The organism is Bacillus cereus group sp. MYBK14-1 (genome assembly GCF_051916885.1).
Classification (GTDB): Bacteria; Bacillota; Bacilli; order Bacillales; family Bacillaceae_G; genus Bacillus_A; species Bacillus_A cereus.
Genome location: NZ_JBQAHM010000001.1, coordinates 574983 through 632653 on the forward strand (window position 1 = coordinate 574983; position 57671 = coordinate 632653).

Genomic DNA, 57671 nt, shown 5'->3' on the forward strand with positions numbered 1-57671 from the left:
CAATATAAGTAGTAAATCCAGTTAAAATAAGAATAAGAATAATTGACGAACCACCTATTTTAATTCCTATACTGGATCCTAAAAAGAAACCGGTCCCTATTGTACAGCCAATCCCAATAAGTGAGAGTTGCCACCATTTTAAATCTTTTTTTTCTTTCGTTTCGTTCTCAACATCATGACAGGTCATATCACTATTCTCCTTTATTCATTTTGAGAATGCCCCTCATGATCACTTAAGTACTTCTCAGCAAGCTTTTCAACAACATCAACGACATCATGAGCCTTTATTTTATGGTTTGCTACTCTTTCACTTCCTACAGAAATCTCAACTGTAAATAACGCTTCATATTTCATTTTTTCTGCCCCTTTCGCATCAAATATAACCTCTTATCTTTCATTTCACAGAAATTAATTATGTATTTAAAACCTCGAGATTATAAAAATTAAACAAATAAAGTTAAAAAAATTGTAACGCTACTAAGCTTATTTATTAAAAAAATGTATGAGGAAGGAGAGACGGCATGCCTCTCCTCTATATCCATTTCATATATAAAATTAGCGAGTAACGCCACCGCCAAGTTGTTGCTCAGCTAATGATACAAGACGTTTCGTAATTTCACCACCAACAGATCCGTTTGCACGAGCTGTTGCATCTGCACCAAGTTGTACGCCAAATTCTTGAGCAATTTCATATTTCATTTGATCAAGAGCTTGTTCAGCGCCACGTACTAATAATTGATTGCTGTTTCCACTGTTATTGTTTGACATGTTCATTCACCTCCTTCTTTCTTTAATATGTTAAATTACATGCTAAAATATATAGCTAATTAATTGGTAATTACGACCGTGAATTCAAAGGTATAGTTGATTCTCTTTAAACTAAAAATAATCGTGTATAGGAGAACGAAATATACCTTACGTGCCATGGGATATCATAAATAGGCCTCCAGTACAACATAAAACGGGTTAAGCTATTTAACAGCATAACCCGTTTTTAATGAAATATTGTATTCCATATACTTTTACACAATGGAGGAAAATGATGAAACATTTTGTTGCTTTATTAATTAAATACACAGCGATAACTGCAGTATTACTTATCGTACTTAGTATCTTTAAAGGCATTTCAATTCCTAGAGTATTACTTATTTCTCTTTTCCTTACAGGAGCTGCCTATTTAATCGGTGATCTCTTCATTTTACCTAAATACGGAAATATGATTGCTACAATGGCAGATTTAGGCTTAAGCTTCTTTGGAATTTGGTTACTAACATCCTTGTTTACTGATTTAGATGTTACTCGTAATATTGGACTTTCTTCATTTATAGCCGCTTTAATTATTGGTGGAACAGAAATTTTCTTCCACATTTATATGAAGAGGCTAGTACTGCGTAACGACAATGAATTAAGAAATCACAATCATATTCATCATGATAAATATGCTATAGAAATGTCAGATGAATATATAGATTCTTCCACCATAAATAAATCCAAGCTTAAGGATACATCTAAAAAATAAAAAAGTGGCCAACGCCACTTTTTTATTTTTGTTTATTACGCTTGGTCAGAATTTCTTACATGTAATGGAGGTGGAACTACCCATCCCTTTTTCTTACTTAAACGTAGCAGAGTTACACCTGCCTGCGCTTTTTTCATATGAAATTGTCCGAATAGCATACCTACATCTTCTCGAAGGCATTTTCCCATTACTTGACTACATGTCACAAGTCCAGCTGCTAACCCTGTAGAAACCGCTGCTGCAATTTCTGCATCATTAATACGTGCTCCAGGAGGAATGTCTTCAATAGATGCAACTGGTCGTTCTGGCGGAGCAGGTGGTAAAGCTATTCCATTAACCTTTAAAAGAGTTTTTAACTCTTCTATTTCCGAATTCATATCATTTTCAATTAAGCTTTCTAAAAACTTCTTTAAATCTTCGTCACCTGTGTGATTCATAAATACTTGATGGCTTGCGATTGCACCTTGTGCAGCAAGAAGATAACTCCAAATATCAAATACTTCTCCGTAATGTAACGGTTCATTTTGAGGATTTCCACTTAATATACCCATTTTTAAATTCCTCCCTTTCGAAAATATCATAATAAATATTGATTTTAATATTGAAATCAAATTTTTAAGTATGCTTTTTCCTGCAAAAGCTTTTCTACTATGCATGGAAAACACCTTTCCAACACTGCGTGTTTATTGTTTAGGAAAGTAGTTTACAAATTAAATACCCAAAGATTATGAAAGAAGATTATCAATAATCTTTGAGTGAGAATCTGTTTAATATAAGGTTTTTTATTTTTATGAATACACAAAAGAAATTGATTTACATATTTGCTATATTTTAAGCTAATTTACTTAGCGGTTAGCTCTACCACCAAGTTGTTGTTCTGCCATTGCTACTAAACGTTTTGTAATTTCACCACCAACAGATCCGTTTGAACGAGCTGTTGTATCTGCACCAAGTTGTACACCAAACTCTTGTGCAATTTCATATTTCATTTGATCAAGAGCTTGTTCAGCGCCTCGAACTAATACTTCATTACGACTTCCACTATTATTTTTTCCCATATTGTTTCACCTCCGATGTTTTTAATATGCTACAAATTATGAAATAATAATTATCCTTTTTATGGAAATTAGATTATGAATAAAAATTGATTTTTTTCTTAAAGTAGGGCAAAACATATAAGAAAGAATAACTGATATAACATACTTTCATAACAACACTATGTATACTTTCTAATTCCCTTCAGTAAATAAAAGAAAGATTTCTATTTCACCAAGAGATTAAATAAAATTATGTTTTGAGACATAATTCAAAAGGAGATATGAGATGAAAGCTGTAACCTATCAAGGACCAAACCAAGTACAGGTTAAACAAGTGGATGATGCAAAATTAGAGAAAAAAGATGATATTATTGTAAAAATTACTTCAACCGCTATTTGCGGTTCTGATTTACATCTATATCAAGGCAACATGCCCTTACCTCAAGGATACATTATCGGCCATGAACCAATGGGAATCGTTGAAGAAGTCGGGCCAGATGTCACTAAAGTGAAAAAAGGCGATCGTGTTGTCATCCCCTTCAACGTTTCTTGTGGACATTGTTTCTATTGCCAACATGAAATGGAAAGTCAATGTGATAACTCAAACCCTCATTACGATTCTGGTGGATACTTTGGTTATACAGAGAAATTTGGTAATCATCCAGGAGGACAAGCAGAATATTTAAAAGTTCCATTTGGTAATTTTACTCCATTTGTTATACCGGAATCATGCGAACTTGAAGATGAATCCCTACTATTTCTATCAGATGTTTTACCAACAGCCTATTGGAGTGTAATAAACGCAGGCGTTAAGCCAGGTGATACTGTTATCGTCCTTGGTTGTGGACCTGTTGGATTAATGACACAAAAATTCGCTTGGATGCAAGGTGCTAAACGTGTAATTGCAGTGGATTACTTAGATTATCGGATGAATTATGCAAAAAAGATTAACAATGTTGAGGTATTTGAGTTTACAAAATTCCCCGATATGGGAGAACATTTAAAGGAAATTACACGTGGCGGTGCTGATGTAGTTATTGATTGTGTGGGGATGGATGGAAAAAAATCGCCTCTAGAATTTCTGGAACAAAAATTAAAATTACAAGGTGGAACTCTCGGTCCTATTCAAATCGCTACGAAAGCCGTAAGAAAATATGGAACGGTTCAAATGACCGGCGTTTATGGTGGCAATTATAACGCCTTTCCACTCGGTGCATTTTGGGTTAGAAATATTAATCTTAAAATGGGACAAGCACCTGTCATTCATTTTATGCCGGAACTATTTGAAAAAATAACAAATAAAGAATTTGATCCAAAAGAGATTATTACACACAAAATTCCCCTTGAAGAAGCGAGTTATGGTTATCAAATTTTTAATAACCGGGAAGATGATTGTATAAAAGTCATTTTGAAGCCTTGAAAATACATCCTTTTTAAATGATTATTTTTAACTATTCTTAAAGCTAAAGATAAGATTAAAATCCATGCCCTTATCTTTTTCACCCAAAATTAGTAGTTATTTTTGATTACATCCTACCTTCTTTTATGCCCTCTTTATTATACAAAAAATGCAAGTTGTAGCTTTTGTATAAGGCTTGATTCAATTAATTTAATAAACCTTGATAAAAGAACAAATTGAAATAGCGTGTTTTGAAAATTTTTTTTGATTAAAACACGCTTTTCTATATTTAATTGAATCATCCTTTTATAAAAAAGTTTGATAATTTTTGTGATCCTTGCTCAATTAAAACGCCCTTTAGCTGAAGGAAAAATCAGTTTATAACTGATTTTTCTTCTCTAATTCTAATTGATTAACAATGTAAGATACTAATGTATTTAATGGATTAATAATAGTCTTAGATGTTTTATACTCAACTTGCTGAGATGCATCAACCATAGATAATTGAGCAACGGAGATAATTTTCTTTTCATCTTTAATAATTTGATTTAAGGACTTTGTAATTTCTTGGTTGTATTCTTCTTTTAGCCCTTGCATTATCAATTCAAAAGTACTATCTATAACAATAACTTCTAAATCTAAAGATTTTTGATAGTTATTAGCATGATGTTTAAGACGTTTTACTGTACCTTCAACAGTTGCAGGATTTGTAAAAAGAATTGTCTGAGGTTGCTGTATATTGCTGATGTAATCAAAGAAAGGTTCATCAACTTTAATAATTGGCACTGATGTTGAGAGTTGGTCTTCCTGTAAAATAGCAATATAGTTTGTGCAAGTAATAAGGATAGCATCAACATTACATTGGGCAATCCATTCTATTTGCTCTTTAACTTTCAGTTGAGCATCTGATTCTAGGAAATTTTCATTTGATGTAACTCGATACATTAATGCCGGGTCAACAAAATGTATTAATTCAATGTTAAATGAAGAAAGTGCATTTTCTATATATTCTATATTCGAATAATGGGCGTGTAAGCAGCCTAATCTTTTTCTCAATTCCATCCCACCTATATTATATTTCTGCTTATTCTATCAGTACGCGAATTAAAATGTCTATTAAAATTGAGAATGAGATCTTTCCTCTTATTTCACAAAATGGCCTTTTAATGAAACAACTTTCTTGTCACTTAACATAAAGGAGTAAATCATGGTAACTTTTTTATAAACATCTCGTCCTTCTTCAAAACAATGCTTCTTTTTTTAATAACACCGTGACTTTATTTAAAAGCAATACAAGTTCAAATCTTCCCACACTCATCTCAAATTTAAAATGGTTGTTTCACACCTTCACATTTTTGAGGAAAAACCTACAATCAGAGAAAAGAGAAATATAAGTAATAAACATCCTATTATTGGAAACTATATCAATGTTAACTATCTTAAAAAGAGGTGTACTTCATGTTTTATTATAAAGAAGAACTGATTAATATTATCAAGCCGGACAAGCCAGATCCAGCTGCCGCAAAAGTTTTACAAGAAATATTAGGTGGGCATTATGGCGAAATGCGTACAATGATGCAATACTTCTTCCAAAGCTCAAATTTTAGAGGGAAAGAGAAGCAATATCGTGATTTACTTCGAGGTGTTTTTTTAGAAGAAATAAGCCATGTAGAACTTGTACAACATACAATTAATCAACTATTAACTGGATCTGGTGAACCTACACCAGGAAATGCAGGTGTTGACACAGCACCACTTGATGAAGCGGTTAAACATGCCAATCCTCATCACTTTATTGTAGGTGCTCAAAGTTCATTGCCCGTTGATGCAGCTGGCAACCCATGGAATGGATCTTGGGTATATAGCCATGGGAATTTAATTAGCGATTTATTAGATAACGTAGTACTTGAATCTACAGGTGTACTTCAAAAAACTAGAATTTATGAAATGAGTTCCAATCAAACTTTTAGAGAAACACTTGCATTTTTAATTGTACGTGATAATGCACATCAAAATGCTTTCGCAAAGGCTTTAGAGACATTGGGTGTTGAATGGGGGAAACTCTTCCCTGTGCCGAACTATGATATTAATAAATACCCAGAGTGCAGAAAGTATGTAGACATGGGATTCCATAACGCACAATTTAATTTTAGCTTAGATCCAACAAGAATGGGAGAAATATTCCAAGGTGAATCACCAAGTAGAAACAAAGGAACATTAGCAGTAACGGACCCGCCAAAAGGTTTTCCTGTACCAGAACTTCCTGAAATGCCAAATGAGCATAGTCCCGGATTAAAAGATATGGATCTTTAAGATCATTATGGCCAACTATTGATTCATGGTTGGTCATAGTTATTTATAAAGATTCATGTAAACTTGTTGTTAACATGATAGGATGTTTTAATAAATCCTCTTTATTTAAAAGTGATGTTGATTATATTGCTGCTCCTCTTAATTTTGTTTCTATGAACTATTAAACGCCACTGTTACTTACTTATAATCTCCCTACCTCTATTCACGTATAAAATCCCTATATTGTAAACAAAGAGGAGGGACTTGTCCCCCCTCTTCTTTTAATTTTTCTTTAAAAGAGTTGCTCCTGCAATCCCTGGGTGTGTCATTTCGAATGGATCTAGAATTAATTCTAAGTCTTCTTGTGACAGTACACCATTTTTCACACAAAGTTCTCGAACGGATTGCCCTGTCGCGATTGCTTCTTTCGCAACGCGAGCTGCAGCTTCATAACCGATATGAGGGTTCACGGCTGTAATAATTCCTACACTCTTCTCAACATACTCTTTTAAGCGATCTTCATTCGCTTCAATTCCTTTTAAGCAATTATCTGTAAAGGCACGGAAACCGTTATTCATAATGCTAATTGATTGAAGTAAGTTGAAAACAAGTACTGGTTCCATAACGTTTAATTCTAATTGTCCTGCTTCTGAAGCAAGGCAAATTGTATGGTCGTTACCAATGACTTGGAACGCAATTTGATTAATTACTTCTGGCATAACAGGATTTACTTTCCCTGGCATAATAGATGAACCTGGTTGACGAGCTGGTAGCATAATTTCCGCTAAACCAACGCGTGGACCTGATGCCATTAAGCGAAGGTCATTCGCAATTTTAGACATATTCATCATACATACTTTCAGTGCTGCTGATACTTCTGTGTATGCATCCGTATTTTGCGTTGCATCTACTAAGTCTTCTGCACCAACAAGTGGCAGTCCACTAATTGCAGCTAAATGTTTTACAACCGCTTCAATATATTCTGGATCTGCATTTAAGCCTGTACCAACTGCAGTTGCTCCCATGTTCACTTCATATAAGTGTTGACGTGATTGCTGAATTCGTTTCATATCACGTTCAAGCACACGAGAGTATGCTTTAAATTCTTGCCCAAGACGAATTGGCACAGCGTCTTGTAAATGTGTACGACCCATTTTAATTACATGATCGAACTGTTCTGCTTTTAATTCAAATACATCGTGCATATAGCCCATCGTTTGTAATAAACCTTCTAATGCGTTTAATGTAGCGATATGAATCGCCGTTGGGAATGCATCGTTTGTGGATTGCGCCATGTTTACATGACTATTTGGACTAATATAGTGATAGTCTCCCTTTTCCATTCCTAATAATTCAAGAGCACGATTGGCAATGACTTCATTTGCATTCATGTTCATTGAAGTACCTGCTCCGCCCTGAATTGGATCTACGATGAAATGATCATGCCATTTTCCATCAAGAATTTCTTGAGCAGCCTCTGCGATCGCACCACCCTTGTTCAATTCCAATCTTCCTACATCTGTATTAGCAAGCGCTGCTGCTTTTTTTACAATTGCGAACGCTCTAATTAAGCCTTCATGGATTTTGTATCCTGTAATCGGGAAATTTTCAACAGCGCGTAAAGTCTGAATTCCGTAATATGCCTCAATAGGTAATTCCTTTCCTCCCAAAAAATCATTCTCCACTCGCACGTTCTTGTTTGTCATTGCCATTTTAATTTCTCCCCCATATTAAATGTAAAACCTAAATAAATCATATGAAGTCATTACCAATCCTTATCAGATTTTATTGTTAAATCGTAGGCTAAAGGCTCTTCAATAATTTTTTTAATCTCTTCTAATTTATTAGTTTTCCCAAGCGCCCACATCAATTTTGCTATGATGGCTTCCGTATTCATATCTCCAGACAATATTACTTGATGTTGCGCCACTTTCCGTCCTACTTCATAGAGAAGTATGTCTTCTCCTTCTTCCAGGCATTGAGTAGTAATCACTACAGCAATCCCCATTTCAGTCAACTCTTGAATTTTCGAAAGCAAGTTCCTTCCTTCAAAAGGTAATCCACCGTTTCCAAAACTTTCAATAATAATCCCTTTATACAAATCTTTTAAACAATCAAACACCTCAGGCTTTGTACCTGGATACAATTTCATAAGAAAAACATCCGTACATAAATTAGTATTTATTGAAAGTTCACTATGTGAGGAAGTTGGCTTCCAATGATATTTCACTTCATCTTCATTTACCTCAGCAACATATGGATAATTCACACTTTCAAATGCATCATAACTTTTTGTTCGCATTTTAACTGCTCTCGTCCCAATAATCACCCTACTATCAAAAACAATAAACACACCGCCAACATCCTCACAGGCAAACCTAAGAGCATCAGCTACATTTTTCTTTGCGTCTGTCTTTTTAAAACTAATAGGTACTTGTGAACCTGTTAAAACAACTGGTTTTCTTAAACCTTGCAGCATATAAGATAACGCAGAAGATGTATAAGCTAACGTATCCGTTCCATGTGTAATCACAAACCCGTCATAGTCATCATAGTGATTAAAAACAGCATTAGCTATTTCTTTCCAGTGCTCAGGTTGCATATTGGTACTATCAATATTCATTAAGATTTTGCAATCTATTTCTAAGTTTCGAGAAGACTTCGAAAAATAATTCAATAATTCCTCAGCGGACAATCCTGGAACAAGCCCCTCATTCCCCTCCACAGATGCAATTGTCCCACCAGTTGCAAGTAATAAAATTTTCTTCATACACAACCCCTCCATAAAATAAACAACGATATATCGTTCGCGTAATGCGTATTTATATTTATCATTATAGAACTTAATTTGAATTAATCAAGATTTTGTATTCAATACGCGTACTTTTTTTCTATTCTTGATTCTTTTTCTATGTTATAATTAATTTAATAAAATTAGATGGGGTATGAGACGAATGCTGGAACGTTTATCTAAATTAAGAAAAAATCAAAAATGGTCCTTACAAGAGACAGCAGATCGACTTGGGATTGCGAAAAGCACCTATGCCGGGTATGAAAATGGTTATAGATTACCTTCATTACAATCTTTATCAAAAATAGCCGATTTATTTGATACATCTGTAGATTATATATTAGGCCGAATTGAACATTCTCATCAAAACAAAGATGTAATTGATATTACAAGACTCCTAAACGATCCAGATCCAACACTTTTAATAGATGGAGAAGCACTGTCAACAGAAGAGATAATAGATTTTATTGCTTTTGTGAGAAGTAAACGAGAACTAAGTTCCAAGAGAATAGAAAACATTGAACCAACATGTAAAAGTTGATTCAATAAAAAACGAAGACACTGTACTCTTTAAACTTAGAAATACTTAGACAATTAATTTGCAAACGGTTTATATAATAAATTCTTAGCAGCTGGCCTCATTCGGGGACTTATACTTGGAAACAATCCCATTGGTTATATGATTCAATTATTTTTCATCATTTGTATAGTGGTAGCAGCTATTTTCCGAGGTTTCACATCCAATAAATCAATTATCATGAAACAAGGATTTCTCGCTATTTTAGCGTTGCTTGCCCTTTTATCTGTCATATAGAACTAAAACTTTTCAATAAAGGAACTCACTTTTGAAGAATACGCCATTCTTTCTGTAGATTTATAAGAAAGAATGGCGTTTTTGTATGTCTATTTCTGTATCGAAAGAATTTGAAAGTATAACAGAATTTAAACAAGAATTAGCAAAGTATATAAAATACTATAATCATGAAAGAATCAAGGAAAAATAAAAGGAAATGAATCCAGTATTGTACTAGGCTCATTCCCTAGAGGCTACTTAATAAACCGACCTTTCTAACTTTTGGGGGCACAGTCTAGTTGAAGTGCTACAAGCAACGAATTTACTACTTTAAAGTTAAGTGTTTAACCTTGAAGTACTGAAATTCTTTTTTTCCAGACAAAGCATACATTATATCTTGATGCTTTATTGTCCTCTTATAATTATGTGGTATCGGGAATTTGTTTCGTTGTTCTTTTATTATAATTATGATTACTATAAGTGATAAAGCTACAGGTATAAAAACGATTAACAAAGCATCTTAATGTTTATGAAATTCTTTGTTAATCGTTTCTCTTCTCCCTAATCTCCTGCGAGACTATATTTTTTTATTAAAATTTTCCATATCTTATTTGATTTATTCTGTAACACCAGATTGGGTTACTTTTACATCAGCTGTTACACGAAAACGTAAATGTTTATAGGATTCTTCCCATTCTTGACTGTTCCATTTTCTTACGTGAGTTCTACCAAGCTTTCTAAGTCCTATAGGATCTGTGTCTTTTTTAATAAATCTCTTTATCAATGTAGTTGCTTTTTTTTCTATTTCTTTTTCCATAATTTTTTCTAATTTTTTTATTTCTTTAGGATTATCTAGATTTTTTGTTTTTGTAAATTCTTGAATTTCAGCTTTAACTTGAATATGAGCATTTACGAATGGAGGCTTACTATTCCCCTCCATCTTATATTTTGTTCTAGCTTTTATATTCTCTATCGTGGCGTAAGTATTTGAGGAACCAGGTAGTTTGAATTGGTATGTACCTTGTTTAAAATTATCTGTCAACAATTTAAATACAAATAAATCTTTAGGGTTTACTTTATCAACCATTTTACATCTTTTAAAAAGTGCTATTCCATCTAACTCCAACACATTACCTTTTTTAGATATTATCGGTAAATAGGAATCTCTCGCATCATCATTAAGTTGGTTTAAAAACATAAAAAAATTTGTTTTTGGCTGCGTTCCATTATCCATATTTTGCTCCAGTAAAGAGGATAGATAGGAAGCAATTTCTTTTTCTTCAGAATAATTCCCCTTTAATAGTGATTCCCCTTTTACATTTGTAATTGCTAAATAAATTGCATTTCCTACACTAGGATTTCGGTTCAAAGTCTCTAAAATTTCCTGCATTCCCTTATCAATTATTTTTTCATTAAATATAATAACACGCAATTGCCCCAACTCTAGAGGTCCAGAAGATTTTTCGGATGCTCTTGCAAGAACTTCTCTACCAGTCTGGCCTGATGCTGAATAGATTTTCGTTTCACCTTCCCCGCCTCCTTTATAAGCTGAAATCGCAAAGGTTCCTTTTAGCTTACCTTTTGCTTCGGTATCATATGCCGCAACTTGAACTAAGTCAATGTCATCCACAATTTTCGTTTTAGCACAACCTATTAAGAAGACACTTACTATAATGAAAAGTAACCATCGCTTCATGTTTATCTCCTTAACTTTATTTTGGCGGTTTGAATTAGCCATAGTACAGGTAAGTATACATATATATACATAAAGCCAATTTGACCTGTCCAAGTATTTAATAAGTTAATTTTATTACGGTTATTCAAGAAAAATGATAAAACGAAGATGAATACGATGATAACTGGCAAAACATATTTTTGCTTTATTCCCAGCGCCTCTTTTATACCACGACTTACTCCCCACAATGTAAAGGAAACGTTAGGTAATATAAAAAAAGCCCAAACAGAAACAATAATGTATTCAAACCGCTCTATAAAGGGAAATTGTATAATTTTAATCATGCTTAAATATGCCCATATCGCGCTCGCTAGTTGTTTTTCACTAAAAAACGCGAGAGTTAAAATCATAAGGTATGTGTAGACAATAGTCGTTACTAAATTTGCATAGTGCGCATATTTTTGAGACGTTCTTGCCTTTTTAATAAATGGGTAGTACAGCAATAACATTTCAAATCCAAAAAAACTAAACATATTTCCTTTCATTCCTTTCATAATTTCTAGGAATGAATGCTGTGCAATTGGAAATAAATTTTGAAAATCTGCATACTGCAAAGGATAAAAAAATGTGAAGATTAGAATGCTTGGGATAACGATTCCAAAGAAGCCGATTCCGGCAACTACCCGAAATCCTCCAGTAACAATGTAATAACATAGACCCAAAAAAGCCCCTGCTATAATCCAAGATGAAATGGAAGGAAACATCCAAACATGTACTACTTCGATATAAGTATGTAGTGTTGTTGCACCTAACAATACAATATAAGATAAAAAAATGAAGTTGAACATTCCACCAATCCATTTCCCAAACACGTTTTGATTGATTGCAATGATATCTCCATTACCCTGATTTAAAATCTGATATATGATCCAAATCATAAGATTAACAGATATTCCAAAAAGCAGCGTGCTAATCCACGCATCATTTCCAACTAATTTTGCACTAATCCTTTCAAAACCAAGCATACCAACCCCCATCTGTATAGTAATAATTAAAAAAAACACCATATATGGAGAGACTTGATACTCAATTGGGATCTGTTTCATAATGCTCCTCCCTGTTAATTTCAATCATCAAAATCATTTCGTGATTTGATTTTATTTTTCTCTACCTCTTCTGGATTAAAACGAAAACGCTGTTTAGATCTTGAAAAAATAGGACGTCGAAACATCGCTGAGATCGGCAAACGGATAATGCTGTCTTTCCAATCTGTAAGGCGTGTAGGATAAAAAGGAAACAAATAAGGACGTCTTAATGATTCTGTACGTAATAAACGTGCTAAAAGCAAAGAGCTTGTTAAAACAATTCCTAATAAACCCAACAGGTGTGCAGATATTATAAAAGGAAAACGAATTACTCGAATTGTATTACCAATTCGATATATTGGTGCTGTAAATGAGCTAAGAGCTGAAAGTGCAACAATAATAATAAGTACATTACTTGTAAGACTTGCCTCTACAGATGCCTGTCCAATTACAATACCCCCTACTATACCGACAGTTAGACCCACTTTAGTTGGTAAACGTGCCCCCGCTTCTCTCAGTAATTCAATCGTTATTTCTAAAAAAAGCGCTTCAATTAATGGAGGAAAAGGTACTTTACTTCTCGATATGATTAACGTTTCAAGAAGTTCTTTTGGAATAAGCTCGTAATGATATGTTAAGATTGCAACATATAATGGAGTCGTTAAGACAGAAAACATAAAAGCAAAAAGCCTTAATAGACGAAAAAAAGAGGCAATAATCCAAGGCATGGTGTAATCTTCTGTCGTAGAAAAAAAGTCAATTAATGTTGTTGGAAGAGTGATTGCATAAGGTGAGCCATCTACAAAAAGTGCAATTTTCCCTTCTGCCAATACAGCTGCTACACGGTCTGGTCGTTCTGTATTCAAAAATTGAGGAAATATAGAATTCGGGTTGTCTGCAATTAACTGCATCAAATACGTGCTATCCAAAACGTGGTCTGTTTTTATTAGACTCACCCTTTTTATAATTTCTTGTAGATTTTGATCATTTACAATTCCCTCAATATATACAATCGCAACGGTTGTGTTAGATAGAGAGCCTACTTTCAATTCCTTCATTTGTAAATAAGGTGTTGGAAGCTTTCTACGTACTAAATTTAAGTTTACATCTAAATCTTCAACAAACGCGATTTGTGGACCCACGATATTGTATTCAATTTCAGCTTTTGTAATATCTCTTTTTTCTTTCTTTGCCACATTGATTAACAAGCCATTTAATTTATCTGTATCGAACTGAATAAGTATATAGCCGTTTAAAATACTATCCTGAATATCTTCCATTTGATTTGTTATTTTTGAATTTTCAAAGGGTAAGACAGACCGAATATCTTGTAATGAATCGAAGCTCTTCTCTTTTATATAAGTTAAAACCTCTTCATGAAATATATTTACATCGATTAAGGTTCTAAAATATGAAATGACTATAGAGGATTTGTTTGAAGCAATCTCCAACGTTATAAAATCTTTAGATTTTTTTAGTAATTGCATTAATTCCTGCAAAGATTTTATAGAGTGAACAGGTACTTTTTCATGTGGTTTCAATTGATAATACCCTTCCTTTCAAAAAGAACCTATATATAGTTTTTAGAAATTTCTATTTTAAAAATGAGGGATATTTATATGTCAATATGCTCCTTAAAAATAATGCCTTTTTAACTAACTTAACCAAAATTAGTTAAAAAATGTATTACAAGTAAAAATTTGAAATGTCTCCAAGAAAAATTACAATATTAAAAACATCCTTTCTTTTGGTTCTAAAGAAAGGATGTTCTTATAACAGGCTTTTTCAAGTGTCTATTCTATAGGGTACATTTACCAGTGTTCTTCTCTTTATTATTTCATTAAGTAACATTGGCATTACATTCTGTATGGTTTCTTAAAAAATTTCAGTAAGAGAATATCTTAATTTTGAAGTGTACAAATAGGGAGAGTGACTTCAACTGTAGTCCCCTTATTCATTTCACTCTTAATAAATATCTTTCCCTGATGTGTTTCAATGATTTTATAACAGATCATTAATCCTAAGCCAATCCCCTCTTCTTTAATACTATAAAAAGGTTCTCCGAGGTATGGTATACGTTCTTTTGGAATCCCACACCCTTGATCGATAAAACGAATGCTTACTTGATTATTATCAAGTATATTTATTTGAATCAGAATTTCCCCTCCCATCGGCATAGATTCAATTGCATTTTTTAATATATTAACAAATACTTGTTTTAATTGATTTCCTTCACATGAAATCAATGGAATACCAGGGTTAAGATCGATTCTAAATTTTATATTATTCATCATTGCTTGAGGTTGTAGTAGCATTAAAACTTGATCCATTAGCACACTCATATTATTAGGTTGCATTTTTACCACCTGTGGTTTGGCTACCGCCATAAATTCAGTTGTAATGCTCTCTATACGCTCAATCTCTGATGATATTATATTAATATAACCCTGATTATTCTCATTTTCCGTTGATTTTAGTAATTGTATGAACCCTTTCATTGCAGTTAATGGATTATTAATCTCATGAGCCATTACAGTCGCTAATTGTCCTACAACAGCAAGTTTTTCAGATTTTCGTAATAATTCTTCTGTTTTTAGCCGTTCAGTGATATCACGAGAAATACTTAGGAAAACCTTTTTACCATTTAAGTTAAAAACACGAACACTAAACTCAGTTGTTATTACTTTTCCTGTTGGAAAAACATATTCATCTTGCAAAGTGAAGGAAGTTTCTCCCTTTTTAATTTTTTCTAATAGCCTTACGATCATTTGAGAATCTTGTGGTACTATATTTGAAAATGATAATGAGAGCAACTCTTCTCTACTATATCCAAATCTTCTACACCCAACAGGGTTTACCTCAATAAATCGACTTGGAGCATTATCTTCATTTAGCTCTACTACATATACCGCATCAGTTGCTTGTTCAATTAGTGCACGGTACTTCATTTCACTATCTCTTAATTGCTGGTGTAATCGATGTCGTTCTCTTTCTGCTTGTTTTCTTTCAGAGATGTCTCTACATATTGCTGATAAAGCTATCACATTTCCTCTTACATCTAGTATAGGAGAAACTGTCAGACTGATATCAAGAAGACTCCCATCGCTCCGTTGTCTAACAGTTTCTAATCTAGTAACCACCGATTCTCCTGTTAGAATTTTCTGAATATTTTCAAGTGATTCTTCCATTAAAAAATCTGGTACACAAGGTAATCTCTTACCTATGATTTCTTGTGATGACCACCCAAATATCTTTTCATAAGCTTTGTTGGCTTGTAAAATATGCCCTTCTCGATCAGAAATGGTAATAGCATCTAGATTGTGCTTTATAAATGATTCCAATAATTCTTTGGTAGCGCTTAATTCTGATTCTACCTTTTTTCTTTCGGTTATATCAACTGTAGAACCAACAACTTCAATAACTTGTCCATTTCGTTTAATCGGCCTAAGCGCAATAAGAATAATAGTTTTATCATTTGGCCAAGGTAATTCAAATATAATTTCTTTTCCTTCCCATGCCTGAAGATAGTACTTCATCAATTGTGGAACTAAATGTGGAGGAACAATAGAAGCATCAATAGTACGTAAGCTTTTTCCTACCACCTGTTCAGAATAAAATCCGTTTTGATAATAAAACTGTCCATCACATAAAGTGTGTATAAAGTGCTTATCCACTTTTTTAAATTTAAAAATTCCTCCTTGAAGCTCATGTACGGTATCTGCAAGTTCTTGCTTCGATTTTTTTAATTCTCGATTCATTTTAGATAAGTCCTGTGTTAAATAATACAATCTCTGGTAGGCTTCCATAAGAAATAGCCCAATTAAAAGTCCTAACGCTATATATAATAGGCCTCCTGTGTAAAGTAATGTAGTATTAAATAATACGCCAACTAACCACTTTATTCCAATAAAAACAGAAAAATATAACGATGCACTTTTAAAAGGATGTAGTTTTTTAAAATAAGTTTTAAAAGTAGAAAATAGAATCCCCATACATAAATAAGCAATCACAGGAGGTTCCCAATACTCTCCAATGTAAAAAATACGCATTAATATTATGCTAATTAGCGTAATCCAACCAGCAATACGACCAAAGTAAATAAAAGATAGAATAAGAGGAACAACTCGAAGATCGTAAGAAAATCCCATGTATGGAAAAGAAAAGAACATTAACGTAACTGCAATAATCCCTCCATAGAGCTTTTCGAAATATCGACTAGAATTAATTGTAAACACTTGAATAAATATTGCTGCGCTAACTAATAAAGAAAAAATAGAAAGGTTGATGAAATAATCTTTAATAATCATGTAATGTCCCTCCTTGCATTAAGTGTATTCGACAAAAAAGCTAAAAATCCTACAAATTGTATAAACAGTTCAAATGCATAAATTTTAAACTAGGATAAAATCTGGAAAAGTAAATAAGGAACACAGCAGATGGGATATTTTAATGAAAAATAGTTCAAAAAAGATAATAGTAACCGTTGACTACTATTATCTTTTTTCTTTAAGTTATCGTAATACGTATGAAACTCTAAGGGACGTGGTATGTCATTTCATCAAACAATGATTATATGCTGAGTCATGAATATAGAAATTTCAGCAGTAATTTTTGAAAAATAACATAAAAAACAAAACTATCTTTGAAAATGGAAAAAATCTATATGAATGTCAACTAATCTATATACAAAAACGTTCACTTAATTTTGCATAAAATCACTCCACTTAGGAAGCTAAGTAGTTCTTCAAGGTCGATAAGAACACCTGTAGATGCTTCAGGATAACTACATAATTGTATGGGTAATGTACTTGAAACCTTTCGGTAAAACCATACACATAATACAACTAACTCCTTGGTTCAATATTTACTTTTTCGCTGAACAAATTCTTTTTCTTGAGCAAAATATTCTAGGATATAAGGAGATTTTTCGATTAACTTGGTGTCTAGTTTATTCTCCAGCTCCAATTACTTCGTTACTTTCAGATTCAGTTCATTATATTTTGTACTTTGTCTTTATACACAACATATTCTTTACCATCCACTACTGCTACTACCGCAAATTCATCATTTGGATTGAATGAAAGCCAATCAGCCCACATGTTAGTATTAGCCCCTCCACTCCACATATTATGAACAGTGTTTTTCGTTAAATTCATAACTTTATAAGACGCATTTGGCGCATTTGTTCCAGTCTTTATTTCAAAAGTGTATGCGTTATGAATTTTTTTATAAAAGTAGAAAACGTTTGATGGACGAAGCTGATTCAAAAAATCCTGTTCTTTTTTCTCTGCAATTTTTATCCCTTCTTGCAAAGTGACAACATCTGTTTTTAATGTTTTCCAACTGTTTTTCGCTGCATTCAAGCTAGGGGTTAAGAATTTATATTTATTTTGATCAGCTTTTTGATCAGCTTTATCAATATGTCCCAGTACACCCGAATATTGAGAATCTAAATCCTCCCATTGCGTAGACATATAAGTAAGAGCAGTGATAGCACTATCAAGCATACTATGCATATCACTAATATTATGAAATGCAACTCCAACTACACGATTCAATGTTATTTTATAATCTACAGTCTGACGCAATTTTGCTAATTCAGGTTCTAGCCAACCTAACTTACCTCTTGCATCACCTATCATTATGCCACCAGCAATCAAGGTTGGAATAAAGGGGATTTTCACCATGTCTAACCCCTTAGATTCTATGTCTTTCTGATATTTTACTTGTCCTAAAAGGTCCTCTAGACGCTTTTGGTCAGCCTCCACATCGGCACCTTGGTTTTTTAAAATCGATTGCAATGTCTCTTTATGACTTCCAAATGTTCTAACATCTTCTCCAATAGCATTCTTTAATTGCATTAATTCTTCTATTAATGCTTTTGCAGACTTTTGATTTTGTTGAATTCCTCCCTGTAAATCTGTAATCCCTTTTTTTAAAGTATCTCCATTTCCAGTATTGATCGCCTCTACTAATGTTTCATAATAATTTTCAAATTTTGTATCGTATTCTATAATGCCTGTCAATGTATCTAAAAGCTGTTTTTTTACTTGTGTATTCCATGTAACAGCATGTGCTCTTGCATTCTTTTGATCTTGTACAATTTTACTAGGTAAATCCGCATTTCCATTAATAGTTATTCCTTCAAAACTCACATCTGGATTATTAATTAGCAAATAAGAATATTCATTCATAGATTTTGCAAATAAACCAGCATCTTGCAAAGCTTTTTTCATCTGTTCTTCATTTGCTGAAAGAGATATATTTTCAATGTTCGTTTGTTCAATTTCAATTGCAAAAGTTTCTATTGGTATGACTGCATAAGTAGTTGTTATAGTTATAAACGCTGATACAGCGAGTAGTTTATTAGAGATTTTTTTCATCATTTCGTATTCCTCCTATATAAGGTATGGTTTCAAGTTCTAATCTTATTAAAAAGCGATGTCTTTCAAAATGAGTTCTACATCTTTTATCAGTATCGTTTGAACTTTCTTTAGCAGCCTTCAAATCATTAAGTATTAAAGAAAATGTATATAATCTACTTCAAATTAACCGATTCTGTTGCAAATTTTAAAAAAGCAATTAAACTACAAGGTTATTTTTTATTCGAATCATACTTATATATAATTGAAAGGCGAAGTCTTTAATGAGACTCCGCCTTCTGTTATATAAGGATTTATTAATTATTACTTTTCTGTTTAACATTGTAATCATAGACTTTCCATGTTTTAGTTCACTTTACAACAGAATTAATATTTCCCTATTTTTGTGGAGTAACAGTTTCCACTTTTAATTCCTTTATTCCTTCTTTTAATGTAACAGCATCTGTTCGTAATGTTTTCCAACTGTCTTTCGCTGCATTTAAATTAGGTTTTAAGAATTTAAATTTATTTTGATCGGCTTTTTGAGCTGCATTCTCAATATGCCCTAGAACGCCCGAATATTGAGAATCTAAATCATGCCACTGCGTGGACATATAAGTAAGAGCGTTAATGGCATCATCAAGCGCCTTGTGCATTTCATTAATATTACTGTAAGCAACTCCAACTACACGGTTTAAGGTTACTTTATAATCCACGGTCTGACGTAATTCTGCTAATAAAGGCTCTAACTTACCTAAATTATCCCTTGCTACTCCCACTATAATACCGCCAATTATTGGTAGACCCAAAATAGCACCTTTCATTACATTAAACCCATCAGATTCTAATTGTTTATAATAGTTTACTGATCCTAATACTTCTTCTAGACGCTTTTGATCGGCATCAACATCTGCACCTTGATTTTTTAAAATTGACTGCAAGAGCTCTTTATTACTTCCAAATGCTCTAACATCGTGTCCAATAGCGTCTCTTAATTTAGTTAATTCTTCTATTAGTTGTTGTGCATACTTTTGATTTTGTTGAATTTCACCCCGCAAATCTGTAATCCCTTCTTTTAAAGTTTCTCCATCCCCTGTATTAATCGCCTCAATCATTGTTTCATAATAATTGTCAAATGTTGTATCGTATTCAACAATACCATTCAATGTATCTAAAAGCTGTTTTTTTACTTTCGTATCCCAAGTAACAGCATGTGCCCTTGCATTCTTTTGATCTTGTACGATTCTACCAGGTAAATCTACATATCCATTAATGGTAATTCCCTCAAAATTCACATCAGGATTCTTAATTAACATATAAGAATAGGCATTCATAGATTTTGCAAATAATCCAGCCTTTTGCAAGGTCTCTTTCATTCTCGCTTCATTTGCAGAAAGAGCTGTATTTTCATTGTTCGTTTGTTCAATTTCACTTGCAAAAGTTGTTACTGGTGAAACTACATTAGCAGTTGTAATAGTTAATAGCGTCGATACAGCGAGTAATTTGTAAGGGATTTTTTTTATCATTTCATTTTCCTCCAATTTAGGTTTTAAATTTCAGTTCTACTCCTGTTTAAAAGCAATATCTTTTGAAATGAATTCTGCATCTTTATGAATATCATTCCAACTTTCTTTAGCGGCTCTTAAATCATCTGGTATTAAAGAGAATTTGTGATCTTGCATAGAATCGATATTATCCAGTAAATCTGTATAATTTGCGCCCATTGTATTCCATTGCTTTTGAATATTTGTTAGAGACAATATCGCTTGATCTACAGTCTGATATAAATATGCCAATGTTTCTTTCGCGTTAGTAAGCGAAAGAACTGCTTGATTAGCACGATCTGCTTTCATACTTAAATCTCCGATTTTGTTAGAAATTTCATTATAGGAGTCCATATGCTTAGATGCTGTGACACCAGCCGCAGTTCCTAGACCGATACCAGCTGCACCAAGAGCTGAAAGTCCACCAACAACAGCCGGTGTTGCTGTACCGCCAGTTACAACAATAACTACCGCTCCTCCAATAGCTGCAATAACTAAAATAGCTGCTCCCAATCCACCACCAATTGACCATGCTAATACATCATCAAAATGTTTTTTCTGAGTAGAACGAAGTTGCTCAATTTCAGCTTGAAGTTGTGGAATCGTTGCCTGTTGACCTGCTAATATTGCAGTTAATCCACCTTTCCCATCTGGACCACCAACATTATTTTTAAAATCTGTAGAATTTTGATATAGTTTCCCTTTGAAGTCTTGTAGCATCTTAATCACATCTGTAACTTCTTTTGAATTTGTATTGATTGTAGTAATTAAATCATTTATACCCTCTTTTAGACCTGCCTTATCTTTCTTTTGTACAGTTTCTACTAATGTGTCGTAATAATTTTGAAATTGTTCATCGTAATTTACAATATTACGAGCAGTTTTTTGAATCTGTGGCTTCGCTGTATCTAACCAGTAATTCGCATTGATTCGTGACAGCTCTTGATTAAGGTGAATATTTTTGAGCAACTCTCCCCCCTCTGAGCCTAAATCGATATTAGATAAATTTACATTTGGTTGCTTAATCATTGTTTTTGCGTATAAATCCATTACTAGAATATGAGACCCTGTTTCAGCCAATGCTTTCTTCAGTCCTTCGGGGCCTAATGCATAATTGCCTACTTTTTGTTCTTGAGCAGTCGTTTCTTGTGCAAATGCATGAATAGTGTTACCGGTAGTAGCAGTTATAACAGTTGCTAATGTAGCTAAAGTTAGTACTTTGAATGGAAATTTTTTCATGACTATTCTCCTTCTTTCGCTAAATGCTTATAATCTTTATGAATTCCGAAAAAACGCAATATTAAAATTTATATACTTGTTCTTCAAGGTAACTTATTACATTTTTTAATTGTCTTAATGTATCTTTTTGAGACTGCTCGCTAGTTGTATCAACATTAGTAGATAATTTTGTAATGCTATTTTTTATTAGATTTAAATCTTCTTTATAGCGCTTTAGTAGATCAAGTTCTACATCTACTTGATTTGCAAACGTATGCAAATCATTTTGTGTAAGAAGAAGCATTGATTTTTGTAAATCAGCTATTGATAATTTCGTTGTTAAATCATATATTTTTTGATTTTGTTTCTCTAAATCATCTAAATATGCTCGCTGTTCTGCTGTTAATTTATTTACTTCAGCAAAAACGCCAAATGTTTTCTTAATCTTTTCGGTATCAATGACCTTCATTAGGTCATACTCTTGTGTTTTTGCTGCAGCTGCGGCTGCTATTTCACCTTGTTTGCTTTTCTCAATTGCTTCACGAGCTGCTTTTTTTGCTGATTCAATCTCTAGAGCAGTTTTACCTTGCTCTGTTGCTTCTTGCACTGCTTTTTTCTCAGCTTCTAGAATAGAGTTGTTAATTTCTTTTCCTTTGTTATACGCTGCCACCCCTGCTTGCGCAGCTGGTTCAATAATTTCTTTTGAAAGACTATAAACTTCTTTGAATATAGCAAATCCCTGTTCATTTAAAGCCCCTGGTATTAATGCAATTTGCTGTAAATCATTTTGAATTGCTTTTTTGGTATTTAATATTTCATTTTTTAACTGGTCTATTTTTCCTGTTCCGTCTGTACTTAGTATGCCTTGAGCAGTTGCCACATTGGTATCAAAATCTTTTAATTTTTTATCAAGCTGTAATTTAAGATCTGTTAATTCATTGATTTGCCGTTGCGTATTTTCTTGATTCGTCATAGCCATTTCTTGAAGTACTTCAAGTCTATCCGAAAACCCTTCTCTATCTTCTTTATTGTCTACAAACGATTTTAATGTCGGGTAATAGCTATTAAATTTTGTTACAAATCCTTTACTTTTTGAATTTAATAGAATTAACTGTGGATAGAGTTCCGATGACCATTCCTTCATATCTTGTTTGATTAGGAATTGATTTGTATTTAAAGCTGTGACTTCCTCTAACTGTACATTAGGACTCATTAAAGATTGATCAATATACGTTTGAATTAATTTAGATTGCGCACCTAATTTTCGTAATGAAGAGGAAATATCCATGCCTTCCTGTTGAGTTTCCGCTTGAACGATTGGTGTTGCGAGAGTATTGATAGGAATATTTCCTCCAGTTACAATGGATGTGACTAATAATCCTGTAATTATTTTAGTTTTCATTCTGTACACTCCTTTACCATTGTTTTTATAACTTAATTCATATAACTTGTACGACCTCTCTCTTTGTAAACTAGTTAAGAAGGAGAAATCTTTCAGATAGGGTAATATCGTTAGTTTTTACTTCTAATAGGATGTAAGGATTTTACTTATCTCTCATTTCGATACTCTATTTTTTCAAATATAAATAACAAAAATTTATTAACTATATTTGAATCAAGCACCCTATGAATAGTAAATGTGTAATTCTTCCCTAGAATTGCGGTTTAACCTACAGAACCGCGAGAATCAATAAACCAATGCTTACAGTTAATCTTGCCATAACATTGTTTAATTTCAATTTAATAATATATCTCTTAGTTTTGTCAGCAAACTCCTTACTAGATAACAAAAGGTGAAATTATACTGTACATCGCTTATACTTTTATTGCGGAATAACTTCACTTTTGTTATGCAGAAACTTAGGACACGTTTATTACAAATTTGATTCTTGACCTCTTGTAAATAAATACACTATTCAGAAAAATATACTCTACATAATGTTACTTACAACTTCACTATAATTCCTATTAGCGTAACCTTCTCCTTTCTGTCTGGTCATACCAGTTATGTTGTTCATTAAAACATTAAATTTTTAATGCGTAAATAGAAAAATTTTGTCGATTACGCTCGATAATTTACTGTTAAATAAAAATATGAACCGGAAAAAATTATATAAATATAGTTATTCGTAAATTTCATTTCTGTAATTGTAATGATTACAAATTAATGTGTATACGGTTAAAAATAACTATTTTAGCTCAACCAAGAAATTTTATTTTAGAAAAAATACTTATAGAATAATATAATAGGTCTTTTTATACTTTTTTACCTTTATTTAGTTATGTATAATTGCATAAAATGTAGATATATTTAGTAATATATGTTATATTGTTGATTTTTTTACAAAACATCCTTATATATTTATTAATAAATATATAATGTGAAGATATTAGTCTATAAACTTATCTTCGTTATAAACGTAGGTTTTAAATTACAAAAAGGCTGCAAAGCTTACTTGAAACACTTTGCAGCCTTCTGTCTTTTTGTTTTCTTTAGCAAAATAATGGTTAGTGAATTTTCATTTTTGGGGATACTTATACCCATGTTTAAGTCTTTACATTGGAGACAGCAGATAACAAGCTTATATTACTGTATATTTTTCACGGTACTGCCTAGGAGTCATGCTAGTGTTTTTTTTGAAAACTCTTATAAAATAACTTTGGTCATTAAAGTTAAGCCACGCACAGATATCTGATAACGAATAAGTAGTGAGTGTTAATAATTTCTTTGCTTCTTCCACTCGTTCCCTTTGAATATATTCGCTTAAAGTAATTCCCATTTCTTTTTTAAATAGTTTAGACAGATAAGTAGGCGTAATTTCTAAATGATTAGCAAGTTCATTCAGAGATATTCCATCGTAAACATTTTTATTAATATGTTTTATACATGTAGTAACCGCGTAAGAATACTTTTTTGCATTGTATTCTTTCACACGATCTGCAAAAGTACGTAAAGCATCCCCTGACAATCGCTTTACAGATTCTACATTATCTAATTGTTCCAGGGTTTGTATATATAAAATACTATGAGCAAAAGCAATATCTGGTGGCAGGTTTCCTTCTATTGCATATCGAGTGGCTAAGGTAATCGCAATAATTCCAAGGTTTTTTTGATTCCTGAGCGGATCCTCTATTAGCATAAGCTCAACATCTTCTTGCGAAACCGCATACATATACTGTATTAACTTTTTTTTATTCCCTTCTTTAATAGTCGAAAAGAAATCATTTACTAATGCCATATTGTGCGTTTTAGGTTTGTTTTGTCGACGTTTTAAAATATATAAATCAGGTTTCACATTTTTATTAGGAATTTCCTCTAGTACTTTATTTTTTTCCAAGACAATATCTACATCTAACTTTTCATTGAAAATCATGTAATGTAATAAAATTCCCATATCAATTAATGTAGTTTTTTTAATCTCAGATAAACACTGATAATATGCAAGTCTTTCTTGAATGTTATCATTTGCTTTAAATTCTTTCTGAAATTTTATGATCATATCATCTGAATCTTTTGGATGTATAGTAGGACCGATTATAATAGTCCCTTTAATATCATCATGATTTTCTATATGAATTAGAACAAAATTTTCAAGATAGTTGTTACTTCGGAAAAGTGGCAAGTTAAAGGGATCGTTTTCTTGATAAATATCACTAAGATGTTCTTCTTTTGAAGAATAAAAAGGACTACAAACATTATCAGATGTAGAATGATATAAAATCTTTCTGTCTGCAGATAAAATATGTACAGGGGCATTAAATGCTTTATGTGCAAGATCACACAAGTGTTGTATATCGATAGAAGTATTCATTACATTCTCCTTTATAGATCCATAAAATATATTCTGTTAGATATAATTCACGACAAATAATACTATAAAATATCAAATTAGTACAATTCATAACAAAATATTACTATATCTTTTTTATAAAAATCATATATTATTTAATTGTAGTTAGCATCTAAACATCAGAGTAGATAAGTAAATGAAATAAGTTAAGTTCTTTTCTTAATTCTACAAGATATAATTATTGAACTTGAGAAAACAGTGAAATACTACAAAATACAGTGGTAGTCAATGCGAGGACCAAGCTGGAAAAAGATTTAAAATACAGCGAAAGTAACAGGAGATACTGTACCACCGCAAGAAACAACAGTCAAAGTTCCAATTCAATCACTTATACAAATTGAATTCAAAAAAATAAATACTGCTAATTTAAATATGAAACTGAAAAACTATTTTGCTCCAAATTTTAAAAAAAAGATAATAAAGAAGTTGTGAAATTGGAAACAGATGAAAGCGATACGGCTATTTTTGAAGCACTATGCTTTGAAAAGTACAAGGTGGAGGAAATTCAAGTACTCAACTAAACATTTAATTGAGAGAAAGGTCTTTTCATCAACTAAAAATAAAAAAACGAATGGAATTTTCAAAAAAAATGACACTATATTACTGATCGCAACATTAGTTTACTTTCCACAAAAGAGGAAAATATATATAGACTTTACAAATACTAAAAATAGCAAACTAGATAGTTTTAGTACCGCATCACATAAAGTGAAACTTTAATCAGTGGGGATTTTGTTCATCCCCACTGATTATTAGCCCACACCAATCGGGCTTTTACGGACAGTTGATCCCCCACCTAACTTCTTTGCTTCCGCTGAATTTTGAGGTCGGGGTCTTACTGCCCGGCAAATAGCGAGATAAACTTATTATTAATTTCCAAATACAATAGTTGTTAATCAACCAAAAACTTCAATAACCAAGGTGCACAGTAAATTGACATCAAAACAATTCTTACTACAATATCAGGTTTTGCTTATTCTATAAAAAAAGAAATATCACTTAAAAACTATTCCTTTATATCGATTTAGACATAAAACATTTTATTATATCGGCTTAAGTATTATGGAATTAAAATTGCAAATAACACCAAAACTCTTTAAAGGGTTCATACATCACTCGTATCGAATTTATCACCTTTCGATACCTACGTCATTAACATAACTAAAAAATATTATTACAAAGGAATCTGAGAGGTTTTTTCAATTTCGAAATTTATTTTTTTGTAAATTAAAGGAAAAATAATCCGTATATATACGGATTATTTTCTTAGTGTAGTCTGTATTGACCTGTTAACTGTTTTTCAGCTATTCGAACTAAGCGTTTTGTAATCTCTCCACCGATCCGAACCATTTGCAGATGATGTGATGTATCAGGTCCCAGTGTGACCCCTAGTTCAAAAGCACTTTCATACTTCATTTGCTCAATAGTACTTGTAGTAGCAGAAATAAGAATTTCATTTGTATTACTTTCGTATCTTTGAATATTTATAAATAACATGTGCCTAATTATGCTATTTATGCATGATCAACCTAATTTATTCCAGTATTTTTATAGGAACCCTTTCCCTCCCCTTATTCCACCAATTAAATTTGAAACACAAATGTACATTGCATTTCAATATAACAATAAAAGCTATAAAAGCTACAAAAGCAACGAATTTACTACTTTAAAGTTAAGTGTTTAACCTTGAAGTACTTAAATTCTTTTTTCCAGATAAAGCATACATTATATCTTGATGTTTTATTGTCCTCTTATAATTATGTGGTATCGGGAATTTTTTTCGGTATTCTTTCATTATAATTAAAGTTTGAAGTTCTATGCTCAATACTTTTGCGAGGATATGATAGTTATATCCATTGTTTAACAGAGAAATTATGTCATAAAACATAGTTTTTCCACCCACTAATTTTACTAATTTATTCTTTAACTCATCCCCTTTTTCTTTAGCTTTATCAATTTCTAACAACATAGATTTTTTATTTGTCTGCTTAATGTATTGAGTATACAACTCTGGGAATTCTTTTTGTACTTCTTTGTTTAATACTGGTTTATATTTAATCATATAAGTAACTTGTAACAAAGAGCGTTTTAACAAACTATCTTCAATGAGATACGCTACTTTATTAAATAAATGTACATATTCCTCAATATTGGAATAACTATTAAAATGAGCTAATACTCTACTTTTTATACTAAAAGCCTTGCCTACATAAATAATATTGTCATTATAGTCTTTAATGAAATAAATACCACTGTCAGATTTTTTTAATTTATTATCCAATTCTTCTATACTCATAAAATGCAATTCACTCATACTTCTCTCTCCTTAGCAGTGTTAAATCGTAAAAAACAAGCAAAGTTTCTAAAAAAGTACTTAGCTGCCCTAGCATCTCTTATTTTATCTCTTGCTAAATGTCAAAAAACTGTTTCTATGTTACTCAACTATCAATATGATTATTAATAAAATTTTCGATCGTTATTATCTCGCAATTTTATCATGTAATTTCGAGATCGTTTCCTCATTTAAATTACTGTGTTTTATCGAATAAAGGAAATATACTACTACCCCAATAGTAATCCAAATACTAAAGTACACCCATGTCCTTAACGGTAAATTTAGCATTAAAAACACACAGCATACAATTGCAACGCATGGTAATACAGGTACAAAAGGTACCATAAATCCACGTTTTAAATTTGGATGTGATTTACGAAGGATAATAACTGATAGACAAACTAACGCAAACGTCACCAAACTACCGATATTAACTAAATTAACTAATTCTTTCAAATCAATAAACCCAGCTATTATAGAGCTCCCTATTCCTGCTAATCCAGTTATAAAAGTGGGTGCTCCAGTTTTCTTATTAACTTTCGCAAATGATTTCGGTAACAATCCATCACGACTCATTGCAAAGAATACTCGTGTTGCCGCATACATATTGGAAAAAATAACAGCCATAAGGCCAATTACAGCACCTGCAGCAATTGCACCAGCGACTTTTCCTTGTCCTACAACTTCCATTACATAAGCCATTGCCTCAGGAACATTTAATTCTTTATAGGAAACCATTCCTGTCATAACAAGGCATACCATAACATAAATAATTGTACATATGATTAATGATGCAATAATACCGATGGGAAGATTACGTTTCGGATCTTTTACTTCTTCTGCTGAAGTTGCTAATATATCAAAACCTGTGAAAGCGAATAAAATAGCTGCTCCACCCGTAAAAACCCCACTTAAACCGTATGGTGCAATTGGTATCCAGTTCATTGGTTTTACATAGAATATACCAACTGTAATAAACAACAAAATCATACCAATTTTAATCAATACCATTATATTATTGATTCGTTTACTTTCCCTTGTACCACGGGATAACATCCATGCTAATATCAATGTAATGATTACTGCTGGTAGATTCACAATACCACCATGCGAAGGAATCGTTACTAGAGCTTTAGGTATCTCTAATCCAAATCCCTTTATTAAATTGTGGAAATAGCCTGTCCATCCAGCAGCGACAGCCGCTGTTGCCACGATATATATTAACAGCAATGACCAACCTACTAGATGAGCAACAAACTCACCAATTGTTGCATATGAGTACGTATATACACTACCAGACGCCGGGAGTGTAGAAGCAATTTCCGCGTAACATAATGCTATAAATCCACATATAATTGCTGCAAGTATAAATGAAAAAACAACTGCTGGACCAGCATTTCTTGCTGCTACTAATCCAGTTAACACAAGAACGCCCGTTCCAACTATCGAGCCTACCCCTAACATAATTAAATCAAATGCTCCTAATGTTTTCGTTAAAGTCTTGCTTTGATTATGCTCTAACAATTGTGTAACGGATTTCTTTTTTAGTAAATTACTCATATTTTCTGTATCCCCTTTAAAATAAGGTTTGTTCTTCTCGTTAGTGTTGTATATAAATTTACTTAGTTATTAACTAGCCTCATAATATTTCTTTTACATTAAATAGATTTGAAATATTATATAAATTCGCTTCTCACTTACTAGTTAAACTAGACATTTCCATAGATTTTTGCGTACAACGTTTCATAGCTGAAATGATAGCTGTTCTTAAACCTTTTTCTTCTAGCGTTACTACAGCTTCTATCGTCGTTCCACTTGGAGAACAAACCATATCCTTCAATTCACCTGGATGTATTCCTGTTTCCAATACCATTTTTGCAGAACCTAATACAGCCTGAGCCGCAAATTTATAAGCTTGTTTTCTCGGCATACCGCCAAGTACAGCAGCATCTGCCATGGCTTCTATAAACATATACACATATGCTGGAGAAGAACCACTAATAGATGTAACAACATCCATTAGTTTTTCATTTATGACCTCCGTCTGGCCGAAAATATTAAATATGTTCAGTACCTCTTTTATATCTTTTTCTGTAACCATTTCATTAAAACATAACGCAGACATTCCTTCTCCAACAAGTGCCGGTGTATTAGGCATTACTCTAACAACCTTTAACTTTCTACCAAATTCATTCTCAGTGCTCTTAATACTTTTTCCTGCAGCAATAGTTACAACGATTACATCATTTTTTATTTGATCTTTTATTTGGTTAATTACCGATGAGTATAAATCTGGTTTGATTGATAAAATTAAAATGTCAGCACTGTTAGCGACTTCATTGTTGTTAGTAGTTATAGTTATGCCATATTCATTACTAGCATTTTTTAAATTACTGACGTTTAAATCTGAACAAATTATTTGATCTGGAGAAACTATATTTTTTTTTATCATCCCACCTATCATAGCAATACCCATGTTTCCACATCCGATGAATCCTATTTGTTTATTCATAATAATTTGCTCTTGCTCCTTCTACTCTAAATTTTATTGATTTTGAAATTATTATTCTAAATAAGGGCTATTACAATTACTGGGTTTATCAATAGAATTTCAAAATTCTCCTTCCTATAATGAGTTATGTTTTCGTATTTCGTTTACAAGCATGCATTAAAAAAATGAAGAGACTTTCTATTCATAGAACTATTAAAAACGAGAGTAAAATGGTGATAATTTTTATGAATTAATAATCTTTAACTATTCAACATTTTAAATAGAGCTTACACATCCCTCTAATAATTACTTATTTTAACAATTTATAGTTAACCTTAAAAAAATGTATTTAAATTCCAAATAATTATCCCCATAGATAATATGAAACAAAGTAATGCAGGAATTGCCATTAAAATAGATTGTTTTGCTCGAAAAATATGAGCATGAATGGCTCCGACCATGAGAACTGCTAATAACGTATTTGCTCCTAGCGCTAAGTATTGATTCCAAATACCACCGATTATACCTATTGCTCCAATAATTTCAATAAAACCAATTATAGACATAAACCATAATGAATATTGATATTGTCGCCAATGTTCTACCTGAAAAGATATACGGAAAATTTTTATGAATCCCCCTACTACAATAAAAATTGCTAAAACTACCTGAAGAACAATCATCATTTAAACTCGCTCCTTTTAAGACTTTGTTAATTTTCATACTTCACAAGGAATAAATATATGCGTTTTACAAATATCAGAAAGGGAGATACACATAATTTAACTTTTTATACGCTAAGAACTAAGTAGATAACCTTTACTACATAATATTTTCTTAAGAAAAATATTTATTTTAATATATTTACCTCTTTTGTTAACCTGAATAGATTGTTTTTAATTTCAGACATGCTGATATTTTTTCTTGAAACACCGGTTTCCACTGCAGCACGTGCGACAGCATATGCTACATGTGGCACCACCCTAGGATCAAACGGATTTGGAATGACATAGTTGACATGAAGCTCTTCTTCTGAAATTAACTCAGCTATTGCATAAACAGCTGCTAGCTTCATTTCTTCATTAATTTCTTTTGCTTGTACATCTAAAGCTCCACGAAAAACTCCGGGGAAAGCTAGTACATTATTTACTTGATTAGGAAAATCAGAACGTCCTGTACCAACTACTAGTGCTCCTGCTATTTTTGCTTTATTAGGCATAATTTCAGGTGTAGGGTTAGCCAAGGCAAAAATAATAGGATTATGATTCATAGAACGAATCATATCCTCATCAACTACATCTGCAGCTGATACTCCAATAAATACATCAGCATCAATAAGGGCCTCTGCTAATGTTCCCCGCTTCTGTTCTATATTTGTAATACGAGCTATTTCTTCTTTAAGCGCATTCATTCCAATAGGTCGCTGTTCATATATTATCCCTTTTGTGTCACACAAAATAACATTTTTTACATGCATATGAAGTAACAGCTTAACAATCGCTATCCCAGCAGCACCAGCACCATTCACAACGATTTGCACATCTTCAATTTTTTTATTTGTTAACTTAAGTGCATTAATTAGGCCAGCAATCGTTACAATAGCTGTACCGTGTTGATCATCATGGAAAACAGGAATATCACAAGATTTTCTTAGGCGCTCCTCAATTTCAAAGCATTGTGGTGCTGCAATATCTTCTAAGTTTATCCCACCAAAATTTGGTTCTAATAATTTAACAACCTCAACAATCTTATCCGGATTATTAGTGTTTAAACAAATAGGAAAAGCATCGATCTCAGCAAATGATTTGAAAAGTAAAGCTTTTCCCTCCATCACTGGCATAGCTGCTTTAGGTCCAATATTCCCAAGACCTAATACTGCAGTTCCATCAGATATAACTCCAACTAGATTCCCTTTCATTGTATAATCATATACTTTGCTTTCATCTTTATAAATCTCTAAGCATGGCTCAGCAACACCTGGTGAGTAAGCGAGACTTAAATCTGTTGAATTTTGTACTTTAACTTTAGAATAAACACCAATCTTCCCCTGTTTTTCTTTATGCATTTTTAATGCTTCATCTCGTAAAGGTGACATATAATTTCGCTCCTATAATTAAGTTAAGAGTTCATTAACTCTATCTTAAACTTGATATTGTATGATATAAGTAAGACTTCTAATATAATCATTATTTATTTTTATAACCTTTTAACATATCTTTTGCATAACGATTGGGGTATAAAGTATTTAACATATTGTATGGACTTCCCTTCCAATATCTTCTTAATGGTGTCCATAACTTATGTTTAATTAACCATCTTTGTGTGTAAATAGATAGTAATTGCCCCTCTGTTAGTTTTTCCTTTTCTTCAATAGTCCACTTCAGCGCCTCTAATGCTTTTTTTTCAGTCCAAAATCCGGTAGGTGTGAATTTATATTCCCATTCTTTATTTTGACCAGGATATAAGTCATTGATCATGGCGTACGGACTGTTATTCCAGAATATTTGACAAGGAGAAATTAAATTATGAATAGTAAGCCATTTTACACTGTAAACTTGTAATAATTGAAAAGAAGTTAATTTTTCTTTTTCTTCAATAGTCCACCTTAATGCTACCAATGCTTTTTCTTTAGTCCAAAAATTGTTAGGAGTCATACTAAATTCCCACTCTTTAAATTTATTAGGATATAAAGAATTTATCATTGCATAAGGACTACCATTCCAATACATAACTAATGGTGCACTGAGTTTATTTTTCTCTAACCATTTTTTACTATAGAATTTGAATAGTTCTACTTTACTTAGTTTTTCTTTTTCTTCAACAGTCCATTTTAATGCTTCAAGAGCTTTTTCTTTAGTCCAAAAATTTAATGGTGCCATACCAAACTCCCACTCTTTAAATCTATTGGGATATAAGTCTTCAATCATCTTATAGGGACTATTATCATAACTATGTTTGAGCGCGCCGAGTAATCGATATTTTATAATTAAAGGCGTATTCCATTTTTGTTTAATATCCTCTTCATTCCATTTTAAAATTGTTTCAATTAAATATTTTGTGACCCTTTTAGATAGCTCTCTATTGCTATCTTCTTTCCATGTATTCGGTGGAAACCTACTTCTTTTACCGTCTAATATTTCTTGATAGATTTCTTCTATTTGCACTGCTTTCGCTTGCACTTCAAACTCCCTCCTATTCAAGACATATAGCGATTCCTCTTTCCTAACGTTAAATAACACGCCAATAGTAACTATTGTGATTTACTTTTATAACGCAAAAGAAATGTATAGGGTAAAATCATTTCTTTAATTTATAATAAGAAGGACATAAAAAAACAAAAAGTTACAAAAGTTTTTAAATTAAAATTTTTGTAACTTTTTGTTTTGATGCAAATATAATTTCAATTAAGGTATCTCACCGTTTTAAACTTGACGCTCCATAATCTTGTATAGTTACATTTATATGATATTTAATCGGTACCTTACTAAATGTTCGATCCCAATCTTTTTTGACTTTCTCCCATGTTCTCGGGTGTTTAATTCTTAATTGGTTGCCAAAACCCGCAATATCGACTTGGTATTCTTTTTGTATTTTTTTTGTAACATGATGTACTAAGTGCTTTACTTCTTTTTCAATAGCTTTTTCTTCCCTTTTTAAAAATTCATTTTCAAAATCTTTTCCTGATTGCATCCAATTTTCAGACAAACGCCCTTCTGATTCAATGTTTACATCAAAGGAAATATTATTTCCGTTAACATGTGGTATGATTTTGCTTTTTATTGACTTTATTTCGTATATAATGAGTTTCTTTGATTCTTTATCAAAAGTTTTTACCACACCACCATTCCTTTTTCCGTTTATCCATACTACTCCTTCCAATTCCTGTTCATTTAAAAAGCCCATCAACTTTTTTGTCTTCCCTTTAATTACAGCAGCTCCTACAAATTTCGTTTCTCCTTTTATCGAGATTACATTTTGCAATAGAAAACTGGACCCTGACCGCATCTTTCCTTCCAATTTAGCGAGTGATACAGGAGGTAAAATCCTTGTTGTTCTCTTTCGATTATCTGCAATTCCAGACAAACGAAATGCTGGGATTTCTCCTTTTTTGTTTGATTCCAGTACCTCCTTCGCTAGACCCTTGCTAATTAAGATCATACAGCTAAGCCGAACTTCATTGTCGCGGAGATACTGTTCAAGTAATTGTTCTAAACTGTATGTACGTACAAGACTATCACTAATAACAATGTTTTTTAAATGTGGGCTGAACATTGCGCTCTCTCTTTTCAATGAAAACTCACGAACAATTTGATGAATGGAATCACCGGTCTCAGAAACATTTATATAACGTTTTTGTTGTCCGTTTCCTTTACTTTGTGCTTGCGAACTGACAATTTGATAAGTTGCTTTTATAAGATTTCTTTTAGGATAACCTCCTTCCTCATCCTCTTTCTCAATTGTTGAATCCTTCCCTTTATCTAGTGCTATACCTGCAGTTAAACTCAACTCTTCTACTTCTTTACTGCTCCAACATCCTGTTAAAAATAGAAGCAAAAGCGTACATAACAAAACCAAATAGAACCGCATATAATTAAATTTATTTTTCACACTACTCCTCCTTTTAATCGCTTAATAATAAGAAGAAGCAGTGGCAGTAAACCAAATAAAAATAAAGCAGCATTACCGAGCATATCCCCCAGTTTAAGCAAATCATTTATATTTTTCGAAGTCATAGCAATGATGTAAATGATTGGAATCAAAGCAAAAATAAACGGATGAATACTCTTTTTAAAGAGCTGTGCCAATCCTAATGCAGCTGCATAGTAACTAATTGTATAGGTAGCAAATATTTGCATAATCCATATTACAAGCAGTAAAGATTCAAAACGTTCAAATATTAAACCAGAAATTTCAAAACTGCGCATAAGGTCAATTGTCGGCCATGTTCTTGTTACAACCCCATCAATTGATAATGCACCAATGACCATTACAACAGTTATTACATAAAAGATTAACGGAATAGAAATTCCAACTAAAATAGCTTTTACTGCTTTCTTTCGTTGTTCCATAAACACCAAAAGAATTAACATAATTTCTGGACCTGTATATGCGAGAGACGTTGTTTTTACCCCATCTAACACCGGTTTAATTCCCAAACCTAATACGGGACGGAGATTATCTATCTCGAATATCCCTATACTCATAAAGGAAATGAGTAAAAAAATAAAGAAAGTAATAGGAAATATTATTTCAAACATCCGTGCAATCGAGTTAATACCACTCATAATCAAATAGAGACCTATCCACATAAAAGGCATAACAATAGCCCATGTGGGAGTTCCTTCTAGCAAAAAAAAGCTTATTACTTCTGCCATTGAACGAATTTGAAAGGCTGAAGTTGTAAGAAAATACCCTATAATAAGAAAACTAAGCAACCTGCCTATCCATTTCCCTACAATATCTTGACTGTATTGATAAAATGTTTTATCTGGAAACTGCTGACTTAGTTTGACCATAATTACTCCTGAAACCATTGCGAGTATCCCACCTAATATCACACTTAACCATACATCTGGTGTTTTCACTTTTTCTACAGATGCTCTGGGCAGAGTGAGGATTCCTGTTCCCAGTATGTAATTTACAATAATAACAACTGCTTGTGCAGTTGTTATTCGGTCTTTAGGTATAGTAATCACTGAAGGCCACTTCCTTTCGTCATCAGCTACCTTTTGCGGTTAGTTTTTTTGGTATGCATTATTTTCGGTCGACGTCTCATTATTTTTAATGGCATGCGAACCATAAAATCTTTCCAATCACTAAATCGGTACGGAACAGCAGGGCTAGTATAAGGAACGCCAAAACTTTTCAGTTTCACTAAATGACTGCAAAGTAAAAGAAAGAAGAGAATAACTCCATACAAGCCAAATATCGCAGCACAAAACATAGCTACAAAACGAAGAATGCGTAACGTAATTCCCACACTATATTGCGGAATAGTAAAAGAAGAAATAGCTGTTACCGCAACAACGATAACCATTATTGGACTAACAATTCCTGCTTCTACGGCAGCCTGACCAATTATTAAACCGCCCACAATTCCCATTGCAGGTCCAATTGGTTTAGGCAGACGTAAACCCGCTTCTCGTAAAACTTCGATAGCTACTTCCATAATTAACGCTTCTATTAAAGCGGGAAAAGGAACTCCTTCTCGCGATCCGAGAATAGAAATAGCGAGCTTAGTGGGAATTAATCCTGGATGAAACGAAATGAAAGAAATATACAGTGCTGGAGCAAATAATGAAACAAAAGCTGTCATGAAGCGTAATAAGCGGAGAAGCGTACCAGGAAGCCACCTTTCATAATAATCTTCTGGTGATTGCAGTAGCATACTAAATGTAACTGGAGCAATTAAAACAAATGGTGTTCCATCTAACAAAATAGCTACTCGACCTTCCATCAAAGCACTAATAACACGATCAGGTCGTTCTGTATTTTGAATCTGCGGAAAAGGACTTAGATAATTATCTTCAATGAGTTGCTCAATATAACCAGATTCGAGTACACTGTCTATGTCAATTTTCTGAATTCTGTTTTTTATTTCATCCACCAATTCTGTACTAGCAAGATCTTTAATAAATGCGACAACTAACTCTTTCTTTGCACGTTCTCCTACTGGTAGCTTTACTAATGATAAGCTCTCATCCGCACAATGTCGTCGCAAAAGTGAGGTATTATCACTTAATACTTCAGTAAAACCGACCCGTGGCCCTCTGACTAATGCCTCCGATACTGGTTCTTCAATGTTTCGTTTATTTGCTTTTGTTGTACCAAGAATAAACACATCTGCTAAACCATCAATTAAAAGAGCTGTTGAACCTATCAATACTTTGGGTATTAAATCTTTTATGTAATGGACTTCTGCTACTTCACTAATTGTAAGAACTTTATTTTTAATATATTCTTTTGAAACAGTCCCCTCTACATAAGAAGATTCATTTTTATATTCATCAGAAAAATCATCCATTAGTAATTTCATAATATGTTTGTCAATTATCTCTTTATCTGATAGACCATCAACAAAAACGATCCCAGCCTGAATATCTGTGCGTCCAATATTAAACTTCCGAAAGCGAACATCAGAATTATGTCCGATTTGTTGCTTTATAAGTTCTAAGTTAGAGGCAAAGTCATTTGTGAAATGAACGGTTGCATTTTGAGATGGTTTATGCTCTTGTTTCGTTTTACTTTGAATATTATTTTTTTTCACTTGTTTGTCTCTTGACTTCCACCAACTCATTCTTCCCACTCTTTCTCTGACATACGAACCCAATGAAAAAATCTTGAGATAGTATACGGAATTAAAAACAAGATAAACGCTTGTACAAAGACTTTCCAATCTGGAAGATAAGAAGTAATTATGTTCCACATTTTTATCACCCAATTTATATACTCTGCTAGGATTGAGACTTCTAAAGAACGGTATGTACTTAATAAAAAATAACGATAAGATTAAAGAGCAGAAAAGCAAGACATTATGCTTATTTAGTACCAATAACCTAATTAGTATAAAAACATTTCTGACCTAAAATACCATTTCCAATTATAATTTGTTAAATATTATCTCCTTTTCCTTTATTTATATGCCCGCATTTGAATTTAAAATAATATAAGTATCAATGATATTTCCTCTTAAAGAAAAAAGATGCTAGAAGATAGCATCTTTTTTCTTTATTCAACTTACTATGTATTTATATCTTATTGTGGAATTTTTTATTTCCTTTAACGAATATTAATATTTAAAAATAGAGCATACACATTTTTTTGTTCTAAGTTAATATATTTCCACTGAATCCATACGGAATTTTCTGATTTTAAAACCAATATGAAATAAAGGAAAATACTCTCTTAGAAAAACTATATAAAACAAATAACATGAAAACAACTATCAATCTATTAATTGAAAGTAATAATGAGCAAGAGTTTATCATCGTAATTCCGAGTGTATTCGTTTTGCTTCAAAATAAAGAACTTGAATAAATTTTTTCGTATCAATACGAGCAGGTAATGTTGGTTCATTATTCAATTCTGTCATCTTTCTCCTTACGGTAGTAAAATCAAAAAATCTAGAAGCATAATTTTCGAACTTCGGGTTTAAAAAATCAGTAAGTCCAAGGGATGCTAAATGGTTTAATGATTGATAAATTGCTCTCCGAATCCGTTGTTTGGAAGCTTCTATGAACCTTTTTAATTCGGCATCTTCAGCTGAATCCCCCAGTTTTTTTTGAGCCAAATTCATAAAAATCTCTTTTAGTGAGGGAAAGCCTTGTTCCAACGTGTTATCTTGTTCATATTTATATAAATAATCTAGCATATCCATTAAATCTTTACTTCCACTTTCACTGGCTATTCCTAATTCAGACAAAAGAAAATGAATGGAATTTTGAAAATGATTGAAAGTATTTAAATGTTTTTCACTACGGTATTTTTCTTGCGTACTTAAATTACTATCCAATTTTAGTACCATATTAAGCGATTCTTGAATGTTTTTTATTGATTTTTCCAAACGAATTCGTTCAATGACTTTCCGAACAACTGTTAATACTTCAATCCGGTTAATTGGCTTAATAATATAGTATTCAACACCAAGCGAATAAGCTTCAGCAATTAATTCTTTTGATTCTACTTGAGAGACCATGATGATTTTCCCTTTAAACGAAGGCTTTATTTGACGAATTGTTTTTATTCCATCTTGATTCGGCATTAACAAATCGATAAATAAAATGTCTATATTTTTAAGGATTACCATTTGTTGCTCTAAAGATAAACCATCCTCAGCTTCTCCTATAACCTCCCCAAGATCTTCATCCTCGATAATTTGAGCCAACATTGAGCGAACCGCTTTTTCATCATCTACTATATAAAAATACATAGAATCACCCTTTCGAAATTATATGATCAATCCCTAATCTAATTATAAAAATTGATCCTTTTCCTTCGGTTCTGTCCTCAAGCGTAACATCACCTTCTAGTTGTTCGACCATTTCTTTAACATACGATAGTCCGATGCCTGTCGATGGGTTGCCTAAATCATCATATTTAGAAGTAAACCCAGGCTCAAAAATTGAATCTTTATATTTTGAAGAAATACCAGGACCATTATCGCCTATTTGAAATTCAACAAAATGGTGGTCTTTATTAATGTCAATTGTGATGGTTCCCATACCTTGGATAGCTTCTACAGCGTTTGTAACGATATTATTTATAATAGATAAGATTGTGTAAATATGATAATGAGGATGCACACCATCAATTTTATACACAAATTGGATGTCTTTCTCTAGCAACCGTGCATATTTCGTATTTGCCCGTATAATGATATTTACTAGTTCATGCACAGACATATAATCTGTAAAACTTTCATCAGAAATTAATTTTGAAAGTCCCGCAAAAATACGTTGGTTATCCTTTTTAACGTCATGGACCTCACCAGCAATTTGTAATGCCTGTTGCCTTAAATCCTCAAACTGAAAATCCATCTGTTTGTGCTCAAAAGAGTCTAAGGTTTTATATAAATCATAGGATTTTTTTGTTATATTCTCAGCATCTTGTAATGTTTTTTTTAAATGAACAGCATCTTCATATAAATTAGAGATGAGCATGAGCATGTGTTCATTTTGCTTCTTTATATGTCTCTCCCTTGATTGCGCTTCATACAATTTCATCATATTGAAAAAGCTTAGAACTATAAAACTATGGGAACATGCGATAACAATGATCTCATTTATTGCCTCGGATGTGATCGATGTTTTTAATACGAAATATTGAATCATTAATTCCACACAGTCTGACAGTATTTCAATCATGCAACCAATAAAACCAATCATTAGTGGTTGATGATAAAAACGTTTGATTTTTGCTAAATGAAAGAGATACGAATAAGTAAAATAAAAGAAAAAACTAGGATAGTGCGTATGAAAAGCGGCTAGCCAATCCATATTTCCCTTTATAATGACATCCATTGAGATACGAAATACTACCACGACTATCGCTGTTAAAAAACCCGGTAAAAATGCTGGAATTCGTCGAAACAATAACAAAAAAAAGAAAAATGTTGGTGCGCCAAAGCTCATTCTAAATGTTTCATTTAAAGGAAATGACTTTATTTCACCTACTAAGGGTACTGTAAGTATCATTAAAACGAGAATATAGATGTCTTTTTTTACTAAATTACTAAGATTCAAAATAATCACTTCTCACTTTCGCCTAACAGTCAGTATACAAACCTATTTGCATTAATACAATACTTACTCTATTTTTTTCAAAAACTGATAAATAAGATATAAACGAAAGCATTATAGATTGTGAGTATTCATTACACCCTTCTACTTTAGAAAGATACTTTATAACTCAAAAATGTTCAGACACAATATAAGGTCTGAACACTTTTGGACTCGCTCTAACACCAAAATATCTGTGCTCCTTTTTAAAATATACTTAAATCCCATTCTTTTGCAATATGTTCTAACAACATAATTCCTGGTAAACTATTCCCATACTCATCAATGGCTGGTCCGTAAATACCAATACCACATCCATCTTGGAACGATAAATCCTTCCTAGATTTTGAGGGAACAAGTGTCATAATTCCGCCAGATACCCCACTCTTAGCTGGTAATCCAATGAAAGCAGCAAATTTTCCAGAAGCATTGTACATTCCACAAGTAAGCATTAAAGCTTTTGTTAACCTAGCCACTTCTTTAGGGAGCACTTGTTCTTTGCGAATAGGATGATATCCATCATGTGCTAGTATAAGCCCTATTAAGGCAATATCTTCTGTATTTATTTCAATCGAACATTGTTTTAGGTAAACCTCTAGTGTCTCCTCCACATCTGATTCTAGAAAACCATTTTCCTTTAAATAGTATGCTAAAGCTCTATTACGATGAGCCGTTTCCCATTCGGATTGAAATACTATTTCATTAATAGCAGGACGCTTCTCTATCATTTTTTCAATTAATACGTATAGAGATTCTAATTTTTCTTGCACCGATTTCCCTGGCAAAAGTGAAGCTATCGTAATCGCTCCAGCATTAATCATAGGATTAAAAGGTTTTCCTGGTTTATGTATCTCTAAACGAATAATTGAATTAAAGGCATCTCCAGTTGGCTCTACGTCAACTCGTTCTAATACATAAGAAATACCGCGACTTAAACAAGCGGCTATAAAACCGATTACTTTTGATATACTTTGTAATGTGAAAGGTATCTCCCAATCTCCTGACTTTATCATTGTTCCATCTGGCTTTACTATACAAATACCTAACTGCGATACATTTATTTCCCCCAGAGCGGGAATATAACTGGCGCTTCGTCCCTTAGCTGCATACGTTCGATAATGGGCTACCCATTGATCTAAGCAAACTTTTTCTTGACCCTCAATTTGAATGCTATAATCTTTTATCATTTAAAAATATTCCCCCGTACTATTAACTTTATATAGAATGATTTTTTCTTTACTATAATCAATAATATTTGCACTAGAACCAAGAAAGATATTCAGACATATTGCAGTCTGAATATCTTTCTTATTACACACTTTTCTTTTTTGAATTTTTCTGATAATTTTCCCAACATTCAATATTTTTAAGCCCTTTAATGTTTTCTTTATAAAAAATAGGATCTTTACCAGCTTTTTTCTGATTTATATAATCTTGTAACGCCGCAAATGCTACTTTTGAAAGTAAGGTAATAGCAATTAAATTAATAATAACCATAAAGCCCATAAATAAATCCGCTAAATCCCATACAATTTGAACCTTTGCAACGGAACCAAATACAATCATAGCCAACACACTTATTCTGTATATCATTAACCACACTTTACTTGTATGTAAGAAGCGAATATTTGTTTCACCATAATAATAGTTGCCAATTAACGCACCAAATCCAAATAAAAAAACAAAGATAGCAAGACAACCCGATGCCCAAGAACCGATGTGTTCACTTAATGCTGCTTGTGTAAGTGCAATACCATTTAACCCCGGTTGTTTATATGCATCAGAAAGCAAAATAATAAAGGCAGTGCTAGTACAAATGATCAGTGTATCCGTTAATACACCAAACGCTTGAATCAGTCCTTGTTTCACCGGATGACTTGTTGTTGCTGTTGCAGCAACGTTTGGTGCACTTCCCATACCAGCTTCATTTGAAAATAAACCACGTTTAACCCCATTCATAAGTGCTGCACCAATTGAACCTCCTGCTATTTGTTTAAAACCAAATGCGTTTTGAACAATAAGAGAAAGAACTTCCGGCATTTTTGATATGTTGGTAACTACAACAAATAATGCAACTCCAATGTATAATACCGCTAAAAATACCACTTTGTATTCAGCCATTTTTGCAATACGTTGTACACCACCAAAGATAATCGCAGCGAAAGCAATGGCCATGATTATCCCGACTGTTAGGCGATCTGTACCAAATGCATTTTGAAAAGCAATTGTAACTGTATTTGATTGTACTGAATTGAATACAAGACCAAAAGTAATTGTGATTAAAATAGAGAATAATACTCCCATCCAACGTTTATTCAACCCTTTTTCCATATAATAGGATGGACCACCGCGGAAGCCAGTTTTATCTTTTACTTTATATATCTGTGCTAATGTGCTTTCAACAAAACTGGATGCCGAGCTAATAATAGAAATAATCCACATCCAAAATACAGCTCCAGGCCCCCCTAATGCAATCGCAATCGCAATTCCTGTAATATTCCCTGTTCCAACGCGAGCTGCCATACCAATACAAAACGCTTGAAAAGGGGAGATTTGATCTTTAGAACCACTTTTCCCCTCCATTAATACACGGACCATCTCTTTTAACATTCGAAACTGTACAAAATTCAATTTAAATGTAAAATAAATTCCGCAAATAACAAGCATAATAATTAACAATTTAGACCATAAAAAATCATTCGTTGACCCGACTAAATCTACAAAAAATCTTTCCATATTATCACTCCATACCAAAAATTTATCTATCATAATCTATATAAAATCACCTATATTCCCTGGCATAAATACCTCATTCATATTCAAATACAACAAGGATAAAAATTTTCTATATTAATAGGATTGGCCTGTTTAAGCAAACATCACAACATGTAACTGTAAAACTGAATTTTCGAAGAACTTAACGCTTATACATACGGTGCTCTATCCCCTTCTGTAAAACTAATATTCTTATCCACTAATATTGTTGTACTATTATGTTTGTTTCGTTTACCGGTGATTTACATTTAAATCATAATAATCAATAGTGATTAACTGGTTTTTTGTTAATTTTCCCTAGAACATGGAAATATCTCCTTTCTCACTACTAATCTCAAAAATAGGCTAGGTAAAAAGTTCATAGAAAAACTATGAAGCGCTTTCAATCTTCAACTAAGAGAAGCTTATTTTTAATTTATAATCAAAAGTACAGAATGTTACGAAAAAGTACAGATTTTTATAAAAACCAAAAAATATTTTAAGGTTTTTTCATCTAAAAAAACAGTGAGGTTTTGTGAATTTTATACAGTATCCAAACATCACGGATTCCGTTCTACCTAACTTTTGACAAGTCTCTATTTTCTTCATAAAAACATGCATACTTTTTCTCTTTTAGAACTTCATATAAAGTATTTGAAATCAAGAATCGATAAGTTATTATAAGAATATTAAAAAAACAAAACATTTAATTTATTTATGGTATCATACAAAAAACATTTGTTTTCTCAATTAATCCCCTAGTGAGATTTGTTGAATATCTATTATTAAATGTATATTTCCTTTGCGTTTCATTCTACTAACATAGATTACAGGTGGTGTATTGTGAAAGAAATAGTATTCGTTCAAAGTAAAAAAAGACTCCTTATGAAATTCGAATTTTTAAAAAAGGATTTAGTACTTACCATTTCACTGATACTAGCAATTGTAAGCTGCTTAATACATTCGCCAAAGATCGAATATATTAACTTTGAAGTGTTAATTAGCTTATTTAATCTAATGGTGGCCATTAAGGCCTTGGAACAGCTAAAGATATTAGACAAACTTGCCGTTGCGATTTTAAATAAATGCAATAACAGCAGGTCAATATCTATTATTCTAATTTTGTTATGCTTTATTTGCTCCATGTTTGTAACAAATGATGTCGCTCTCCTCACTTTTGTTCCAATAACACTTGTCATTAGTAAAAAAACACAAATGAACATGATGGATACAATCATCCTGCAAACAATTGCGGCAAACATCGGCAGTAGCTTGATGCCTATGGGAAACCCACAAAATTTATACTTATATTCTTACTATGGAATTAAGCTCATCCCATTTTTAGGTTCAATCCTGCTTTTAGCTGTACTTGGAATCAGTTTGTTATTTATATTTACTCAAAAACTTCAAAAAACAAATTTAAAAATAGAACTACCTGTTATTACCGTGAAGAATCGAAAAAAAGCTACCATCTGGATTTTGATACTTATCACTATCATTGCATCTATTTTTGGTGTCATTAATTATTACATTGCGCTAATAGTTACATTGATGGCAGCATTTACGTTAGATAGAAACTTACTATTTAAGATCGATTACTTTCTTCTAATAACCTTTGTCTGTTTTTTTTATTTTTATCGGAAACATTTCCCATTCCGATGCGCTGGAGACATTTGCTCGCGCTAATTTAAGAGGAGATACTTCAGTCTTCTTTAGTTCCATATTCTTGAGTCAATTGATTAGCAATTTTCCTACTTCAATTCTTCTATCAAACTTTACTTCTGATTGGAAAGCTTTATTACTAGGAGTAAATATTGGAGGGCTTGGAACAATTATCGCATCTTTAGCCAGTGTAATTTCCTATAAACTATTCACTCAGGCCAATGGTAAAGAGAGTAAGGCGTATTTAATTAAATTTAGCATTTACAACTTTTCATTTTTAATCATACTTACATGTATACAATACTTTATCTTTAAATTTCTAAAAATTTTTTAAAAAATTGATTACTTTAAAAAAACCCAAATATCTCAGCATTAAATTGAGAAATTTGGGTTTTAATATAGGTATGTTTAAAGAGATACAACAAAGTTACCATCAATTTAATATTTTAAGATGTTCTCAAAGCGAAAATCTTTTAGCTTTTACGTTATTTATTAGAATTCAGTTCATTTTTTATGTACTCAGTTATATAATAAATGACTGAATTTATAGGGTAATAACTTTCAATTAATAATAGAAATATAACTTATTACAATGTTATTTCATTTTTGAAGTCCTCTTCACAAAATCCTTAATGTCCCTCAATTTTTTTCCGCTAATATTATCTTTGATCGTTGAATCTATGTCATTTTCAATATAAAAAGTTTTATTCTTAACCTTTGTTTCAAATTTATATTTATTTTTATCCCAATTTATTAGATTGCTCTTTAGGTGTGCAATATTTCTTACATCAAATTCAATCATAAAAGGTTCTAAAGCTGGATAAAAATGTCCAAGTTTATTATTTTCTTTTAAAAAAACTATATATGTCTCCTCGGATTTTGGTTTTATATACAATGGATCTTTATTTTCTACTTTTTTAGTAAACACTTTCGTAGCACCTTTCAGAATGATTCCATTTTTATCAATGATTTCATTACTTTCCTCTAATACGAGATTTTCTGAATATCTATGATTTATTAAGATTTCATTCTTTACATAGTCCCCTTTTAAGATTTCTTTGACATGAAAACTAAACAAATGGCCTTCAACATCTTCACTTTGAATCTCATGTGATGAACTGTTTGCCATATTCCATTTAGAGTATAAGCCGTCATATTCACCTAGTACAATAACGTCTGCTTCTTCAACCATTTCGCTTAAATGATTTGTAGTTTTGAATGTCTTATTTAATACTATAGTTTCAGAATTCGATGACACGCTAGACACTCCTGCCACATCTATACTGGACCAAATTGTTTTACCAATAATAATTAAAAAAGTAAATATGAATAAACATAGACACCATTTCATTGCTTTATATTTATACATTATAATAAAGTCTCCCTAAATTATATTTTCTCAATACAAAATATTCTAAATGTTAATTAAATATTAATCCAAAAGAAGAGAATGGTGCTATAATTCTCTTGTTAAAAATAATCTTTGGAGGGATAATATGAATTTTAAAAAAGGGATTACTGCATTTTTATTAGGTACTGTGTTTGTTTTTTCAAGCGTTGGCGTTTCAGAGGCTTATGTAAAAGAAGGATGGAAGCTGCCTTCAAAATCAGCTACATATAAATGGGGAGACAGATTAGACGATGGTTCAAGTATCATCAAATCTGGTTGGCAAGCTGCCGATTCAGCCTGGTACACTGCTTCTCGTATTAATTTTACAGTTTCCTCTTCTTCTGTGAACACATTAAACTCTTGGTTTGAAAGTTCCTCTACTTATTATGGAAGAATGAAGACATCTTATAATACATCCACTAAAAAAGTAACGAAATTTGCTGGTGATATTAACGCAGGTAATACAAATATTACAAAATCAAATGTTGCTAAAAGTACAGGAGTCCATGAGTTTGGTCATGCAATAGGAATAGGTCACAACAGTGGTACTTCAATTATGAACAGCAATCGTAATCGTACTACTATGCATGTCCCTCAAACTGACGATAAAAATGGTGTAAATGCAATCTATTAACAGAAAAAGGAGATGATTTCTTAATGTTAAGTAAAAAAGCAAAAACTATGGTAATTGCAATACCTTTGGCTACAGTAATTGGTTTGGGAGGATATTCAGCATTTAATAGTCACTTCTCCCCTGTTGCTGAAGAAGATAAGAATACCGAAACTGTTATTCTCAGTAAAGATTTCCCTGCTACAAGTGATTTAAATCAAATGATTAATGAAGCAGATCTAGTTGTAATCGGTGAATATGAAGGTCTTGACTCTAAGTGGAATATGGCACGTAATCCAAGTAATCCATCGGAAGAGGACAAAGAAAATTACGTTGAAGGACATCTTTATAATTTCAACATTTCCGAAACAATTAAAGGTGTGAATGAAAATAAACAAATAAAAATCAATCATCGTTTCGCTGAAACTGTAAAACTTGAAGATTCTAATGCAGTTGTTGCACCAGATGGCACAGTTACAAAAAAGGCTACTAAGATAACTACTAAAGAGGTGCAAAATAAGGATCCTTTATATATCGAACCTATGGTTAATAAAAAATATATGATGTTTTTGAAGAAGGATCAATTATTTGGTAACTACTACGGAGCAATTGAACCATTCGCAATTACCTTTGATGAAAATAACAAAGCAGACCTTCAGACAAACATAGAAACTATTAATGAAAGTAAAATGTCTTCCAAAGCACAACTTGCAGGAAAAACAATTGTATTAAAAAATGAAATACATGAAACTATTACTGACAATATTAGCGGTAAGACCCTTGATGAATTAAAAGAACAAGTAAAACAAAAAAACAAGTAATAATTATAACTTATATTGATTTTCCCTATTTCATAAGATAATTAAAATTAATTTATAACTGTTATTACAGATTAAAGAAAAATCATTTTTTTCACCCAAAAGCAAAGCAACTGCCTATCAAATTTTTTAGTAGGCAGTTGTTCAATTATTAAAATAAAGTACCATACTGTTTAATTAAATACTATTTCCAAAACAAAAAAATAAAGGTTTTCAATTCACTTGAGCTTTCTTGTCTCTAATTCATATATTCTTCTAAATTTATTTTTTGTATATCCCCCAAAAAAATCCTACATAGCGCATGTACCAAGCTTCATCTGCATAACTAGTTACATTCTCCTTTTTCTATTGTTAATAGCTTCACAATAAAAGCTGTTAAACGGAAAAAGTGGGAAGTCTTAAATTAGACTTCCCACCTTATATAAATTTACAATTAGTGACAATACCCATACAAATACAATAGTATATATAATAATCACTCATTATATGTGTTGCTCTTTTAACCGGCCAATGTAACCCCTTAGCCATCCTTCATGATTGACTTGATTGTTTCTAGATACTTAATCCCTCTATACTCATTTCAAGCGGTAATCCATTCCGATGGAAATTACAAATGACAAAATTTATCCGTTTTTCCTACTTGCTAAATTCAGCAAGTAAAATGTTTTTAAAAACTTCCGGGTTATTAATGTTTAAACTGTTCGAATTGATAGCGAGTGTATGTTTACCTCCAAGTGTTCCACCAGCAAAAGTGGAAAACCCTGGAACGCCCCCCCTGTGTCCCCATACCGAGACACCGTTCGGAAGCTTAATTTCAAGGATTCCAAGACCATACCCGGTTCCCTCTCTATTTGTAGGAACTGTAGTAAGCATTTGTTTTAACTGCTGTTCCTTCAGTAATTTGCCACCTAGTAAGTAAGAGAAGAATTTGTTTAAGTCGTCAGCAGTAGAAATCATATCTCCATCCGAGCTACCTGGGTTAATATAAGTAACGTCTTTTCGCTCACTCGCTCCGTCTAGTTGCAAATAGCCACGGGCATGCTTGGTGCCTGGAATCACGCTTGAATTACCAGGTAGAAATGTATTTGACAAATCAAGAGGTTCAATAATCCGATTTTCAACCTCTTCCGCATAACTGTTGCCAGTTACTTTTTCAATAAGGATCCCCAGTAATACGTATCCTGTGTTTGAATAAGACCAACCCTTTCCTGGGGCAAAGTCTGGGGGAAGTGAAATCCCCATCTTTACAAATTCTTCAGCCGTATATGATTTTTTTATATCCGTAATATCAAAGTCTTTTGAATTTATATAGTCAGCAATACCACTTGTATGATTCAATATTTGCCGGATCGTAATCTGATTACCATCATATCCGTTTCCTTGAATAACACCAGGTAACCATTTTTCAATGGAGTCGTCTAGATTCAAACGGTTCTCTCCAGATAATTGAAGCAGAACTGTTGCAATGAACGTTTTCGTCACACTGCCAATGCGAAAGCGAAAATCTGCTTTCATTGGTTTCTTAGTTTTCAAATCCGCTATCCCAGCACTATAACTCCAAGTTTTACCCCCCTTAGAAATTTGAGCGAGTATTCCCGGGTATCCAAGTTGCAGTTCATCTCGCATTGCTTTCTTAACGGAAGTACGATCGCTTTTCGTACTTGTTTGTAACGAACTAGATACATTTTGCGTAGATTCTGCTTTTACAATTGATGTTGGTGTTATGTATAACAGGGAACTTCCACCTATTAAAAGTGCTAGACTTGCACATGTAATTTTACTGCTTGTTTTCATAAAGAATTCCTCTCTTCTATTAAAATCGTATTGATGGTTAATAATTATGTCATATGCTAACCACACAGCTATCAACTCTCCCAATGATAAAAGTCAACACTGAATTTGCAATCAACGTACTAATCATTATTTTCACAAACACCATTGTATTCTAACAATCTCTAAATCACTCTTTTTCCACATACATATTAACCATAGAAATTACTTCTTTTCCTTAAAACACTCTTGTTACTGATTATTTGTTTTATATGTAGGCCGTACTTGTTCCCCCCTTCATGCCTCCTTATATTTTTATCCTACACAATGAAAATCTCTTTTTTCTTACCTATTCCTTACAAATTCCTTACATACAAAATCACTTCTACAATAGGATTGAAGTAGCATCTGTGCCCGAAAGCGCAAAAAACACCGATGCTTTTTCGCTTCAGTGTTTTTTGCGCTTTACATATTGAAGATTCATTTTACTCTTAGCAGGTTGAATTGCTAATTTTTTCTAATACGATTATTCTTCTTACTATATAAAACAAATTTTATAGTATTATATGAAACACTTCTCAAGTTGTCATTAAGGCACATTATTCTAAATTTATTGATCTAGTTGAGATGGACTCACTTTTTGAATTTGAACAAGTATATCAAACGTTTTACCTAATGATATATCAACAGTTTTTGGTATATCAGGCCCTTCGGTAGCTATTCCAGCGAAAATTGGATGTTGTTCGTTTAACCAAGTTTTTGTCACGCCGTTCGCCTTACGTAAATCAATAAAAAATTGATCTTTTTTGACCTGTCCAAAAATGTAGTTATAACTGTTTGGATCATCCGATTTTAATGTTCCATAGGGGCCAAATTCACCATTGCTATTCTTGACATTGTATTGTCCTTCATAAACTGACGTTCCAATAGATACGTATCTTTTTCCATAATATTCTGCTAAATGCTGCCCAGCTACTTTAGGATATATAAAAGGAAGCATATTTGTTTTCGAAACGTGTCCATTATGTGCCCATACAATGGTTTTTCCTAAATGTTCTTCAGTCCACTTCGCATTTTCATACATCGCAATATCATGTTTCAAATAAAAATCCGCTGGTTTATCAGGAGGTGTCGCTAACATTGTAGTAAACTGTTCAATAATACGAGCATTTTGCTTTATCCATGCAAACTCTTTAGATTTTCCATTTAAATAGCTTTTATTTTCCTCTAATAAAGCACTAATTTGTTTAGCATCTAAAACATACTTTTCTTTTTCTTCTTTCGTAAGGCTTTCAAAAGTATTCATATCCTTTGTTACAGGAATAAGACCTTTTATCTTCTCTTCTACTCTAGGCAACAGTTTTGAATTGTTTGCTTTAATATATTCTATTATATTATTATAAACATTTTCGTTTACTGATTGAATGTCCATCCCTATGACACGTACTTTCGATTTATGTTTTGGATTAGCATTATATTGCCGAATCCAATCAAGTAAATCTAGCATTTCTTTCGTCTTAAATACAGGTGTTAGATGTTGGCTTGGGTTTCCCTTACCAGTAAGAACATATTGATCAAGTTCCAAGGCCCTGTCCCATCCCTCTTCTAAAACTAGATTGGTAAAGCCCTTTTCAGATACTAAATACTTAACAATGCGGTGTTTCATTGTAAAAACTTCATGAGCCCCATGCGTAGCTTCACCTAAACCTACAATTGAAGCTGAACCTACCATATTCTTAAGTGGTTTCAAATCATTAAGAGATGCAGTTGGATTAGTTGTTTTTAAAGGCTTTGCATGTGCTTCTAACCATTTCGCTATTTGATTTGTATTATAGGGAGCTGTAACAGAAACCTCTGTTTTCGAATCTGCATAAGTATTTCCTACAAAATGAGTCATTGTTATAGCAGAAGCAACAATTGCAATAATTATTTTCTTTTTCATAAAAAACCTCCTGAAATATTTACTTATAGCTTTTTGACATACTCTGCCAACTTCCGTTTAAAACATTCATTTTCTTATTACTGTTAAGATACATTTATTCTAGTTCCTAAAACTCACTTATTTCTTAATAGGTTCTTAAGAAATTCTTAATTCACTTATACGAATATAAAACTAAATAAGCTTCAATTCATTGTATTGTAAATTCCTCATTGCATAACATTATAATGTACAGATATTCGTTATAAATAATGTTATCTAAAGTATTCAATTTCAGTATGTATTATTAACGTAGTTAATATATGGTTAATATGAAGTTCCAAATTTTGATTGTTTGTAGTCTCTTTATCATAGGGTTAATTTAGGGGTTATTTTTTGTTCACTTCATTTTTTTCGGCACTCTGCATCTAGACGGTATACCCATTGGCCACAGTTAGACTATTTCAAATCAAAAAAATAGATTACCTGCACACTAAAGAGTATAGCGCACAGGTAATCTAGTTGTTTTTGAGATTAATAAAAAACTAATTTATCTTTTGAATTCTTCCATCAATAATAGACTGAATTGGTTCTTTTGATTTTTTTATATAATCTACTAATGCTTCAAAATCAGTTGGTCCTGTTTCAGCATCTTTACCGTTTTTAAAGGATACAAATCCATCTCCACCTGAAGCTAGAAATGCGTTCGCAACGACGCTGTAAGTTTTAGAAGGAATAATTTCTTCTCCATTTGTTAAGCGAATACTTGTTACTTTTTCTCCATTAGGCTTGTTCGCATCCCAAGTGTATTGGATACCTGAAATTTGAAGCATTCTTGTTATGTCTTTTTGCCATTGTTGATTTAAAATATCACGAATGTCTTGACCTGTTAAATTTACTTTTATTAATTGATTTCCGAATGGTTGAATACCATATATCTCTCCCCATGTAATATCACCAGCATCTAAGTCATTACGAATACCACCAGGATTCATAAGTGCAATTTGGGATTGCATTGTTGTACGCTGAGCATCAGCAACTAAATTTCCAAGAGTAGATTCACCAGCCATATTTTGTTTGCGATCTAGTGGAGCGATAGACTTACCTACAACTTCATTAACAAGAGGTGCGATTTTTGCTTGATATTTCTCCATCTTCTTCTTTATTTTTTTATCAGGCTCTATGCCTTCATGATAAGTTGTAACAATTTCTGCTTTTTTCTCAACAATATCTTGTGTCTTACGATCAATCTTTACATCAACATCAGCAAAAGCCATACCATAAGAATTTGCTTGTACGACAAGTTTATTATTAACAGTTCCATTTACATAGGTGTGGCTATGGCCACCAAAAATAACATCGACTTCTGGATCAGTCTCATTTGCTAATCGGACGATATCACCATTTGTTACGCCGTTCCCATCTGTTATACCTCCGTTATGTGCAAGAACAACGATAGATTTAACGCCTAGTTTTTTTAATTGCTTTACGGATTTGTTAATAGCTTCAACTTCATCTGTAATTTCTACATTCTTTAGCATAGTAGGCATAACAAGGTTAGGAACATCCGTTGTTACGACTCCGATAAAGCCAACAGGAACTCCTTGTACCTTTTTTATAGTGAATGGTGGTAAAAATAAACGACCGGTGGATTTATTATAGAAATTTGCAGCAACATATGGGAATTTTGCTCCTTTAAAATTTCCTGTTTTCTCATGGTATCCACCATAAATAAGGCGGTTCATTTCTTCAACACCTTCATCAAATTCATGATTTCCTATCGTTCCAACATCGAATTTCAAATCATTTAGAAATTCAATTGTAGGTTCGTCTTGTAATAATGCTGAAACAGGAGTACTTGCTCCAACAACATCTCCAGCATGTACCTTTAATGTATTTGGATTTTGTTTTTCACGATCACGTAAATAAGCCCCTAAGTACTCAATTCCCCCTGCATCTTTATTGTTAATTTTTTTTACAGTGTCTAGTTGCCCATGAAAATCGTTAATACCGAGCATTTGTACATCTATGTAGCGATTTTGTTCTGTACTTGCTTGGATTGAAGGCGCAGCAAATACACTAGTAAAAGTAACTGTACTTAATGCTAAAGCAACTGGAATAATTTTTTTCAACATAAAATTTCTCTCCCCTAATTAAAATCTGACATAATACGATGTTATTTTAATATATTAAGAGAATTATTTCCATAAAAATTCTACCAATTATAAAAATTAATAAGATTTTATTGTTTTCTGACAAGATATTTCTTCCTCAAAAAATGTACATTTCTTTGTTTTGAGGAAGAAATATTATCTTGATAGTAATATAGCAATACATCTAAAAGACCTAAAAAAACTCTAAACAATAAATTTTTGCTGTTAAGAAGAATATTCAATTCGAAACTAATGAAGATTTATCAACCTAACATATCAATACCACCATTTAAAAAGATGCTCCTGGATTTATCCAAGAGCATCTTTTATAAAGCTTTATTTTTTACTTATTTATAATTTATCAACTAACAATTATATAGTTGTAATCAGTCCTTTAAAAATAATAGGAGTGCTTCATTAAATTCTTTAGCATGCGTTGCATTTAGCCCATGTGGACCACCCTTTATTAAGGCTACTTTAGAATTAGGAATTGCTTCATGTGTTAATTTCCCACTATATTCATATGGTACAGTTGCATCAGAATCACCGTGAATAATAAGAGTAGGTATATTAAACTTCTCCAAGTCTTTTCTAAAATCTGTCTTACTAAAGGCGGTAATACAATCAAGTGTTCCTTTAGGTGATGCACTGGCTGCAATATCCCAATTATATAAACGGAATGGCTCACTTACTAAATCTGTTCGATTACCAGCCGTGAAAAATCCCTTAGTAAATTCATCAAGAAATGCAAGGCGGTCATTTATCACACCACTTTTGAATGCTTCAATTGTTGCATCATCTAAGGCCCCTTCAGGATGATCCTCTGATTTGTATAAATACGGAGGAACTGCCCCAGCAAAAACAGCCTTTTCAATACGATCTGTTCCATACGTACTAATATACCGGGCTACTTCGCCTCCACCCATAGAAAAACCAACAAGTGTGACATTTTGAAGCTCTAAATGTTCTAATAGTTGATGTAAATCAGAAGTAAAGGTATCATATTCATACCCTTCCCACGGCTGAGATGATTGTCCAAATCCTCGACGATCATATGTTATAACTCTGTATCCAGCCTCAACAAGAGCGGGAACTTGGTATTCCCAAGATCGACCACTTAACGGCCAACCATGAATGAGTACAACTGGTTTTCCTGTGCCATGATCCTCATAATATATCTCAATTGGTTCTTGCTTTTCGGTTCCTACAGTAATTTTAGCCATGCTTCTACCTCCTAAAAATATTCCAATATGTATCCTTTTCTTCAATAATCTGGATGAACATCATAACCTATTCATGCACGTTTATGTTGTGAATTCTAAGTATGAAACTCTATTGTTCCAATGCATTCATTTTCTCCTTTTGGAACAATCCCCCCTCTAATACCTTTTGCATCATAAAATAATTACTGAACATTACTCCTATTCAATTGTAATAACAAAAATAGGTGACTATCAATATCGTTCTATCTATAGGATGTATAGGTAAAACCAATCTATTTTATAGTGAAAACAACTATAGTTACGACCTATACAAATTATAGATAATTTAGAATTGATTAACGAATCAGTTTTCAAATACTATAAATTTGTATAGCACTTCATGTTCTGTGAATGCTGCTATAACCAATATTATTGGTCAGCTTAGTTATAAACGAAGAAACTTATGATAGTATTCGACTATTTAAACTTTCTTCGATTACTTAATTTTTAGGAGGAATACATAATGACTGATCTCTATTCTCGTATTAACAAAGATGATGCTGTTGTGCTTTTAGTAGATCATCAAACTGGTCTTATGTCCGGACTAGTACGTGACTATGGTGTTGATGAATTCAAGAACAATGTTTTAGCTCTTGCTCATACTGCTAAGTTTTTTAATTTACCAGTTATTTTAACAACAAGTTTTGAAAACGGGCCTAATGGACCTTTAATGCAAGAATTGGTTGATCTCTTTCCTCATGCACCAAAAATAGCTCGACCTGGACAAATTAACGCATGGGATAATGATGATTTTGTAAAAGCAATCGAAGAAACTGGAAAAAAACAACTTATCATCGCAGGCGTAGTTACGGACGTTTGTGTTGCTTTCCCGGCACTTTCCGCTATAAAAGCTGGATATGAAGTATTTGCTGTTACTGATGCTTCAGGAACTTTCAGTAAACAAGTTGCAGATGCTGCCAATACACGTATGGCACATAGTGGCGTGCAACTTATGAACTGGTTTAGCGTAGCTTGCGAATTACAACGCGATTGGCGCAACGATGTCGAAGGTTTTGGCAATTTGCTTGCTAGCAATCTTCCAGGCTATCAAAATATAATTGGAAGCTATAGAGGAGCTCAGCGAGATCTTAGTAAACAAAATGCATAAATGTATCTCAAGGAAATAGCTTTAAATCACCTTTTTTAAAGTAGATAGTATAAATTTAGTGCTGATTAAATCAGCACTAAATTTAAATTAAAAAGTATAGTAGAGCTTCAATTGACAGAAGATACATTACTTTCAATAAACAATTGAAAAAGGAGCGTTTTATTATGAGTAATTTAGAATTGTTAAATCCGGAGAACAGTGCCTTAATTTTAATTGATTTTCAACCTCAAATGACTTTTGGAGTTGCAAGTATTGATAGACAAACATTGATTAATAACGTTATGCTACTTGCTAAATCAGCAAAAACTTTTAACGTACCTACTATTCTTACTACAGTTGAAACACGCAGCTTTTCTGGTTATTTTTGGCCACAAATTCTTGATATATTCCCAAACCATGAAATTATAGAACGTAGTTCAATGAACTCTTGGGAAGATCCGAAATTTGTTGAGGCAGTTAAAGCAACCGGTAGAAAGAAATTAATATTTGCAGCACTTTGGACTGAAGTTTGCCTTGCATTCCCTGTGCTTGAAGCAATTAAAGCTGGCTATGAGGTATATGCAGTTGATGATGCTTCAGGTGGTACTAGTTTGACAGCACATAACGCTGCTATGCGTCGTGTAGAACAAGCTGGTGCAATTCCAGTGACAGCAATTCAAGTTTTACTTGAATACCAACGTGACTGGGCACACAAAGACACTTATGATGCTGTAATGGAGATTGTAAAGGAACACACTGGTGCTTATGGTCAAGGTGTAGAATACGCATATACTATGGTGCACGGCGCGCTTCCAAGCAGGAAAATATGAAACAAGAAGGAGTAGCTGTCGAAGAGACTTATACAGGGAACACGATGGATGCTGGCAATCCAGTAACAACCATTGTTACATGGGAAATTCAAGAAGGTAGAGAAAAACAGTTTGAAACATGGAGACATGAAATTGAGGCTGCGGCTACTAAATTCCCAGGACATTTAGGTGTAAATCTAATAGTCCCAAGTAACGAATCCAGAGAGTATACTGTTATTTTTCGCTTTGATACGTATGAGCATCTACGTACTTGGCAAGAATCAGATGTTCGCCGGGATTTGTTAAAAACGGCGGAGCAATTTCAAGCCACTAATCCAACTTACAAAACTGAAAGCAGTTTGGCTTATTGGTTTGTTACTCCGAAAACGCCAGTTCCACCGCCAAAATGGAAAATGTCTATCGTTACCCTTCTGGGTGTATGGCCTCTTAGCATGTTAGTTCCTAAAGTGATAGGACCTATTATAAAACATATGAATCCTATTATGTCAGCTTTTTTTGTTTCTGTATGTATCGTGTCCTTGCTATCATGGGTAGTCATGCCGATTTTCGGTAAATTATTTCATCCATGGTTACAAAATAATAGAAAGTAGACGAGGTGTGAACATGAATTTACCGGATATGATCTTATATAACGGAAAAATTACTACCCTTGACCCTTCTCAGCCTGAGGTATCTGCTATCGCCATAACTGATGGTTTAGTCACTGCAGTAGGTGGAGATGAGCTTCTTAATAGTGCCACGGAAAAAA

The 57671-nt window shown here is 32.6% G+C and carries 47 protein-coding genes and 6 pseudogenes (2 of these 53 cut by a window edge); 14 read left to right on the top strand and 39 right to left on the bottom strand.

Annotated elements, in window-relative coordinates; all coding sequences use genetic code 11:
• The 3 genes from ACTFR3_RS02990 to ACTFR3_RS03000 form a co-directional block, all read right to left on the bottom strand.
• Positions 1-187, bottom strand: partial view of an amino acid permease gene (locus ACTFR3_RS02990; protein ID WP_000128218.1) — the beginning only. 1157 nt of this gene lie to the left of the window's left edge; only the first 187 of its 1344 coding nucleotides appear in the window; the start codon lies at positions 185-187; its stop codon lies beyond the left edge, outside the window.
• Between the two features lie 14 nt (positions 188-201).
• Entirely contained in the window at positions 202-354 is a 153-nt protein-coding gene (locus ACTFR3_RS02995; RefSeq protein WP_000872953.1) for a hypothetical protein, read from the bottom strand.
• Positions 355-555: 201 nt separating this feature from the next.
• Positions 556-768, bottom strand: coding sequence for an alpha/beta-type small acid-soluble spore protein (locus ACTFR3_RS03000; RefSeq protein ID WP_000069657.1), 213 nt, complete (start codon positions 766-768; stop codon positions 556-558).
• A gap of 274 nt (positions 769-1042) precedes the next feature.
• Here ACTFR3_RS03000 and ACTFR3_RS03005 point away from each other — a divergent pair, with 274 nt between their 5' ends.
• Positions 1043-1519 (top strand): YndM family protein, encoded by a 477-nt coding sequence (locus ACTFR3_RS03005; protein WP_000680267.1) that lies wholly within the window; start codon positions 1043-1045, stop codon positions 1517-1519.
• A gap of 35 nt (positions 1520-1554) precedes the next feature.
• Here ACTFR3_RS03005 and ACTFR3_RS03010 read toward each other — a convergent pair whose 3' ends face one another.
• Together ACTFR3_RS03010 and sasP are read right to left on the bottom strand one after the other, a co-directional pair.
• Positions 1555-2070: a DUF3231 family protein gene (locus tag ACTFR3_RS03010; RefSeq protein WP_000512129.1), complete on the bottom strand. Its 516-nt coding sequence runs from the start codon at positions 2068-2070 to the stop codon at positions 1555-1557.
• A 294-nt stretch (positions 2071-2364) separates the two neighbouring features.
• Complete coding sequence (gene sasP / locus ACTFR3_RS03015) at positions 2365-2577, bottom strand: small acid-soluble spore protein, SasP family (RefSeq protein WP_000517671.1); 213 nt, start codon at positions 2575-2577, stop codon at positions 2365-2367.
• 265 nt (positions 2578-2842) lie between these two features.
• Between sasP and ACTFR3_RS03020 the strand changes: the two genes are divergently transcribed.
• Positions 2843-3976 carry a zinc-dependent alcohol dehydrogenase gene (locus ACTFR3_RS03020; protein WP_000649086.1) on the top strand — a complete coding sequence of 378 codons (1134 nt, stop codon included), beginning with the start codon at positions 2843-2845 and terminating at the stop codon, positions 3974-3976.
• A gap of 357 nt (positions 3977-4333) precedes the next feature.
• On the opposite strand, the gene ACTFR3_RS03025 is transcribed toward ACTFR3_RS03020, so the two are convergent.
• Complete coding sequence (locus ACTFR3_RS03025; RefSeq protein ID WP_033690600.1) at positions 4334-5017, bottom strand: hypothetical protein; 684 nt, start codon at positions 5015-5017, stop codon at positions 4334-4336.
• Positions 5018-5413: 396 nt separating this feature from the next.
• Here ACTFR3_RS03025 and ACTFR3_RS03030 point away from each other — a divergent pair, with 396 nt between their 5' ends.
• Positions 5414-6268 carry a manganese catalase family protein gene (locus ACTFR3_RS03030; RefSeq protein WP_000500358.1) on the top strand — a complete coding sequence of 285 codons (855 nt, stop codon included), beginning with the start codon at positions 5414-5416 and terminating at the stop codon, positions 6266-6268.
• Positions 6269-6528: 260 nt separating this feature from the next.
• On the opposite strand, the gene aspA is transcribed toward ACTFR3_RS03030, so the two are convergent.
• Positions 6529-7959 carry an aspartate ammonia-lyase gene (gene aspA, locus ACTFR3_RS03035; protein WP_440041553.1) on the bottom strand — a complete coding sequence of 477 codons (1431 nt, stop codon included), beginning with the start codon at positions 7957-7959 and terminating at the stop codon, positions 6529-6531.
• Between the two features lie 53 nt (positions 7960-8012).
• The gene (ansA, locus tag ACTFR3_RS03040; protein ID WP_000722302.1) at positions 8013-9017 is read right to left on the bottom strand and encodes an asparaginase; all 1005 of its coding nucleotides are present in this window, start codon (positions 9015-9017) and stop codon (positions 8013-8015) included.
• Positions 9018-9201: 184 nt separating this feature from the next.
• On the opposite strand from ansA, the gene ansR reads away from it, so the two are divergent.
• The 3 genes and pseudogenes from ansR to ACTFR3_RS03055 all read left to right on the top strand — a co-directional run.
• Positions 9202-9579 (top strand): HTH-type transcriptional regulator AnsR, encoded by a 378-nt coding sequence (gene ansR / locus ACTFR3_RS03045; protein WP_000893569.1) that lies wholly within the window; start codon positions 9202-9204, stop codon positions 9577-9579.
• Positions 9580-9636: 57 nt separating this feature from the next.
• Positions 9637-9852, top strand: a pseudogene (locus ACTFR3_RS03050) (DUF1304 domain-containing protein); the annotation flags it as partial.
• 103 nt (positions 9853-9955) lie between these two features.
• Positions 9956-10042 (top strand): annotated as a pseudogene (locus tag ACTFR3_RS03055) (IS3 family transposase); the annotation flags it as partial.
• Positions 10043-10167: 125 nt separating this feature from the next.
• Here the strand turns inward: ACTFR3_RS03055 and ACTFR3_RS03060 are convergent.
• The 11 genes and pseudogenes from ACTFR3_RS03060 to ACTFR3_RS03110 form a co-directional block, all read right to left on the bottom strand.
• Positions 10168-10300: pseudogene (locus tag ACTFR3_RS03060) on the bottom strand (excinuclease ABC subunit C); the annotation flags it as partial.
• 147 nt (positions 10301-10447) lie between these two features.
• Complete coding sequence (locus tag ACTFR3_RS03065) at positions 10448-11527, bottom strand: Ger(x)C family spore germination protein (protein WP_000832925.1); 1080 nt, start codon at positions 11525-11527, stop codon at positions 10448-10450.
• A 2-nt stretch (positions 11528-11529) separates the two neighbouring features.
• Positions 11530-12612 (bottom strand): GerAB/ArcD/ProY family transporter, encoded by a 1083-nt coding sequence (locus ACTFR3_RS03070; protein WP_440044148.1) that lies wholly within the window; start codon positions 12610-12612, stop codon positions 11530-11532.
• A gap of 20 nt (positions 12613-12632) precedes the next feature.
• The gene (locus ACTFR3_RS03075; protein ID WP_102956894.1) at positions 12633-14132 is read right to left on the bottom strand and encodes a spore germination protein; all 1500 of its coding nucleotides are present in this window, start codon (positions 14130-14132) and stop codon (positions 12633-12635) included.
• Between the two features lie 360 nt (positions 14133-14492).
• Positions 14493-16898, bottom strand: coding sequence for a PAS domain S-box protein (locus tag ACTFR3_RS03080; RefSeq protein WP_440044149.1), 2406 nt, complete (start codon positions 16896-16898; stop codon positions 14493-14495).
• A gap of 430 nt (positions 16899-17328) precedes the next feature.
• Positions 17329-17556 (bottom strand): annotated as a pseudogene (locus tag ACTFR3_RS03085) (hypothetical protein); the annotation flags it as partial.
• A gap of 20 nt (positions 17557-17576) precedes the next feature.
• Complete coding sequence (gene hblB, locus ACTFR3_RS03090) at positions 17577-18977, bottom strand: hemolysin BL regulatory component HblB (RefSeq protein ID WP_440044150.1); 1401 nt, start codon at positions 18975-18977, stop codon at positions 17577-17579.
• Positions 18978-19351: 374 nt separating this feature from the next.
• Complete coding sequence (hblA, locus tag ACTFR3_RS03095; protein ID WP_400154705.1) at positions 19352-20479, bottom strand: hemolysin BL binding component B; 1128 nt, start codon at positions 20477-20479, stop codon at positions 19352-19354.
• Positions 20480-20515: 36 nt separating this feature from the next.
• Positions 20516-21736, bottom strand: coding sequence for a hemolytic enterotoxin HBL lytic component L1 (gene hblD, locus ACTFR3_RS03100; protein WP_400154704.1), 1221 nt, complete (start codon positions 21734-21736; stop codon positions 20516-20518).
• 61 nt (positions 21737-21797) lie between these two features.
• Complete coding sequence (hblC, locus tag ACTFR3_RS03105) at positions 21798-23117, bottom strand: hemolytic enterotoxin HBL lytic component L2 (protein ID WP_078401515.1); 1320 nt, start codon at positions 23115-23117, stop codon at positions 21798-21800.
• A 1180-nt stretch (positions 23118-24297) separates the two neighbouring features.
• On the bottom strand, positions 24298-25527 hold the full coding sequence (locus ACTFR3_RS03110) for a helix-turn-helix domain-containing protein (protein WP_001097906.1): 1230 nt from the start codon (positions 25525-25527) through the stop codon (positions 24298-24300).
• A gap of 430 nt (positions 25528-25957) precedes the next feature.
• On the opposite strand from ACTFR3_RS03110, the pseudogene ACTFR3_RS03115 reads away from it, so the two are divergent.
• Positions 25958-26087 (top strand): annotated as a pseudogene (locus ACTFR3_RS03115) (peptidase).
• Between the two features lie 745 nt (positions 26088-26832).
• On the opposite strand, the gene ACTFR3_RS03120 reads toward ACTFR3_RS03115, so the two are convergent.
• The 15 genes from ACTFR3_RS03120 to ACTFR3_RS03190 form a co-directional block, all read right to left on the bottom strand.
• Entirely contained in the window at positions 26833-27063 is a 231-nt protein-coding gene (locus tag ACTFR3_RS03120; RefSeq protein WP_000897407.1) for an alpha/beta-type small acid-soluble spore protein, read from the bottom strand.
• Positions 27064-27238: 175 nt separating this feature from the next.
• Positions 27239-27880 (bottom strand): excinuclease ABC subunit C, encoded by a 642-nt coding sequence (locus ACTFR3_RS03125; RefSeq protein WP_001292163.1) that lies wholly within the window; start codon positions 27878-27880, stop codon positions 27239-27241.
• Between the two features lie 165 nt (positions 27881-28045).
• Positions 28046-29461 (bottom strand): amino acid permease, encoded by a 1416-nt coding sequence (locus ACTFR3_RS03130; RefSeq protein ID WP_000067450.1) that lies wholly within the window; start codon positions 29459-29461, stop codon positions 28046-28048.
• Positions 29462-29594: 133 nt separating this feature from the next.
• Positions 29595-30413, bottom strand: a complete 819-nt coding sequence (gene proC / locus ACTFR3_RS03135) for a pyrroline-5-carboxylate reductase (protein WP_440041544.1) — start codon at positions 30411-30413, stop codon at positions 29595-29597.
• A gap of 314 nt (positions 30414-30727) precedes the next feature.
• Positions 30728-31078 carry a DoxX family protein gene (locus tag ACTFR3_RS03140; RefSeq protein ID WP_048527821.1) on the bottom strand — a complete coding sequence of 117 codons (351 nt, stop codon included), beginning with the start codon at positions 31076-31078 and terminating at the stop codon, positions 30728-30730.
• A gap of 164 nt (positions 31079-31242) precedes the next feature.
• Entirely contained in the window at positions 31243-32487 is a 1245-nt protein-coding gene (locus tag ACTFR3_RS03145) for an NAD(P)-dependent malic enzyme (RefSeq protein WP_000074778.1), read from the bottom strand.
• Positions 32488-32578: 91 nt separating this feature from the next.
• The gene (locus ACTFR3_RS03150) at positions 32579-33571 is read right to left on the bottom strand and encodes a DUF4046 domain-containing protein (protein WP_001148033.1); all 993 of its coding nucleotides are present in this window, start codon (positions 33569-33571) and stop codon (positions 32579-32581) included.
• A 235-nt stretch (positions 33572-33806) separates the two neighbouring features.
• On the bottom strand, positions 33807-35000 hold the full coding sequence (locus tag ACTFR3_RS03155) for a Ger(x)C family spore germination protein (RefSeq protein ID WP_431139907.1): 1194 nt from the start codon (positions 34998-35000) through the stop codon (positions 33807-33809).
• Complete coding sequence (locus ACTFR3_RS03160) at positions 34997-36088, bottom strand: spore germination protein (RefSeq protein ID WP_017673624.1); 1092 nt, start codon at positions 36086-36088, stop codon at positions 34997-34999. The genes ACTFR3_RS03155 and ACTFR3_RS03160 overlap by 4 nt, the downstream gene beginning before the upstream one ends.
• 26 nt (positions 36089-36114) lie before the next feature.
• Complete coding sequence (locus ACTFR3_RS03165) at positions 36115-37689, bottom strand: spore germination protein (protein WP_440041541.1); 1575 nt, start codon at positions 37687-37689, stop codon at positions 36115-36117.
• Positions 37686-37820 carry a hypothetical protein gene (locus tag ACTFR3_RS03170; RefSeq protein WP_000267088.1) on the bottom strand — a complete coding sequence of 45 codons (135 nt, stop codon included), beginning with the start codon at positions 37818-37820 and terminating at the stop codon, positions 37686-37688. The genes ACTFR3_RS03165 and ACTFR3_RS03170 overlap by 4 nt, the downstream gene beginning before the upstream one ends.
• 556 nt (positions 37821-38376) lie before the next feature.
• A complete protein-coding gene (locus ACTFR3_RS03175; protein WP_061457413.1) occupies positions 38377-39321 on the bottom strand; it encodes a response regulator in 945 nt (314 codons plus the stop codon).
• Positions 39322-39325: 4 nt separating this feature from the next.
• Positions 39326-40642 carry a sensor histidine kinase gene (locus ACTFR3_RS03180; RefSeq protein WP_000584790.1) on the bottom strand — a complete coding sequence of 439 codons (1317 nt, stop codon included), beginning with the start codon at positions 40640-40642 and terminating at the stop codon, positions 39326-39328.
• A 233-nt stretch (positions 40643-40875) separates the two neighbouring features.
• Positions 40876-41856 (bottom strand): glutaminase GlsA, encoded by a 981-nt coding sequence (glsA, locus tag ACTFR3_RS03185; protein ID WP_048527827.1) that lies wholly within the window; start codon positions 41854-41856, stop codon positions 40876-40878.
• Between the two features lie 124 nt (positions 41857-41980).
• A complete protein-coding gene (locus tag ACTFR3_RS03190) occupies positions 41981-43405 on the bottom strand; it encodes an alanine/glycine:cation symporter family protein (protein WP_048527828.1) in 1425 nt (474 codons plus the stop codon).
• Positions 43406-44266: 861 nt separating this feature from the next.
• On the opposite strand from ACTFR3_RS03190, the pseudogene ACTFR3_RS03195 reads away from it, so the two are divergent.
• A pseudogene (locus tag ACTFR3_RS03195) lies at positions 44267-45419 on the top strand (anion transporter).
• 261 nt (positions 45420-45680) lie between these two features.
• On the opposite strand, the gene ACTFR3_RS03200 reads toward ACTFR3_RS03195, so the two are convergent.
• On the bottom strand, positions 45681-46454 hold the full coding sequence (locus ACTFR3_RS03200; protein WP_000280045.1) for a hypothetical protein: 774 nt from the start codon (positions 46452-46454) through the stop codon (positions 45681-45683).
• A gap of 127 nt (positions 46455-46581) precedes the next feature.
• Here ACTFR3_RS03200 and ACTFR3_RS03205 point away from each other — a divergent pair, with 127 nt between their 5' ends.
• Both ACTFR3_RS03205 and ACTFR3_RS03210 read left to right on the top strand, forming a co-directional pair.
• Positions 46582-47109, top strand: a complete 528-nt coding sequence (locus tag ACTFR3_RS03205) for a matrixin family metalloprotease (protein WP_001009605.1) — start codon at positions 46582-46584, stop codon at positions 47107-47109.
• A gap of 23 nt (positions 47110-47132) precedes the next feature.
• Positions 47133-47906 carry a hypothetical protein gene (locus ACTFR3_RS03210; protein WP_000949362.1) on the top strand — a complete coding sequence of 258 codons (774 nt, stop codon included), beginning with the start codon at positions 47133-47135 and terminating at the stop codon, positions 47904-47906.
• 633 nt (positions 47907-48539) lie between these two features.
• On the opposite strand, the gene ACTFR3_RS03215 is transcribed toward ACTFR3_RS03210, so the two are convergent.
• The 4 genes from ACTFR3_RS03215 to ACTFR3_RS03230 all read right to left on the bottom strand — a co-directional run bounded on the left by ACTFR3_RS03215 (position 48540) and on the right by ACTFR3_RS03230 (position 54967).
• A complete protein-coding gene (locus ACTFR3_RS03215; RefSeq protein ID WP_440044151.1) occupies positions 48540-49697 on the bottom strand; it encodes a serine hydrolase domain-containing protein in 1158 nt (385 codons plus the stop codon).
• Between the two features lie 586 nt (positions 49698-50283).
• The gene (locus ACTFR3_RS03220) at positions 50284-51615 is read right to left on the bottom strand and encodes an erythromycin esterase family protein (protein WP_440044152.1); all 1332 of its coding nucleotides are present in this window, start codon (positions 51613-51615) and stop codon (positions 50284-50286) included.
• 521 nt (positions 51616-52136) lie between these two features.
• Positions 52137-53726 carry a bifunctional metallophosphatase/5'-nucleotidase gene (locus ACTFR3_RS03225; protein ID WP_000913780.1) on the bottom strand — a complete coding sequence of 530 codons (1590 nt, stop codon included), beginning with the start codon at positions 53724-53726 and terminating at the stop codon, positions 52137-52139.
• 404 nt (positions 53727-54130) lie between these two features.
• Positions 54131-54967: a bromoperoxidase gene (locus ACTFR3_RS03230; RefSeq protein WP_440041536.1), complete on the bottom strand. Its 837-nt coding sequence runs from the start codon at positions 54965-54967 to the stop codon at positions 54131-54133.
• A 502-nt stretch (positions 54968-55469) separates the two neighbouring features.
• Between ACTFR3_RS03230 and ycaC the strand changes: the two genes are divergently transcribed.
• The 4 genes from ycaC to ACTFR3_RS03250 all read left to right on the top strand — a co-directional run.
• Positions 55470-56114, top strand: coding sequence for an isochorismate family cysteine hydrolase YcaC (ycaC, locus tag ACTFR3_RS03235; RefSeq protein WP_000131227.1), 645 nt, complete (start codon positions 55470-55472; stop codon positions 56112-56114).
• A gap of 164 nt (positions 56115-56278) precedes the next feature.
• Positions 56279-56923 carry a hydrolase gene (locus ACTFR3_RS03240; RefSeq protein WP_000067162.1) on the top strand — a complete coding sequence of 215 codons (645 nt, stop codon included), beginning with the start codon at positions 56279-56281 and terminating at the stop codon, positions 56921-56923.
• Positions 56920-57513 carry an antibiotic biosynthesis monooxygenase gene (locus ACTFR3_RS03245; protein WP_000806860.1) on the top strand — a complete coding sequence of 198 codons (594 nt, stop codon included), beginning with the start codon at positions 56920-56922 and terminating at the stop codon, positions 57511-57513. The genes ACTFR3_RS03240 and ACTFR3_RS03245 overlap by 4 nt, the downstream gene beginning before the upstream one ends.
• Before the next feature lie 13 nt (positions 57514-57526).
• Positions 57527-57671 carry the start of an amidohydrolase gene (locus ACTFR3_RS03250; RefSeq protein ID WP_440041534.1) on the top strand. It continues 1691 nt past the right edge of the window, so 145 of the gene's 1836 nt are visible here — the first part of the coding sequence; the start codon lies at positions 57527-57529; its stop codon lies off the right edge, out of view.

Excerpts from the sequence above, each read along its gene's own strand:
- ACTFR3_RS02995 (WP_000872953.1), bottom strand. The coding sequence starts at position 354 with ATGAAATATGAAGCGTTATTTACAGTTGAGATTTCTGTAGGAAGTGAA.
- ACTFR3_RS03000 (WP_000069657.1), bottom strand. The coding sequence starts at position 768 with ATGTCAAACAATAACAGTGGAAACAGCAATCAATTATTAGTACGTGGC.
- ACTFR3_RS03005 (WP_000680267.1), top strand. The coding sequence starts at position 1,043 with ATGAAACATTTTGTTGCTTTATTAATTAAATACACAGCGATAACTGCA.
- ACTFR3_RS03010 (WP_000512129.1), bottom strand. The coding sequence starts at position 2,070 with ATGGGTATATTAAGTGGAAATCCTCAAAATGAACCGTTACATTACGGA.
- sasP (WP_000517671.1), bottom strand. The coding sequence starts at position 2,577 with ATGGGAAAAAATAATAGTGGAAGTCGTAATGAAGTATTAGTTCGAGGC.
- ACTFR3_RS03020 (WP_000649086.1), top strand. The coding sequence starts at position 2,843 with ATGAAAGCTGTAACCTATCAAGGACCAAACCAAGTACAGGTTAAACAA.
- ACTFR3_RS03025 (WP_033690600.1), bottom strand. The coding sequence starts at position 5,017 with ATGGAATTGAGAAAAAGATTAGGCTGCTTACACGCCCATTATTCGAAT.
- ACTFR3_RS03030 (WP_000500358.1), top strand. The coding sequence starts at position 5,414 with ATGTTTTATTATAAAGAAGAACTGATTAATATTATCAAGCCGGACAAG.
- aspA (WP_440041553.1), bottom strand. The coding sequence starts at position 7,959 with ATGGCAATGACAAACAAGAACGTGCGAGTGGAGAATGATTTTTTGGGA.
- ansA (WP_000722302.1), bottom strand. The coding sequence starts at position 9,017 with ATGAAGAAAATTTTATTACTTGCAACTGGTGGGACAATTGCATCTGTG.
- ansR (WP_000893569.1), top strand. The coding sequence starts at position 9,202 with ATGCTGGAACGTTTATCTAAATTAAGAAAAAATCAAAAATGGTCCTTA.
- ACTFR3_RS03065 (WP_000832925.1), bottom strand. The coding sequence starts at position 11,527 with ATGAAGCGATGGTTACTTTTCATTATAGTAAGTGTCTTCTTAATAGGT.
- ACTFR3_RS03070 (WP_440044148.1), bottom strand. The coding sequence starts at position 12,612 with ATGAAACAGATCCCAATTGAGTATCAAGTCTCTCCATATATGGTGTTT.
- ACTFR3_RS03080 (WP_440044149.1), bottom strand. The coding sequence starts at position 16,898 with ATGATTATTAAAGATTATTTCATCAACCTTTCTATTTTTTCTTTATTA.
- hblB (WP_440044150.1), bottom strand. The coding sequence starts at position 18,977 with ATGATGAAAAAAATCTCTAATAAACTACTCGCTGTATCAGCGTTTATA.
- hblA (WP_400154705.1), bottom strand. The coding sequence starts at position 20,479 with ATGATAAAAAAAATCCCTTACAAATTACTCGCTGTATCGACGCTATTA.
- hblD (WP_400154704.1), bottom strand. The coding sequence starts at position 21,736 with ATGAAAAAATTTCCATTCAAAGTACTAACTTTAGCTACATTAGCAACT.
- hblC (WP_078401515.1), bottom strand. The coding sequence starts at position 23,117 with ATGAAAACTAAAATAATTACAGGATTATTAGTCACATCCATTGTAACT.
- ACTFR3_RS03110 (WP_001097906.1), bottom strand. The coding sequence starts at position 25,527 with ATGAATACTTCTATCGATATACAACACTTGTGTGATCTTGCACATAAA.
- ACTFR3_RS03120 (WP_000897407.1), bottom strand. The coding sequence starts at position 27,063 with ATGTTATTTATAAATATTCAAAGATACGAAAGTAATACAAATGAAATT.
- ACTFR3_RS03125 (WP_001292163.1), bottom strand. The coding sequence starts at position 27,880 with ATGAGTGAATTGCATTTTATGAGTATAGAAGAATTGGATAATAAATTA.
- ACTFR3_RS03130 (WP_000067450.1), bottom strand. The coding sequence starts at position 29,461 with ATGAGTAATTTACTAAAAAAGAAATCCGTTACACAATTGTTAGAGCAT.
- proC (WP_440041544.1), bottom strand. The coding sequence starts at position 30,413 with ATGAATAAACAAATAGGATTCATCGGATGTGGAAACATGGGTATTGCT.
- ACTFR3_RS03140 (WP_048527821.1), bottom strand. The coding sequence starts at position 31,078 with ATGATGATTGTTCTTCAGGTAGTTTTAGCAATTTTTATTGTAGTAGGG.
- ACTFR3_RS03145 (WP_000074778.1), bottom strand. The coding sequence starts at position 32,487 with ATGTCACCTTTACGAGATGAAGCATTAAAAATGCATAAAGAAAAACAG.
- ACTFR3_RS03165 (WP_440041541.1), bottom strand. The coding sequence starts at position 37,689 with ATGAGTTGGTGGAAGTCAAGAGACAAACAAGTGAAAAAAAATAATATT.
- ACTFR3_RS03170 (WP_000267088.1), bottom strand. The coding sequence starts at position 37,820 with ATGTGGAACATAATTACTTCTTATCTTCCAGATTGGAAAGTCTTTGTA.
- ACTFR3_RS03175 (WP_061457413.1), bottom strand. The coding sequence starts at position 39,321 with ATGTATTTTTATATAGTAGATGATGAAAAAGCGGTTCGCTCAATGTTG.
- glsA (WP_048527827.1), bottom strand. The coding sequence starts at position 41,856 with ATGATAAAAGATTATAGCATTCAAATTGAGGGTCAAGAAAAAGTTTGC.
- ACTFR3_RS03190 (WP_048527828.1), bottom strand. The coding sequence starts at position 43,405 with ATGGAAAGATTTTTTGTAGATTTAGTCGGGTCAACGAATGATTTTTTA.
- ACTFR3_RS03200 (WP_000280045.1), bottom strand. The coding sequence starts at position 46,454 with ATGTATAAATATAAAGCAATGAAATGGTGTCTATGTTTATTCATATTT.
- ACTFR3_RS03205 (WP_001009605.1), top strand. The coding sequence starts at position 46,582 with ATGAATTTTAAAAAAGGGATTACTGCATTTTTATTAGGTACTGTGTTT.
- ACTFR3_RS03210 (WP_000949362.1), top strand. The coding sequence starts at position 47,133 with ATGTTAAGTAAAAAAGCAAAAACTATGGTAATTGCAATACCTTTGGCT.
- ACTFR3_RS03215 (WP_440044151.1), bottom strand. The coding sequence starts at position 49,697 with ATGAAAACAAGCAGTAAAATTACATGTGCAAGTCTAGCACTTTTAATA.
- ACTFR3_RS03220 (WP_440044152.1), bottom strand. The coding sequence starts at position 51,615 with ATGAAAAAGAAAATAATTATTGCAATTGTTGCTTCTGCTATAACAATG.
- ACTFR3_RS03225 (WP_000913780.1), bottom strand. The coding sequence starts at position 53,726 with ATGTTGAAAAAAATTATTCCAGTTGCTTTAGCATTAAGTACAGTTACT.
- ACTFR3_RS03230 (WP_440041536.1), bottom strand. The coding sequence starts at position 54,967 with ATGGCTAAAATTACTGTAGGAACCGAAAAGCAAGAACCAATTGAGATA.
- ycaC (WP_000131227.1), top strand. The coding sequence starts at position 55,470 with ATGACTGATCTCTATTCTCGTATTAACAAAGATGATGCTGTTGTGCTT.
- ACTFR3_RS03240 (WP_000067162.1), top strand. The coding sequence starts at position 56,279 with ATGAGTAATTTAGAATTGTTAAATCCGGAGAACAGTGCCTTAATTTTA.
- ACTFR3_RS03245 (WP_000806860.1), top strand. The coding sequence starts at position 56,920 with ATGAAACAAGAAGGAGTAGCTGTCGAAGAGACTTATACAGGGAACACG.